Annotated in this window: 61 protein-coding genes and 5 pseudogenes (2 of these 66 running past the window's edge); 30 read left to right on the top strand and 36 right to left on the bottom strand. The window is 56.5% G+C overall.

What is annotated here, in order from left to right; translation table 11 throughout:
* The 3 genes in view from phoQ to ABLV04_RS24070 are tightly spaced (at most 41 nt apart) and all read right to left on the bottom strand, a layout consistent with a single transcriptional unit that may run on beyond the window.
* Positions 1–358, bottom strand: the 5' portion of a protein-coding gene (gene phoQ / locus ABLV04_RS24080) for a two-component system sensor histidine kinase PhoQ (RefSeq protein WP_004206635.1). It extends 1109 nt beyond the left edge of the window; the window shows 358 of its 1467 coding nt (coding positions 1–358); its start codon is at positions 356–358; its stop codon lies beyond the left edge, outside the window.
* On the bottom strand, positions 358–1029 hold the full coding sequence (gene phoP / locus ABLV04_RS24075; RefSeq protein WP_004206636.1) for a two-component system response regulator PhoP: 672 nt from the start codon (positions 1027–1029) through the stop codon (positions 358–360). The genes phoQ and phoP overlap by 1 nt, the downstream gene beginning before the upstream one ends.
* Before the next feature lie 41 nt (positions 1030–1070).
* Entirely contained in the window at positions 1071–1289 is a 219-nt protein-coding gene (locus tag ABLV04_RS24070; protein WP_131729221.1) for a hypothetical protein, read from the bottom strand.
* A gap of 21 nt (positions 1290–1310) precedes the next feature.
* Here ABLV04_RS24070 and ABLV04_RS24065 point away from each other — a divergent pair, with 21 nt between their 5' ends.
* Positions 1311–2117 (top strand): AraC family transcriptional regulator, encoded by an 807-nt coding sequence (locus tag ABLV04_RS24065; protein WP_023289162.1) that lies wholly within the window; start codon positions 1311–1313, stop codon positions 2115–2117.
* An 83-nt stretch (positions 2118–2200) separates the two neighbouring features.
* Positions 2201–2563 carry a cupin domain-containing protein gene (locus ABLV04_RS24060; protein ID WP_032452456.1) on the top strand — a complete coding sequence of 121 codons (363 nt, stop codon included), beginning with the start codon at positions 2201–2203 and terminating at the stop codon, positions 2561–2563.
* Between the two features lie 54 nt (positions 2564–2617).
* Here ABLV04_RS24060 and purB read toward each other — a convergent pair whose 3' ends face one another.
* The 5 genes from purB to rluE are packed head-to-tail and all read right to left on the bottom strand — an operon-like array spanning position 2618 to position 6976.
* A complete protein-coding gene (gene purB, locus ABLV04_RS24055) occupies positions 2618–3988 on the bottom strand; it encodes an adenylosuccinate lyase (protein WP_004176557.1) in 1371 nt (456 codons plus the stop codon).
* A 3-nt stretch (positions 3989–3991) separates the two neighbouring features.
* The gene (gene hflD, locus ABLV04_RS24050; protein WP_004140557.1) at positions 3992–4633 is read right to left on the bottom strand and encodes a high frequency lysogenization protein HflD; all 642 of its coding nucleotides are present in this window, start codon (positions 4631–4633) and stop codon (positions 3992–3994) included.
* A gap of 54 nt (positions 4634–4687) precedes the next feature.
* A complete protein-coding gene (gene mnmA / locus ABLV04_RS24045; protein WP_012542211.1) occupies positions 4688–5794 on the bottom strand; it encodes a tRNA 2-thiouridine(34) synthase MnmA in 1107 nt (368 codons plus the stop codon).
* Positions 5795–5850: 56 nt separating this feature from the next.
* On the bottom strand, positions 5851–6309 hold the full coding sequence (locus ABLV04_RS24040) for an NUDIX hydrolase (protein ID WP_004150802.1): 459 nt from the start codon (positions 6307–6309) through the stop codon (positions 5851–5853).
* A 16-nt stretch (positions 6310–6325) separates the two neighbouring features.
* Positions 6326–6976, bottom strand: coding sequence for a 23S rRNA pseudouridine(2457) synthase RluE (rluE, locus tag ABLV04_RS24035; RefSeq protein WP_032452457.1), 651 nt, complete (start codon positions 6974–6976; stop codon positions 6326–6328).
* Positions 6977–7216: 240 nt separating this feature from the next.
* On the opposite strand from rluE, the gene icd reads away from it, so the two are divergent.
* On the top strand, positions 7217–8467 hold the full coding sequence (icd, locus tag ABLV04_RS24030) for an NADP-dependent isocitrate dehydrogenase (protein WP_023289166.1): 1251 nt from the start codon (positions 7217–7219) through the stop codon (positions 8465–8467).
* 101 nt (positions 8468–8568) lie between these two features.
* Here icd and ABLV04_RS24025 read toward each other — a convergent pair.
* Positions 8569–9279 (bottom strand): annotated as a pseudogene (locus ABLV04_RS24025) (tyrosine-type recombinase/integrase); the annotation flags it as partial.
* Between the two features lie 299 nt (positions 9280–9578).
* Here ABLV04_RS24025 and ABLV04_RS24020 point away from each other — a divergent pair.
* The 3 genes from ABLV04_RS24020 (at position 9579) to ABLV04_RS24010 (ending at position 12323) form a co-directional block, all read left to right on the top strand.
* The gene (locus ABLV04_RS24020; protein ID WP_023289199.1) at positions 9579–9998 is read left to right on the top strand and encodes a translesion error-prone DNA polymerase V autoproteolytic subunit; all 420 of its coding nucleotides are present in this window, start codon (positions 9579–9581) and stop codon (positions 9996–9998) included.
* Between the two features lies 1 nt (position 9999).
* Entirely contained in the window at positions 10000–11265 is a 1266-nt protein-coding gene (locus ABLV04_RS24015; RefSeq protein WP_147733743.1) for a Y-family DNA polymerase, read from the top strand.
* A gap of 143 nt (positions 11266–11408) precedes the next feature.
* A complete protein-coding gene (locus ABLV04_RS24010) occupies positions 11409–12323 on the top strand; it encodes a hypothetical protein (protein WP_147733744.1) in 915 nt (304 codons plus the stop codon).
* Between the two features lie 38 nt (positions 12324–12361).
* Here ABLV04_RS24010 and ABLV04_RS24005 read toward each other — a convergent pair.
* Positions 12362–13030 (bottom strand): annotated as a pseudogene (locus tag ABLV04_RS24005) (SOS response-associated peptidase).
* A gap of 412 nt (positions 13031–13442) precedes the next feature.
* Between ABLV04_RS24005 and ABLV04_RS24000 the strand changes: the two are divergent.
* Entirely contained in the window at positions 13443–13760 is a 318-nt protein-coding gene (locus tag ABLV04_RS24000; RefSeq protein WP_074186659.1) for a hypothetical protein, read from the top strand.
* 307 nt (positions 13761–14067) lie between these two features.
* Positions 14068–14235, top strand: a pseudogene (locus tag ABLV04_RS23995) (isocitrate/isopropylmalate family dehydrogenase); the annotation flags it as partial.
* Between the two features lie 273 nt (positions 14236–14508).
* Here ABLV04_RS23995 and ABLV04_RS23990 read toward each other — a convergent pair.
* The 4 genes from ABLV04_RS23990 to ABLV04_RS23975 all read right to left on the bottom strand — a co-directional run bounded on the left by ABLV04_RS23990 (position 14509) and on the right by ABLV04_RS23975 (position 16537).
* Positions 14509–15222 (bottom strand): winged helix-turn-helix domain-containing protein, encoded by a 714-nt coding sequence (locus ABLV04_RS23990; RefSeq protein ID WP_147733745.1) that lies wholly within the window; start codon positions 15220–15222, stop codon positions 14509–14511.
* A complete protein-coding gene (locus ABLV04_RS23985) occupies positions 15219–15611 on the bottom strand; it encodes an amino acid-binding protein (RefSeq protein ID WP_017899009.1) in 393 nt (130 codons plus the stop codon). Before ABLV04_RS23985 ends, ABLV04_RS23990 begins: the two co-directional genes overlap by 4 nt.
* A complete protein-coding gene (locus tag ABLV04_RS23980; protein WP_147733746.1) occupies positions 15604–15927 on the bottom strand; it encodes an antibiotic biosynthesis monooxygenase in 324 nt (107 codons plus the stop codon). The genes ABLV04_RS23985 and ABLV04_RS23980 overlap by 8 nt, the downstream gene beginning before the upstream one ends.
* A 136-nt stretch (positions 15928–16063) precedes the next feature.
* Positions 16064–16537, bottom strand: coding sequence for an OsmC family protein (locus tag ABLV04_RS23975; protein ID WP_147733747.1), 474 nt, complete (start codon positions 16535–16537; stop codon positions 16064–16066).
* A 157-nt stretch (positions 16538–16694) separates the two neighbouring features.
* On the opposite strand from ABLV04_RS23975, the gene ABLV04_RS23970 reads away from it, so the two are divergent.
* Together ABLV04_RS23970 and ABLV04_RS23965 are read left to right on the top strand one after the other, a co-directional pair.
* The gene (locus ABLV04_RS23970; RefSeq protein ID WP_348816254.1) at positions 16695–17336 is read left to right on the top strand and encodes a GntR family transcriptional regulator; all 642 of its coding nucleotides are present in this window, start codon (positions 16695–16697) and stop codon (positions 17334–17336) included.
* A gap of 290 nt (positions 17337–17626) precedes the next feature.
* The gene (locus tag ABLV04_RS23965; protein ID WP_023289210.1) at positions 17627–18172 is read left to right on the top strand and encodes a cysteine hydrolase family protein; all 546 of its coding nucleotides are present in this window, start codon (positions 17627–17629) and stop codon (positions 18170–18172) included.
* 54 nt (positions 18173–18226) lie between these two features.
* Here ABLV04_RS23965 and ABLV04_RS23960 read toward each other — a convergent pair whose 3' ends face one another.
* Both ABLV04_RS23960 and ABLV04_RS23955 read right to left on the bottom strand, forming a co-directional pair.
* A complete protein-coding gene (locus ABLV04_RS23960; RefSeq protein ID WP_044522234.1) occupies positions 18227–18454 on the bottom strand; it encodes a DUF1272 domain-containing protein in 228 nt (75 codons plus the stop codon).
* A 111-nt stretch (positions 18455–18565) separates the two neighbouring features.
* Positions 18566–19759: a zinc-dependent alcohol dehydrogenase gene (locus tag ABLV04_RS23955; protein WP_048334729.1), complete on the bottom strand. Its 1194-nt coding sequence runs from the start codon at positions 19757–19759 to the stop codon at positions 18566–18568.
* Between the two features lie 608 nt (positions 19760–20367).
* On the opposite strand from ABLV04_RS23955, the gene ABLV04_RS23950 reads away from it, so the two are divergent.
* The 6 genes from ABLV04_RS23950 to cydB all read left to right on the top strand — a co-directional run bounded on the left by ABLV04_RS23950 (position 20368) and on the right by cydB (position 25043).
* Positions 20368–20553 (top strand): general stress protein, encoded by a 186-nt coding sequence (locus tag ABLV04_RS23950; protein WP_004150795.1) that lies wholly within the window; start codon positions 20368–20370, stop codon positions 20551–20553.
* 90 nt (positions 20554–20643) lie between these two features.
* On the top strand, positions 20644–21138 hold the full coding sequence (locus ABLV04_RS23945; protein WP_023289213.1) for a ferritin-like domain-containing protein: 495 nt from the start codon (positions 20644–20646) through the stop codon (positions 21136–21138).
* A gap of 26 nt (positions 21139–21164) precedes the next feature.
* A complete protein-coding gene (locus tag ABLV04_RS23940) occupies positions 21165–21671 on the top strand; it encodes a ferritin-like domain-containing protein (protein WP_023289214.1) in 507 nt (168 codons plus the stop codon).
* 15 nt (positions 21672–21686) lie between these two features.
* Positions 21687–22574 (top strand): manganese catalase family protein, encoded by an 888-nt coding sequence (locus ABLV04_RS23935; RefSeq protein ID WP_050533966.1) that lies wholly within the window; start codon positions 21687–21689, stop codon positions 22572–22574.
* A 55-nt stretch (positions 22575–22629) separates the two neighbouring features.
* Positions 22630–24036, top strand: a complete 1407-nt coding sequence (locus ABLV04_RS23930; RefSeq protein ID WP_023289216.1) for a cytochrome ubiquinol oxidase subunit I — start codon at positions 22630–22632, stop codon at positions 24034–24036.
* A complete protein-coding gene (cydB, locus tag ABLV04_RS23925) occupies positions 24033–25043 on the top strand; it encodes a cytochrome d ubiquinol oxidase subunit II (RefSeq protein ID WP_048297273.1) in 1011 nt (336 codons plus the stop codon). The genes ABLV04_RS23930 and cydB overlap by 4 nt, the downstream gene beginning before the upstream one ends.
* Here the strand turns inward: cydB and ABLV04_RS23920 are convergent.
* From ABLV04_RS23920 to ABLV04_RS23910, 3 genes are read right to left on the bottom strand one after another with little or no spacing between them, the layout of a single operon-like run.
* A complete protein-coding gene (locus ABLV04_RS23920) occupies positions 25037–25957 on the bottom strand; it encodes an HlyD family secretion protein (RefSeq protein ID WP_023289218.1) in 921 nt (306 codons plus the stop codon). The two genes, cydB and ABLV04_RS23920, sit on opposite strands and share 7 nt — an antisense overlap.
* Positions 25954–26166: a DUF1656 domain-containing protein gene (locus tag ABLV04_RS23915; RefSeq protein ID WP_087827280.1), complete on the bottom strand. Its 213-nt coding sequence runs from the start codon at positions 26164–26166 to the stop codon at positions 25954–25956. Before ABLV04_RS23915 ends, ABLV04_RS23920 begins: the two co-directional genes overlap by 4 nt.
* Positions 26159–28216: an FUSC family protein gene (locus ABLV04_RS23910; protein ID WP_147733748.1), complete on the bottom strand. Its 2058-nt coding sequence runs from the start codon at positions 28214–28216 to the stop codon at positions 26159–26161. The genes ABLV04_RS23915 and ABLV04_RS23910 overlap by 8 nt, the downstream gene beginning before the upstream one ends.
* Before the next feature lie 77 nt (positions 28217–28293).
* Here ABLV04_RS23910 and ABLV04_RS23905 point away from each other — a divergent pair, with 77 nt between their 5' ends.
* Positions 28294–29088 carry a helix-turn-helix transcriptional regulator gene (locus tag ABLV04_RS23905; protein ID WP_147733749.1) on the top strand — a complete coding sequence of 265 codons (795 nt, stop codon included), beginning with the start codon at positions 28294–28296 and terminating at the stop codon, positions 29086–29088.
* 59 nt (positions 29089–29147) lie between these two features.
* Here the strand turns inward: ABLV04_RS23905 and ABLV04_RS23900 are convergent, their stop codons facing one another.
* Positions 29148–29345, bottom strand: coding sequence for a hypothetical protein (locus ABLV04_RS23900; protein ID WP_023289222.1), 198 nt, complete (start codon positions 29343–29345; stop codon positions 29148–29150).
* A gap of 568 nt (positions 29346–29913) precedes the next feature.
* Here ABLV04_RS23900 and ABLV04_RS23895 point away from each other — a divergent pair.
* The 4 genes from ABLV04_RS23895 to ABLV04_RS23880 all read left to right on the top strand — a co-directional run bounded on the left by ABLV04_RS23895 (position 29914) and on the right by ABLV04_RS23880 (position 32406).
* Entirely contained in the window at positions 29914–30546 is a 633-nt protein-coding gene (locus ABLV04_RS23895; protein ID WP_147733750.1) for a helix-turn-helix domain-containing protein, read from the top strand.
* A 45-nt stretch (positions 30547–30591) separates the two neighbouring features.
* Positions 30592–30747, top strand: coding sequence for a hypothetical protein (locus tag ABLV04_RS23890; protein ID WP_032429125.1), 156 nt, complete (start codon positions 30592–30594; stop codon positions 30745–30747).
* A 426-nt stretch (positions 30748–31173) separates the two neighbouring features.
* Positions 31174–31860 (top strand): EAL domain-containing protein, encoded by a 687-nt coding sequence (locus ABLV04_RS23885; RefSeq protein WP_023289224.1) that lies wholly within the window; start codon positions 31174–31176, stop codon positions 31858–31860.
* A 135-nt stretch (positions 31861–31995) separates the two neighbouring features.
* Positions 31996–32406: a Spy/CpxP family protein refolding chaperone gene (locus ABLV04_RS23880; protein WP_023289225.1), complete on the top strand. Its 411-nt coding sequence runs from the start codon at positions 31996–31998 to the stop codon at positions 32404–32406.
* Between the two features lie 84 nt (positions 32407–32490).
* Here the strand turns inward: ABLV04_RS23880 and ABLV04_RS23875 are convergent, their stop codons facing one another.
* Positions 32491–33993 (bottom strand): UbiD family decarboxylase, encoded by a 1503-nt coding sequence (locus ABLV04_RS23875; protein ID WP_023289226.1) that lies wholly within the window; start codon positions 33991–33993, stop codon positions 32491–32493.
* A gap of 119 nt (positions 33994–34112) precedes the next feature.
* Between ABLV04_RS23875 and ABLV04_RS23870 the strand changes: the two genes are divergently transcribed.
* Positions 34113–35012 carry a LysR substrate-binding domain-containing protein gene (locus ABLV04_RS23870; protein WP_023289227.1) on the top strand — a complete coding sequence of 300 codons (900 nt, stop codon included), beginning with the start codon at positions 34113–34115 and terminating at the stop codon, positions 35010–35012.
* Here the strand turns inward: ABLV04_RS23870 and ABLV04_RS23865 are convergent.
* On the bottom strand, positions 35009–36793 hold the full coding sequence (locus ABLV04_RS23865) for a diguanylate cyclase (RefSeq protein WP_023289228.1): 1785 nt from the start codon (positions 36791–36793) through the stop codon (positions 35009–35011). The genes ABLV04_RS23870 and ABLV04_RS23865 overlap by 4 nt on opposite strands.
* Positions 36794–36865: 72 nt before the next feature.
* Positions 36866–38074, bottom strand: coding sequence for an HD domain-containing phosphohydrolase (locus ABLV04_RS23860; protein WP_023289229.1), 1209 nt, complete (start codon positions 38072–38074; stop codon positions 36866–36868).
* A 303-nt stretch (positions 38075–38377) separates the two neighbouring features.
* Here ABLV04_RS23860 and fraE point away from each other — a divergent pair, with 303 nt between their 5' ends.
* The 4 genes from fraE to ABLV04_RS23840 all read left to right on the top strand — a co-directional run bounded on the left by fraE (position 38378) and on the right by ABLV04_RS23840 (position 42132).
* Positions 38378–39421 (top strand): fructose-asparagine asparaginase, encoded by a 1044-nt coding sequence (gene fraE, locus ABLV04_RS23855; protein ID WP_023289230.1) that lies wholly within the window; start codon positions 38378–38380, stop codon positions 39419–39421.
* A 674-nt stretch (positions 39422–40095) separates the two neighbouring features.
* Positions 40096–41010: a kdo(2)-lipid IV(A) palmitoleoyltransferase gene (gene lpxP, locus ABLV04_RS23850; protein ID WP_023289231.1), complete on the top strand. Its 915-nt coding sequence runs from the start codon at positions 40096–40098 to the stop codon at positions 41008–41010.
* 89 nt (positions 41011–41099) lie between these two features.
* The gene (gene leuE, locus ABLV04_RS23845; protein WP_004203730.1) at positions 41100–41738 is read left to right on the top strand and encodes a leucine efflux protein LeuE; all 639 of its coding nucleotides are present in this window, start codon (positions 41100–41102) and stop codon (positions 41736–41738) included.
* 130 nt (positions 41739–41868) lie between these two features.
* Positions 41869–42132 (top strand): DUF2534 family protein, encoded by a 264-nt coding sequence (locus ABLV04_RS23840; protein ID WP_004203731.1) that lies wholly within the window; start codon positions 41869–41871, stop codon positions 42130–42132.
* A gap of 59 nt (positions 42133–42191) precedes the next feature.
* Here ABLV04_RS23840 and ABLV04_RS23835 read toward each other — a convergent pair whose 3' ends face one another.
* From ABLV04_RS23835 to ABLV04_RS23825, 3 genes are all read right to left on the bottom strand, one after another.
* Entirely contained in the window at positions 42192–42317 is a 126-nt protein-coding gene (locus ABLV04_RS23835; protein WP_004203733.1) for a hypothetical protein, read from the bottom strand.
* Between the two features lie 192 nt (positions 42318–42509).
* Positions 42510–42611, bottom strand: coding sequence for a YoaK family small membrane protein (locus tag ABLV04_RS23830; protein WP_004150782.1), 102 nt, complete (start codon positions 42609–42611; stop codon positions 42510–42512).
* A gap of 57 nt (positions 42612–42668) precedes the next feature.
* Positions 42669–43682 (bottom strand): sensor domain-containing diguanylate cyclase, encoded by a 1014-nt coding sequence (locus ABLV04_RS23825; RefSeq protein WP_032452474.1) that lies wholly within the window; start codon positions 43680–43682, stop codon positions 42669–42671.
* A gap of 300 nt (positions 43683–43982) precedes the next feature.
* Here ABLV04_RS23825 and ABLV04_RS23820 point away from each other — a divergent pair, with 300 nt between their 5' ends.
* Entirely contained in the window at positions 43983–44222 is a 240-nt protein-coding gene (locus ABLV04_RS23820) for a DUF333 domain-containing protein (RefSeq protein ID WP_023289245.1), read from the top strand.
* On the opposite strand, the gene ABLV04_RS23815 is transcribed toward ABLV04_RS23820, so the two are convergent.
* Positions 44212–44550, bottom strand: a complete 339-nt coding sequence (locus ABLV04_RS23815; RefSeq protein WP_072096655.1) for a DUF488 family protein — start codon at positions 44548–44550, stop codon at positions 44212–44214. The two genes, ABLV04_RS23820 and ABLV04_RS23815, sit on opposite strands and share 11 nt — an antisense overlap.
* Positions 44551–44554: 4 nt before the next feature.
* Entirely contained in the window at positions 44555–45064 is a 510-nt protein-coding gene (locus ABLV04_RS23810) for a DUF523 domain-containing protein (protein ID WP_023289247.1), read from the bottom strand.
* Positions 45065–45209: 145 nt separating this feature from the next.
* On the opposite strand from ABLV04_RS23810, the gene ABLV04_RS23805 reads away from it, so the two are divergent.
* Complete coding sequence (locus tag ABLV04_RS23805) at positions 45210–45902, top strand: CTP synthase (RefSeq protein WP_348816253.1); 693 nt, start codon at positions 45210–45212, stop codon at positions 45900–45902.
* Positions 45903–45933: 31 nt separating this feature from the next.
* Here ABLV04_RS23805 and ABLV04_RS23800 read toward each other — a convergent pair whose 3' ends face one another.
* A complete protein-coding gene (locus ABLV04_RS23800) occupies positions 45934–47109 on the bottom strand; it encodes a CynX/NimT family MFS transporter (protein WP_072096660.1) in 1176 nt (391 codons plus the stop codon).
* 107 nt (positions 47110–47216) lie between these two features.
* On the opposite strand from ABLV04_RS23800, the gene ABLV04_RS23795 reads away from it, so the two are divergent.
* Entirely contained in the window at positions 47217–48011 is a 795-nt protein-coding gene (locus ABLV04_RS23795; protein WP_072096654.1) for a helix-turn-helix transcriptional regulator, read from the top strand.
* On the opposite strand, the gene ABLV04_RS23790 is transcribed toward ABLV04_RS23795, so the two are convergent.
* The 3 genes and pseudogenes from ABLV04_RS23790 to ABLV04_RS23780 all read right to left on the bottom strand — a co-directional run bounded on the left by ABLV04_RS23790 (position 47995) and on the right by ABLV04_RS23780 (position 49311).
* Positions 47995–48441 (bottom strand): DUF441 domain-containing protein, encoded by a 447-nt coding sequence (locus ABLV04_RS23790; protein WP_004203746.1) that lies wholly within the window; start codon positions 48439–48441, stop codon positions 47995–47997. The genes ABLV04_RS23795 and ABLV04_RS23790 overlap by 17 nt on opposite strands.
* Positions 48442–48558: 117 nt before the next feature.
* A complete protein-coding gene (locus ABLV04_RS23785) occupies positions 48559–49059 on the bottom strand; it encodes a YbaK/prolyl-tRNA synthetase associated domain-containing protein (RefSeq protein WP_023289251.1) in 501 nt (166 codons plus the stop codon).
* Between the two features lie 95 nt (positions 49060–49154).
* Positions 49155–49311 (bottom strand): annotated as a pseudogene (locus ABLV04_RS23780) (hypothetical protein).
* On the opposite strand from ABLV04_RS23780, the gene ABLV04_RS23775 reads away from it, so the two are divergent.
* Complete coding sequence (locus ABLV04_RS23775; RefSeq protein ID WP_180265798.1) at positions 49306–50442, top strand: glycosyltransferase family 9 protein; 1137 nt, start codon at positions 49306–49308, stop codon at positions 50440–50442. The pseudogene ABLV04_RS23780 and the gene ABLV04_RS23775 sit on opposite strands and share 6 nt — an antisense overlap.
* Before the next feature lie 160 nt (positions 50443–50602).
* Here ABLV04_RS23775 and ABLV04_RS23770 read toward each other — a convergent pair whose 3' ends face one another.
* The 4 genes and pseudogenes from ABLV04_RS23770 to ABLV04_RS23755 all read right to left on the bottom strand — a co-directional run.
* The gene (locus ABLV04_RS23770; protein WP_004203750.1) at positions 50603–50845 is read right to left on the bottom strand and encodes a DinI family protein; all 243 of its coding nucleotides are present in this window, start codon (positions 50843–50845) and stop codon (positions 50603–50605) included.
* Positions 50846–51062: 217 nt separating this feature from the next.
* Positions 51063–51338: pseudogene (locus tag ABLV04_RS23765) on the bottom strand (IS3 family transposase); the annotation flags it as partial.
* A 117-nt stretch (positions 51339–51455) separates the two neighbouring features.
* A complete protein-coding gene (locus ABLV04_RS23760) occupies positions 51456–51761 on the bottom strand; it encodes a DUF596 domain-containing protein (protein ID WP_050584164.1) in 306 nt (101 codons plus the stop codon).
* A gap of 79 nt (positions 51762–51840) precedes the next feature.
* Positions 51841–54288, bottom strand: partial view of a DUF637 domain-containing protein gene (locus tag ABLV04_RS23755; protein ID WP_180265722.1) — the final stretch only. Its footprint extends 2895 nt past the window's final position; only the last 2448 of its 5343 coding nucleotides appear in the window; the start codon falls outside the window, past its right edge; its stop codon occupies positions 51841–51843.

Raw genomic sequence — 54288 nt, 5'->3', positions numbered from 1 at the left:
GGAAGCCATTGCGTTTCAGCCAATCCGGTTGAATGCGTTTTGTCAGCCAGGGAACATCGCGCTGCGCCCACAGCAGTTTGCCCTTCTCATCGTAAATAAGGGTCACCGTCGGGCTTTCCATATTCAGATTTTCCGGGATATCGACGTCAATGGCGCCGTTCTCCCATTTGGCCAGCATATAAAAGAGATTGCTCTCGCCGCGCAGCAGACGGAAGGTGGTTTTATCGAAGCTGACGCTGTAGCCCACCAGCGCCACCATGCCATAAGCCAGGGAGAGCACCAGCACCACCCCGGCGGTCGCCAGCAGGAAGCGAACCCGTAACGACAGCGGGAAAATATGCCGTAACAGTCCCTTCATCAGCGCAGTTCGAACAGATAGCCCTGGCCGCGCACCGTAGTGATGACGTCCTGCGGGTATTCAGCCTGAATTTTCTTACGCAGCCGGCCCATCAGCACGTCGATGGTATGGCTTTCACGCAGTTCGGCATCCGGGTAAAGCTGGAGCATCAGCGAATCCTTACTGACCACTTTGCCGCGATTGCGGATCAGGGTTTCCATAATGGTGTACTCAAAAGCCGTCAGCTTGATCGGCTGGTCGTTCACCGACAGCTCGCGCCGCGAGAGGTCGACCTGGAACGGCGGCAGAGAGATCACCTGCGAGGCCAGGCCGCTGTTGCGGCGCAGCAGCGCCTGCATGCGGGCGGCAACCTCTTCAATATGGAAAGGCTTGGTGACGTAATCATCCGCCCCGGCGCTCAGCACTTCGACTTTATCCTGCCAACCTTCGCGGGCGGTAAGCACCAGCACCGGCAGTGACACGTCGTGGCTGCGCCAGCGGCGGATCAACGATAATCCATCTTCGTCCGGCAGACCGAGATCGACGATGGCGATATCCGGGAGATGTTCGCCCAGATAGTAATCCGCTTCCTTGGCATCCTCTGCGGCATCGACCTGATGGCCCAGCTCCTGTAGCTGAACTTTGAGGTGGTGACGCAGCAGGGCATTATCCTCAACCACGAGTACGCGCATGGCTGTTCTCCCTTGCAATTTCGAAAGTAGTCTGACGCTTATTATATACGCAAAATATAAACAGCTGTTAAATAAAGCTTTTTATACAAACGGCGTGCAGCATCGCCGGGCAGGTCGGCGTTGGGCGGCGCCTTTTGCGCACGGGCATGGAACTCCTTCATTCTATGCGTATTTTCAGCAAACGCCCAGCGGCAGGGCGCGGGCAGCGGCGGGTTGGTGATGTTAATTTTTTGTGTAATAGTGCTGGAATTATCCCTCAATGACGCCGCAGGTTATCCATTATGTCTCAGCAGCAGAGCGCGGACTGGGTCAGGCTGGCGCAGTCGCCCAGTCGGACGGAGCGCATCGAAGCCTTCTTCGGCGGCCACGGCTATGAGCCGCACCGGCATGACACCTACGCCATCGGCCAGACGATCGCCGGCGTGCAGAGCTTTCACTATCGCGGCGGGCTACAGCACAGTCTGCCCGGCGGGACGATGGTCCTTCACCCGGACGAAATACACGATGGCGAGGCGGGCACCGAGGCGGGGTTTCACTACCGCATGGCCTATATCGAACCCGCGCTGATCCAGAAGATACTCGGCGGCAGGCCATTGCCGTTTATCCCCGGCGGCTTGTCGGCGGATCCACGGCTACGTCGCGCCGCGCAACCGTTGTTGAAAGCGGTCACGGCTACCTTCGAGCCGCTGGAGGAAGAGGACGCCCTGTACGACCTGGCGCAGACCCTGGCCGTGGTCGGCGGGCAGCGTTCCCGTCGCCAGGCGTTTGATTATCAGGCGGCGGAGAGGGCCCGGGAGTATATCCATGCCTGTTTTATGCAGGATATGACCCTCGACATCCTGTCGCAGGTCAGCGGCCGGGACCGCTGGAGCCTGAGCCGCGATTTCAGAACGCTGTATGGCACCAGTCCGTGGCGATACGTCATGATGCGCCGGCTTGATTTTTGTCGCCAGCGGATGCGCGCCGGGGAGCGTCTGGTGGATATTGCCGCCGAGGCGGGCTTTGCCGACCAGAGCCACATGACGCGCCAGTTTATCAGCCGCTTTGGCCTCTCTCCGGGGCGCTGGCTGCGGGCGATCCGCGGCTAAGGCGGCGCAGGTTGCACAATCGTTCAAGCGTGACCGCGGCGCGGCGAACTATGCTGACTGCCTTTATCACAAGGAGACAGCCTATGTATCAACTCGTTAATCTTGCTCATAAATTTTCCCTGTTCAGCGAACAATGGCAGCCCAAAGTGGTGGCCGAAATGAACGACTATCAGTTCAAGATCGTGCGCATCGCCGGCGACTTTATCTGGCACAGCCATCCGGAAACCGATGAGACGCTGATGGTGGTGGAGGGGGTATTGCGCGTGGACTTCCGCGACGGACATGTGCTGGTGAAGGCCGGGGAGATGATCGTCGTGCCGCGCGGGGTGGAACATAAGACCTCGGCGGAGATGGAAGCGAAGCTGCTGCTGATTGAACCGCGCGGGGTGCTGAATACCGGCCACGAGGGCGGCGAGCGGACGGCGGTGAACGACGTCTGGATCTGATCGCCTTCCGGCGATAAAACGCCCCTCTTTCCGGCGGAAAGAGGGGCAGGGCGATTACTTCAGCTCGTCAACCATGGTGGTTGCCCGACCGATATAGTTGGCCGGGGTCATCGCTTTGAGACGCACTTTTTCCTCTTCCGGCAGGGCGAGGCTGTCAATAAACTGCTTCATCCCTTCCGCGTCAACGCGTTTGCCGCGGGTCAGCTCTTTCAGCTTCTCGTACGGTTTTTCGATACCGTAACGACGCATCACGGTCTGGATCGGCTCAGCCAGTACTTCCCAGTTGTGATCCAGTTCGTCCAGCAGGCGATCCTGGTTCAGCTCCAGCTTGCTGATCCCTTTGAGGGTGGACTGATAGGCGATCAGCGCATAGCCGATGCCCACGCCGAGGTTACGCAGGACGGTGGAGTCGGTCAGGTCGCGCTGCCAGCGGGAAACCGGCAGTTTGCTGGCCAGGTGCTGCATGACCGCATTGGCCAGGCCGAGGTTGCCTTCGGAGTTTTCGAAGTCAATCGGGTTCACCTTGTGCGGCATGGTGGAGGAGCCGATTTCCCCGGCGATGGTCTTCTGTTTGAAGTGGTTGAGCGCGATGTAGCCCCACACGTCGCGATCGAAGTCGATCAGAATGGTGTTGAAGCGCGCGATGCAGTCAAACAGCTCAGCGATATAGTCATGCGGCTCGATCTGCGTGGTGTACGGGTTCCACTGAATGCCCAGCGAAGTGACAAACTCTTCGCTGAACTGATGCCAGTCGACTTCCGGGTAGGCGGCGATGTGGGCGTTGTAGTTACCCACCGCGCCGTTGATTTTTCCGAGGATTTCCACCTGGTTTAGCTGACGGTACTGGCGCTCCATACGGTAGGCGACGTTCGCCATCTCTTTACCCATGGTGGACGGCGTCGCCGGCTGGCCGTGGGTACGGGAGAGCAGCGGTACATCGCGGTACTGGGTCGCCAGATCTTTTACCGCGTCAATCAGCTTGCGCCAGTAAGGCAGAACCACTTCGTCGCGGGCGGTTTTCAGCATCAGCGCGTGGGAGAGGTTATTGATGTCTTCGGACGTACAGGCGAAGTGAATAAACTCCGACACGGCGTGCAGTTCGGCGACGTCAGCGACTTTCTCTTTCAGAAAGTACTCTACCGCTTTCACGTCGTGGTTAGTGGTGCGCTCGATGGTTTTGATGCGCTCGGCGTCTTCGACGCTGAAATCGGCGACGATTTTGTCAAGGAAACCGTTTGCGTCGGCAGCAAAAGCAGGAACTTCCTTGATCGCTGCGTGGGCGGCCAGTTTTTGCAGCCAACGTACTTCCACCTGAACGCGGAATTTCAGCAAACCGAATTCGCTGAAGATACCGCGCAGCGCGCTGACTTTATCGCCGTAGCGGCCGTCTACAGGGGAAACGGCGGTCAGTGAGGATAATTCCATAGATCACAACTCCGGGGTTAAATGAGCAAGAATTTGCTTTGCCTGGTTAACCAGACGATTACGGGAAAACATAAGCTGCAGACGTCCGCCGCCCACCTGATGCCAGAGCACCGCGGCGCGAATCCCCGCCAGCAGCGCTGAGCGAACTTTCGCCTGCACCTGCGGGCTTTGCAGCACGGCAGGGGAGCCGGTCACCTGAATACGCGGGCCCAGCGGGCTTATCACATCGACATAGATGCCCGCCATGGCGCTGAGCAGCGTTTCGGACTGCAGGTCAAAGTGCTCCAGCTGACGGTGCAGGCCGGCGATGCGGTTGCCGAGCGTGTCCATCGCCCCTTTACTGGCGGCGAGCTTGCGCTCCAGCACCATCAGGCTCAGGGTATAGCGGGTGAGTTCCGCATTGAGGCCCTGACGGCTGCTGGTATTGAGCACCCCGAGCAGCGTTTCAAGGCCGAGGCGAAGATTGGCTTCACTGCCACCGAACACCGCCAGCGTCGACTCGGGATCGAGGTCGATGATGCTGTTCAGCGACACATGCAGGGCATCGCTGTCGCAATGTCCCTGATGCGCCAGTTGCTGAACCAGTCGCGCCGCCTGGCAAACGCCAGCCAGCGCCAGGGTGATGTCATAGTAATTCTTCGCCACACATACTCCTTGTCAGCCGCCGGGGCGGTTCGTCCCGGCGGAAATAACGCGCGTTCAGGACTGCAGAGGCAGTCGTTGTTCAATAATTCCGCCGCCGAGGCACACTTCACCCAAATAGAACACGGCGGACTGGCCCGGGGTCACCGCCGCGACCGGCTCATCGAAGCGGACTTCGATACGGTCTTCATCCAGCGCGGTAACGGTGCAGGGGATATCGGTCTGGCGATAGCGGGTTTTCACCGTGCAGCGCAGGGTGCCCTGCAGCGGTTCACGGTCAACCCAGTGCAGCTGTTGGGCAATCAGGCCGACGGACATCAGGCGCGGGTGGTCATGGCCCTGGGCGACGATAAGAATATTATTCTCAACGTCTTTATCGACCACGTACCATGGGTCTTCGCTACCCTCTTTGGTGCCGCCGATACCCAGTCCTTTACGCTGGCCCAGGGTATGGTACATCAGCCCCTGATGGGTGCCGATCTCCTCGCCGTCGACGGTGAGGATTTTGCCCGGCTGCGCCGGCAGATAGCGGCCAAGGAAATCGCGGAATTTACGCTCGCCGATAAAGCAGATGCCGGTGGAATCTTTTTTCTTCGCGGTGATCAGATCCAGCTCTTCGGCGATCTTACGCACCTGCGGTTTTTCCAGCTCACCCACCGGGAACAGGCTCTGGGCAATCTGCTCGTGGCTGAGGGTATAAAGGAAGTAGCTCTGATCTTTGTTGCCGTCGAGACCGCGCAGCAGCTGGCTTTTACCGTCGACATCGGCGCGGCGCACATAGTGCCCGGTGGCGATGTAGTCGGCGCCGAGGTCTTCAGCGGCAAACTCGAGGAAGGCTTTAAATTTGATCTCTTTATTGCACAGAATATCCGGGTTCGGCGTGCGGCCGGCTTTGTACTCTTCCAGGAAGAGCTCAAAGACGTTATCCCAATATTCGGCGGCAAAGTTAACGGTGTGCAGTTCAATGCCCAGCTTATCGCAGACCGCTTGCGCATCGGCAAGGTCGGCGGCGGCGGTGCAGTATTCCTCGCCGTCGTCTTCCTCCCAGTTCTTCATGAACAGGCCTTCCACCTTATACCCTTGCTGCAGCAGCAGGTACGCGGAGACCGAGGAGTCGACGCCGCCGGACATGCCGACGATCACTTTTTTCTGGCTTTCTGACATGGAAATACTCGCTACATTGAACTTCGAGGCGGCGTATTCTAGCACGCGCTCACCGTTCATTCACCCCCTGTGAACGGCCAGTTAAATGCGCCAATCAGCGACAGCGGCTGGCGCGGGTCCTGCAGGTAGCAGCGAATGCTTTCGGCAACCAGCGGCGAGCGCAGGTTTGGCGCGTTAAGAATTTCCTCAGCACTGAGCCACAGGCAGCGATCGATATCGCTGTCGTGCGGTTCAGTGGCGCACAGATCGCTAAGTTCGATGGCGAACAGGAAGCGCAGAAACGGGGTGTTATCGGGCGCCAGCCACTGATGCATGCGGATGAAGTGCTGCGGCGTGGCGCGAATGCCGGTCTCTTCCCACAGTTCACGTTCGGCGGCCTGCAGCAGCGTTTCATTGGCCTCGAGATGGCCCGCCGGCTGGTTCCACAATGCTTTGCCGTTAATGGTCTCTTCGACGATGAGAAATTTATCCTGGGCGTGAACCACGCAGGCAACAGTGACATGAGGTTTAAACATCGCTTTTCCTTTTCGGTTATTCGGCTTTGCGCCAGTCGCCGTTGGCCAGCCCGTCGAGGGTGTAGCCGCCCATAGCGTAGCGGATCAGCCGCAGGGTAGGGAAGCCGACGTGGGCGGTCATCCGGCGCACCTGACGGTTGCGTCCCTCGTAGAGCGTGATCTTCAGCCAGCGGGTGGGGATCGATTTGCGCTCACGAATCGGCGGGTTGCGCGGCCACAGCCAGGCGGGCTCCTCCACAAGTTCTACGCCGGCAGGCAGGGTGGGGCCATCGTTGAGGGTGACGCCGTCGCGCAAAGCGGCCAGCGCCTCGGGGGTGGGTTCGCCTTCCACCTGGACGTAGTAGATCTTGCCGGTGCGTTTACCCGGCTGGGTCAGCTTGGCCTGCAGCGCGCCATCGTTGGTCAGCACCAGCAGCCCTTCGCTGTCGCGATCGAGTCGACCTGCGGCGTAGACGCCCGCCACGGGAATAAAATCTTTCAGCGTGCTGCGCCCGGCCTCGTCGGTAAATTGCGGCAACACATCATAGGGTTTATTGAACAAGATCACAGTTTTTGGCTGGCGTTCTTTGCGTTGTCTGGTGACTTGTTGTGTGCTGAATCGCTCAACGCGATGTTTTCTAAATGAAGTTTTCTGCATGGTATTTTCAGGCTCTATCAATTGCCGCATTATAGCCTAATTACGAATGCCTTTCATGGACGCAAACATTCAGGTAGTATTGACATGCTCATTACAAATTATTAACAAAAAATTGCTCAAACCGATTCGCAACACAGGCAGGAAGGCGACACGGACGCGATAGCTCCGGTTAGCGGGAAGACCCGGTACTCCGAAGCTGGCCGACTCAGCCAACACCAGGCTCGCGTGAAGAGGGAAGAGCAGAACCAGAAGCGCTCGAAGGAGAGGTTAATGGAAAGCAAAGTAGTAGTTCCGGCGGAAGGTCAAAAAATCACCCTGCAAAACGGCAAACTGAACGTCCCTCATAATCCGATTATCCCGTTCATTGAAGGTGACGGTATCGGCGTTGACGTTACCCCAGCGATGCTGAAAGTGGTTGATGCCGCCGTTGAGAAAGCCTATAAGGGCGAGCGTAAAATTTCCTGGATGGAAGTTTACACCGGTGAGAAATCGACCCACGTCTATGGCCAGGATGTCTGGCTGCCAGCTGAAACCCTCGATCTGATTCGTGACTACCGCGTTGCTATCAAAGGTCCTCTGACTACCCCAGTCGGCGGCGGCATTCGTTCCCTGAACGTGGCGCTGCGTCAGGAGCTGGATCTCTACGTTTGCCTGCGTCCGGTACGTTACTACCAGGGCACTCCGAGCCCGGTTAAGCACCCGGAACTGACCGACATGGTTATCTTCCGTGAAAACTCCGAAGATATCTATGCTGGCATCGAGTGGAAAGCCGACTCTGCTGAAGCAGACAAAGTGATCAAATTCCTGCGCGATGAGATGGGCGTGAAGAAAATTCGCTTCCCGGAACATTGCGGCATCGGCATCAAGCCGTGCTCTGAAGAAGGCACCAAACGCCTGGTTCGTGCAGCCATTGAGTATGCGATCACCAACGATCGTGACTCTGTGACCATCGTTCACAAAGGCAACATCATGAAGTTCACCGAAGGCGCGTTCAAAGACTGGGGCTACCAGCTGGCTCGCGAAGAGTTCGGCGGCGAGCTGATCGACGGCGGCCCGTGGGTGAAAATCAAGAACCCGAACACCGGCAAAGAGATCGTGGTAAAAGACGTGATCGCCGATGCCTTCCTGCAGCAGATCCTGCTGCGTCCGGCGGAATACGACGTTATCGCCTGTATGAACCTCAACGGCGACTACATCTCTGACGCGCTGGCGGCACAGGTTGGCGGTATCGGTATCGCCCCGGGCGCCAACATCGGCGACGAGTGCGCGCTGTTCGAAGCGACTCACGGTACTGCGCCGAAGTATGCAGGCCAGGACAAAGTGAACCCGGGCTCCATCATCCTGTCCGCAGAGATGATGCTGCGCCACATGCAGTGGTTCGAAGCCGCAGACCTGATCGTCAAAGGCATGGAAGGCGCTATCGCCGCCAAGACCGTGACCTATGACTTCGAACGTCTGATGGAAGGCGCTAAGCTGCTGAAATGTTCAGAGTTTGGCGACGCGATTATCGCGAACATGTAATCCCGTTGGTGGATTAAGTAAAAGCGGGAGCCGATGAGCTCCCGTTTTTTTTGGAGTATGCGGATGCTTCCCCAAAATTCTTCCCCAAAACTGATTGAAGATCATACTGCTTTTTTACCAACAACGATCCACTCTTTGCCGCGGTCATCATTGTATCTGTCAGTCATTTTCGTTGTTTTGTGGCCTAAGAGTTTCTGAGTGTCTATCCCTTGCTCACGATACAAGCGCTCGGAAAGAGATCTCTATTCATGGAAAGTCGGCGCTGTTCTCTCTTCCCAGGTAAGACCGCTTTTATCCCGTGCTTTCTTGAACGTTGAAGTAAGTGTTTTGGCTGACACTTGGTCACCACGACTAGCCTGTGAGGTGCTATGGCGAAAATGAACAAGATATTGACTCACCGCAGCATCTCTACATTTTGAAATAACATCACTCAGAGTAATATTTAACGCTACATTTCTGAGAGAAAGGGGAATGGCTAAACGAGTTCCTGTTTTCTCCTGCTCAATATGCAGCATATCATCCCATACATCCGAAAACTTCATATTGCAAATATCCCCGAGGCGTTGCCCTGTTACAATGGCAAGCAACATTCCACATTGTAAATAAGGTTGTTGTTGTTCGGCGGATGTATAAATAGCCTCCCATTCCTCCAGAGATAGCCTTTGTCTGTTTATCTTATTTCGTGGCTGTTTCGTTGTCTGGGCAGGGTTGTATCCTGGCGGAACGTGACCAGCATGTTGAGCCTCTTTAAAAACATCTATTAGTACCATGCGTACAACTTGAGCCATCCTGTTATGACCCTCTCTGCGCATCAGTGACAGTGTAAGCATCATCGTCACGATCTGGCGCCAGGAGTCCAGCGGTTGCCCGGCCCGGACGGGAACGGTGGCCGCAGGCCCATTGACCAGCTTATCCAGGCGATCGGCGTTATCGAGCAACTGTTCGCAAAACCATCAAACAGCTAAGGCCTGAAAACACTTGAAGACTTACCTTGCTCATTACATCAATGCGTTACGTCAATGCTGTAAATTGATAGCCAGAACCTATATTGATATGTCGCCCTGTTAAAACTACTGTATATAAAAACAGTATTAATGTGAGCGAGTCTATTATGCAGTTCTACACGCCCCTTGAGTTACGTCAGATCATGCTGCTCCCGTTGTACAGCGACCTGGTGCAATGTGGTTTTCCTAGTCCAGCGCAGGATTACGTTGAGCAACGTATTGATCTGAACGAGTTGCTCGTGAACCACCCCAGTGCGACGTATTTTGTCAAAGCCGCCGGCGACAGCATGAAAGACGCCGGCATAGGGGAAGGGGATCTTCTGGTCGTGGATAGCTCAAGAACAGCAGTTCATGGCGATATCGTTATTGCTGCTGTGGATGGGGAATTCACCGTTAAGAAGCTGCAGCTGCATCCGCGGGTTCAGCTTAACCCAATGAACCCTGCATATTCGCCGATAGTCGTCGGTAGCGAGGATACTCTCGACGTGTTCGGGGTGGTTACGTACATCATTAAATCAGCTGGCTAAGATGTTTGCGCTTTGTGATGTGAATTCATTTTATGCATCGTGCGAGACTGTATTTCGTCCTGACCTGAAAGGGCGTCCGGTGGTCGTCCTGTCAAACAACGACGGCTGTGTGATCGCCCGCTCGCCAGAGGCGAAGCCCTTCGTCAAAATGGGTGAGCCTTATTTCAAGCAAAAGGACATGTTTCGCCGGCACGGTATTATCGCGTTTAGCAGCAACTATGAGCTTTATGCCGATATGTCCAACCGAGTGATGACAACGCTGGAGGAACTCTCTCCACGCTGCGAAATTTACAGTATTGATGAGGCATTTTGCGATCTTACTGGTGTTCGTAACTGTCGAGATCTTACCGATTTTGGCAGAGAAATTCGCGAGACGGTTCTGCGCAGGACACACCTCACGGTTGGCGTCGGCATAGCCCAGACTAAAACTCTGGCAAAGCTGGCCAATCATGCGGCGAAACAGTGGCACCGGCAGACCGGAGGCGTGGTGGATCTGTCTAATCTTGAAAGGCAGAGGAAGTTGATGGCTTTGCTGCCGGTGGATGAGGTTTGGGGCGTTGGGCGCCGTATCAGTAAAAAACTGGAGGCTATGGGGATTAAAACTGTGCTGCAGCTGGCGGATACTGATATCCGTTTTATCAGGAAGCATTTTAATGTTGTTCTGGAGCGAACCGTGCGGGAGCTGCGCGGAGAGCCATGTCTCGGTCTTGAGGAGTTCGCGCCGGTAAAGCAGGAAATCGTTTGCAGCCGTTCGTTTGGTGGACGTATCACGGAATATCATGATATGAGGCAGGGGATATGCAGCTACGCATCGCGCGCAGCTGAGAAACTCCGTGGCGAGCATCAGTATTGTCGGTTCATCTCAGCGTTCGTGAAAACCAGCCCCTTTGCGCTGAACGAGCCGTATTACGGGAACAATGCATCAGTAAAGCTGCTTACACCGACCCAGGACAGCCGGGACATCATCACCGCGGCGACAAAATGTCTCGATGCAATCTGGCGAGACGGGCATCGCTACCAGAAAGCAGGCGTGATGCTTGGGGATTTCTACAGCCAGGGCGTGGCACAGCTGAATCTTTTTGATGACAACGCACCGCGGCAGAACAGCGAAAAGTTAATGGAAGTCCTCGACCATCTCAATGCAAAGGATGGCAGGGGGACGCTCTATTTTGCGGGGCAGGGGATCCAGACTGCCTGGCAGATGAAGCGGGAAATGCTTTCGCCGCGCTATACTACACGGTTTAGTGATTTACTCTCTGTTAGGTAATACCTGATCAGATTTTAGTTTGCTATACGTGGATACCTATTGAATGTTTGAAATTATCGTTACTGTATATCTTGTTGTGTATATAGAATGATGCGTATGATAAGGTTATTAACTAAAACTGATCGAAAATATTAGGTGCAGAGATGACTAGGAAATTATCAAAGCTAGAAATAAATGGAATGATTAAACAAATTAATAGAATGAATCTTGATGATGCAGATTATGAGTATATAAAAACTTTATTCAGAAAAATGACTGAAGGACTCAGGTTTTTTGTTCAACGCCGGTCTGGAGCCGATTCCCTTTATCATGTTAGAAGGACAGGGGGTGAGAAAGTTACAAAGGTTGATCAGATTTTAGCTCCGCCAAACTCCATTGTTATTAATTATCAAAGGTGTAACCCTCCTGGACAAGCTCGCTTTTATGCTGCGTCAACGAGAATGGCTGCCATAAAGGAGAGTCGATGCGGAATTGGTGAGGTTATATATATTGGGCAGTGGATTAATAAGACTGAATATCCAGTAAGTGCAGCATTGTCAACAAATGAGGAATTATTTAATTTTGATTCTCAAAGCAATGAGGATGTATTTTATGCGTATATCGATGCTTTGTTTACACGTAGGATTCACGCAACATTCTCTAGTGATTACAAGTTAACCGCTGCATTGTCGGAAATACTAATGTCAGGACTACCTAAAAGCATAGATAATGAGGATGGGTTGATTGCGTTAAAATTTCCCTCTACCGTCAGTCACGGTGCTAATGTACATAATACAGTAATGCATCCTAGTTTCTTGGCAAAGAATTTTGAATTAATGCATGTCTTGGAATGTGAGGTAGTTAATGGCGATAATAACGAAATTACTGTGGTTATAAAAGATACCGCAACTAATTTTGATGATGGTAAAATAATTTGGACAGGGAGTGCTAATATTTTACCATGTCTTTTGTGTAGTGATGGGGCTAGAATGTTTTTTAATGATAATGGTCGATTAAAAATAGCAACAATAGACTTCGAACCAGATGCGGATTTTATTTTTAAGTTTTTGAATGAATGACTTTATTTATAGTAAAACACACGACTTAAATTGTTTTATTATACTGGGGCTATCAATTCTGATCCCTGATTCTTCAGGTTACCAACGGCATGAGAAACAGGGTGCCATGTAAAATGGCCAGCTGACACGGAACCGTCGGCAGCTATTTCCTCAGCCTCTTTACCTCCAACATCCTGCCTCATCCATTCCCGCGCGGCTTCGGGCGCCAAGATCAGCGGCCGGCGGTCGTGAATATCGACGAGACCCTGATCGGCTGCAGCGGTGACAATCAAAAATCCCTCAGATTCATCCCCGCGCTCGAAAGGCACGCTGCCGATCGCTGCCATGAAAATTGGCAGGCCATCAGCATGATGAATGAAATAGGGCTGCTTCTTGTCTCCTTCTCGCTTCCATTCAAACCATCCATCGGCAAAGCAGATCGCTCGACCGTGCTGCCACAGGGATTTAAACATCCTGCTGTTGGCAGCGGTCTCAACCCTGGCATTAATCAAGGGCGGTTTATCCCACCACCCTGGCGCATAACCCCAGTGAACCGGGATGAGGTGCAACTGCTAGTCGCGTTCGCTCAGGAGTAAAACTTTAGTCCCTGGCGCCACATTGTACCGGCCGATTGGTTCTGGATCATAGACGATGTCACGCTCAGCTTCTTCGGCAAGGTAAGCCAGATATTCTTCGCGTGTCTGTGATTGGGCAAATCGTCCGCACATGGTTACCTCCAGTAGTCATACTGAAAGTATAGAAGAAAGAAAATTGAGCATTTATTAGGGAGGAAAATAGCCCCGGAGTAGTTGTTATTGATAAGATTTCACCCCCGTTTCACCCCACTAACTCCCCGCATAAAAGCAGGCATAAAAAAACCAGCCTTAAAAGGCTGGTTTCTCCGGGTTTTTGGGTCGGTACGAGAGGATTTGAACCTCCGCCCCCGACACCTCAGAACGGCTTATAAGTGTTGCCTTGGTAATAAGGTAATAACTTTGGGTAACTACTTTATAGTGAATGAGGTTGTGTATGAATGAAGCGTGATGAATTATTTTATATTGATGCAGATCACAACTTTACAAATTTATTCGATTTACATTAAGTTACATTCTCTAGGCTATTCCTTAGGTTTTAATAAAAATGAAAATTAAGTTATTGATGATAGCGACTGTTTCTTTAGTTGTGCTCAGCGGTTGTACAAATGACCCCAATAGCATGTGGAACAGTCGTTATGCTTTTAAATCAGTTGGTCAGGTAATGGCGATGTGCGATAGCGGTGATAAGGCGGCTTGTTACGCTGCCGCTGATATGCAAGGTCTTACGAATGGATTGAATGCGGCTAATCAGCAAATGCAGCAGCAACAAGCAGTGCAACAGCAGCAGCAACCAGCAGTACCGACTATGACTACGACAACCTGCAACCCTATGGGTAATGGTGTTGTTTGTAACACCTATTGATTTATACTCAGTTCAATAATATCAATGCCGCCCCATAGAAATGTTCCTGTGGGGTTCTTCGGTTTTGGTTCTCCTCAAATAAATTCCCTTTTACAGTGTCCTGCTCTTCACAGTGTTGATGGCTGAAAAGCTCGATTGATTTTTCCTGCTCGAAGCATAGGCTGATAGCGAAGCAAAAATCATTCCCCAAAACTAAAATTAACTATTTGTAAAACAAAGGGATACTAGCGGATGGTTCGGTATCGATTTTAGAGTGTATGGGCTTATATTTCCAATGAATTCAATATAGTAGATATTTTTGGCTAATGTATTGCTGCGCCACATGCAGTGGTTCGAAGCCGCAGACCTGATCGTCAAAGGCATGGAAGGCGCTATCGCCGCCAAGACCGTGACCTATGACTTCGAACGTCTGATGGAAGGCGCTAAACTGCTGAAATGTTCAGAGTTTGGCGACGCGATCATCGCGAACATGTAATCCCGTTGGTGGATTAAGTAAAAGCGGGAGCCGATGGGCTCCCGTTTTTTTATCGCATGCAGGCTATTATTTTGCCGGGCGCTCGCTGCGCGGTGCCATCGCCGATTTCCCGCAACACAATGTCCATCAAAGCCATGCACCTCGTGACAGGGATAGCTCAGTTTACCGCGAGATCGCGAGTGGGAATGGATTGAACGCCAGGGGCCTTACTGATGGCCCGACCGGCTTAAACAGGCTCCGTTCGGCGAAAATGTGATATAGCCTAAACTCAGGCTATCCGTTCACCTTCAGATTAAACAGCCGGGACAGCGCTGCTTTGCCGCTATCCGTCACTTGTACTTCCCGATATCCCGGCGTGCGGGTGATCCATCCTTTCTGCTCAAACAGCGCCATCAGCGCCGATCCGGCGTCGCCTCCCAGATGAAAACGTCTTTCGCTCCAGTCAAGACAGGGGCAGCAAGGCTTACGTCGCGGTCGAGCGTTAAGTACTGCGCCCAGGCTTTCAAGCTGGGTTTTACCGGCTGACGTCAGGGACTGCCCATCGGCCGTCAGCCATTTTTCCTGCAGCATAGACTCATAAATATTCACCGCCAGTTCGCCCGCCAGATGGTCGTAGCAGGTGCGGGCGTAGCGAAGCGTAACCGGCGTGCTGGTGGCCAGCGCCTTATGCGCCTGCATTGAGACGCCCATCAGGTTTTCCAGCAGCCCGGCGATATGCGGGCCCGCCAGGCGGTAATAGCGGTGGCGCCCCTGCGCGAGACACACCACCAGCCCGTTGCTGAGCAGCCGGGCAAGATGTCCGCTGGTGGTGGAGGCGGAGACCTCGGCGACCGTGCTGAGCTCGGTCGCCGTCCATGCGCGCCCGTCCATCAGCGCGCAGAGAATACTGACCCTTGACGGGTCAGAGAGGGCTGAGGCCACCATCGCCATCGCGGTTTCCAGCGCCGCCTCTGGCTCACTGTCTTGCTGCGTTTTCAGGAGATTCATTCAGAAAGTATGGCCCATTTTTTGGTCACTTCCGCTGCCCGGGTGTCATCATCGGTAAGGAGAATGAGCCGGTTACGGTGGTCGCTGTACTGTACCAGAATATTAATACCGTTGCGGGCCAGGGTGTCGGCAATGTCACCCAGCTCCCCGGGTCGTTCCTGGGGTAACTTGCGTATCAGAGGACGGCATACATCGCTGACCGTAAATCCGGCCTCGGTCAGCACCCTGCGGGCTGTCTCACCGTCTTCCACCAGAAAATGCGCATGTCCGGCATCAGGCGTGGTGAATACCCCACCACCTTCGAGACCCACACCGTTGTTGCCCAGCGCTATACCCATTGCGCCAAGCGAGCCCGGCGTGTTGCTGAGAATGACGTGAATATCATACATCTGGCTGTGCTCCCCGATCCGATGAGTAATCCCGGAACACGCGGGCAACGCGTATTCTGTAATATGAAAAAATCGATGCTTTGCCTTCGCGCTGGGCAGCCAGATGCCGCTCATTTTGCTGCCAGTTGGCCACCGATGCTTCATCTTCCCACCAGGATAACGAAAGGATTTTGCCGGGTGAATTCAGGCTCTGAAAACGATCGATGGCGATAAACCCCGGCGTGTCTGAAAGCAAAGGCGTCAGCCCGGCCGCCAGCTGAAGATATCTTTCCTGTGCTTCCGGTAAGGCGTCGGCCTCAAAAAGTACCGCAATCATAAGTCTGCTCCGTGGTGAATTTCCCTGCAGTCTAATGACGGCCAGAGCAGGATGCTTCGGTGTGCAGCGAAGTGTGGCTGAGGTTGGATACCCCAGCCACATTTCCTGAGCGCCGGATGACCGCGCCAGAAACGAGTTACTCTGCGTTCAAGATAATAAATTCAGGCTGGTAGCTGACCGGGAAATTGACCGAGCGGGCGATAAAACAGACGTGATGGATCTGCTGATGAAGGGCCGCGGCGGCGTCGAGATCGGTACCTGGTAATACGGTGATTTTCGGCCTGAGGGTAGCAGAAATAAAGCGACCCGCGCCCCCTTTTAATACTTCACCCGTTGCCACCGGCGAGTCCTGATATTCCATGACCGTAATGCCGGCATCTGAGGCCAGATGTAAGTACCACAGCATGTGACAGGCAGAGAGAGAAGAGAGCAGGAGATCTTCCGGATTCATTTTGCCGGGATCGCCGCCCAGTAATGGATCATTTGAACAATGAATGGGTTCTTTTCCCTTTACCGCGATATCCCAGGTTCGGGCATAAGCCTTGTAACCCGAGGTACCCGTGCCCTGATTGCCGGTCCATGTGATGTGACTGGTATAAGCGTGTTCCATTGGTTTGCCTTTCTCTATAGAGGGATGAGTTTCTTCACTGCGGTATCGTCCAGGTGCATTGCCTGAACGAAGCTGCAGGTAGAATCGCAAGGTTGTCATGACGTTGGCTAGAATGGCATAATGGTATACCATTTATGAATGATGTAAAGAGAGCCAAATGAACGCTGCTACCCGTTCGACCGCCGACATCCTTGCCAGTGAGTTAAAAATCTTAATCAACAAGGGGGTATTGCGAGATGGCGACCGGCTTGTAGAGCGCGACCTGGCCTGCCAGTTTTCTGTCAGCCGTATCCCAATGAGAGAAGCGATACAGCAGCTTGAGCGCGAAGGTCTGGTTGAGATTTACAGAAATCGTGGCGCGGTGGTGAAAACGCTGACGGCCGCAGATGTCGATGAAATTTATCAGCTGCGGGCACTCCTGGAAGGTGAAGCCATTTTTCATAGCCTGAAGAATATGGACCCGGAAACGCTTGCCCGGGCAGAGCTGGTGCATCAGCTGCTGAGCAGCGCTTCTGAACCCGAGCAGCAGGGGAGGTATAACCGGGAGTTTCATGAACTGCTGCATCGGAAGTGTAACAATCAGCGCCTGTTGAAGATGATCGGTGAATTGCGCGAGCAGATTGAAAGATATGAGCTTTTTCAGAACAGACTGCTGTCGGATACGCTGAAATTCCAGGATGAGCATCAGCAGATCCTGATGGCCTGCCAGCAAAATAATCCACAGGAGGCTCGGGCATATACCGTGAAACATATTCTTTCAGCAGGCGAAACCCTTCGCGCCTATATTGTAAGCCGTTAATGGTTGCGTAAAGCGGCTGCGTTGTTCAGGCATAAATTGCAATCCGTCTCAGCTCAATGCTATAAGAAAAGAGCCGTTTTAATGGCGCTTATGTTTTATCTGTAAAGAATAAGTGAAGGTCAGATAATGATTACGTCAGTGCAGCCAACCACCACCGTCACCACCACGACCGTAACCTGCGGTGGTGTGGGCGTATCTGTGACCGGCTCCTGACAAACAGATCCTCACTCCCCGCCAATGTGGACGGGGAGCGTCTTCTCCGTTCGTGACAGACTGAATGGAGACCCATCATGATTTCATCTGAACATGCCCTGTTAATTATCGATATGCAGCAGGGGCTTTTCCGTGGCCCGGTTTCCCCGTATCAGGCCGATGCGCTTCTGGCGAACGTTTGCCTGCTGATTGAAAAAGCGAGACAGGCTGAGGTGCCAGTCTTCTTTGCCCGCCATACCGGACCTGACGACTCTCCGTTCTCCGCGCAAAGTCCATTAACCCAACTGCTGCCTGAGATGGGGGTTAACTGCGAGCGGGATATCGTTTTGATTAAAAAATACCCCTCCTGTTTCCAGCAAACTGACCTTGAGCATCAGCTCGCCCAGGCCGGCGTAAAACAGCTGGTTATTGCCGGGATGAAAACCGAATTCTGCGTGGACACGACCTGCCGAGCGGCATCGGCGCTGGGATTACGGACGGTGTTAATCTCGGATGCGCACTCAACCATGGATAACGAACGTTTATCAGCGCCTGACATCATTGGCCATCACAATGTCACCCTTGCGGGGCCCTTTGTGACGCTGTCGACCGCCGCGGAGTGGCGCTTTTCGGCAGAGAAATAAGGGTGAAGAAAGGGAGCCTGAGGGCTCCCGTTCGCGACGCCTGCTCATCCGGTTTTACTGCGTAGGGCGACGCAGGGTGGAGGCGGGGTGACGCCGGAGCGCCTCTTCGGGACGCACCGGGCGCCGCACCAGCTCGCCGCCGCAGTTCGGGCAATGGCCGTTCAGCCGGGCCGTCATGCAGTCCTGGCAAAAGGTACACTCGAACGAACAGATAAACGCTTCGGGTGAGTCTGGCGGCAGATCTTTATCACAGCATTCGCAATTCGGGCGTAACTCGAGCATGACCTTCTCCTGTGGTTAATGGCGGTATCCGCCACGGCGGGCCAGCGGATACTGTTTTTATATCACGGCCCGCACTGGCCGCCGAAGGGTTTCGCTGCGTTAACCTCCGCCTCAAAGCGTTGCCTTTCCGGGCTGCATCCCCGGCACGAGGATCACTTTGCGGCATGCCTCTTCACGCTTCTCAAAGATCTGATAGCCGCGCGCGGCCTCCTCCAGCGGCATATGGTGCGTGATAATCTCCTCCGGGGTGAGCAACCCTTGCTCAATTAGCGCCAGCAGATCCGGCAACCAGGCATGGACGTGGGTTTGCCCCATTTTGAAGGTCAGCCCCTTATCAAAGGCATCGCCAAACATAAATCCATGAATGAAACCGGCGTAAACCCCGGGCACGCTGACGATGCCGCCGCGGCGCACGGCGGCGATGCACTGGCGCAGCGCTTTCCCGCTGCTGCCCTCGATTTTCAGGGTGCTGAGGACGGTTTCCGTGAGGCTGCCTTTCGCCTCGAAGCCGACGGCGTCAATCACCGCGTCGACGCCGCGATGGCCGGCGGTGTTGTCGATAATCCACTGCGCCGGGTCGTCATGGTGGTCGAAGTTTATCGGGATCGCGCCATAGCGCTGCTGCGCGAAGTCGAGTCGGTAATCGTTATGATCAATGATGAATATCTGCTCTGCGCCATTGAGCCTGGCGCAGGAGGCGCACAGCAGGCCAACCGGGCCGGCGCCAAAAATAGCCACGCTGCTGCCGGGTTTGACCTCGGCGTTTTTTACCGCCTGCCAGGCGGTGGGCAGAATATCTGACAGAAACAGCACCTTTTCATCGGGTAAGGTTTCCGGCACTTTAAACGGGCCGGTATTAGCTTTGGGAACCCGCACATATTCCGCCTGGCCGCCGGGGATCCCGCCGTACAAATCACTATAGCCAAACAGCGCCGCGGGTGGCGAAATACCTTTGCGATTGAGCGTCGCCCCCTGGCCGCTATTGGTGCTTTCGCAGGCGGCATATTGCTGCAGGCGACAAAAGAAGCAGTCTCCGCAGGCAATGACAAACGGGATAACCACCCGATCGCCTTTACGAACCGCGGTGACGTCCGAACCGGCGTCCACCACTTCCCCCATAAATTCATGGCCGAAAATATCACCATGGTGCGTGCCGGGGATCTTTCCGCGGTAAAGGTGCAGATCGGAACCGCAGATCGCCGTCGCCGTGACGCGCAGAATAATATCGTCCGGCGCCTCAAGGGATGGGTCAGGCATGGTGTCAACGCTGACATGATGGGGGCCATGATAAGTGAGTGCTTTCATAGAGTCTTCTCCTGGAGAGAATGGCTGATCGCATCAGGCGCAAAGGCAAAGTGACCTGACGCTAATGCCGCCGATAAACCACCGTAAAAATAAAGCGTAGAGTACTAATAATGGAACTGCGTGATATTCCAGTCGCTGAATATATTCCACGCTTCGCTTATTTATTGACATTATTTGCCTGTTTCCCCTGAATATGCCAGGCTTAATCGGGCATGATATTTGCTCCATTTTATTTTCCAGCCGCTTCCCCAGCGGCTTTTTTTTCCTTAAAAACAAGAAAAATTCCTAATTTCGGTCGGGCCACAGGCAATACTGCCGCTTCGTTATATAACCCAACGGGAGTAACCCGCCGGTATAAATAATTGTTTGCCACATGGGGGGTCTCTACGCATTATTTCCCTGAACACAGGGGGTTAGCCGAAATGTGCCGTCTGGTTGTTTTTGATGTGTTTTATAGAATTATTCCGAATTGCTGCTAAAAGGTATCGGAAACACCGGATAATAATTTGACTAACCAGCATTACCCGCTAGATTTAAATATCGAACGACGAGTGATACGGAATATTTTCGTATCGTACTGACATAACCGATATACATGAGGTGAAAATATGGCAGAGCATCGTGGTGGTTCCGGTAATTTTGCTGAAGACCGTGAAAAAGCTTCTGAAGCAGGTCGTAAAGGTGGTCAGCACAGCGGCGGGAACTTTAAAAATGATCCGCAGCGTGCGTCCGAAGCGGGTAAAAAAGGCGGACAAAACAGCCACGGCGGTGGCCGCAAGTCTGATAATTCCTGATTATCCTTTTCCTTGCACCCTGAAGTGAAAGTATCTCCTGCGAGTCTGTCACAGACTCGCAGTTATTTTCTGACTCCGGAAGGTATTTCTATGAATATGAAAAGCATTGAAGATGTATTTATTCACCTGCTCTCAGATACCTACAGCGCAGAGAAACAATTAACCCGCGGGCTGGCTAAACTGGCCAGAGCGGCGTCCAGTGAAAAACTCAGCGCGGCGTTCAATGCTCATCTTGAAGAAACCCAGGGCCAGATTGAACGTATCGACCAGATCGTTGAGCAGGAATCCGGTCTGAAAATCAAACGCATGAAATGCGTGGCCATGGAAGGATTAATCGAAGAGGCCAATGAAGTCGTTGAGAGCACGGAAAAAAATGAAGTACGTGATGCCGCGTTAATTGCCGCTGCGCAAAAGGTCGAGCATTACGAAATTGCCAGTTACGGTACCCTGGTGACCCTGGCGGAACAGCTGGGTTATAAAAAAGCGGTCAAGCTGCTGGCCGAAACCCTGGAAGAAGAAAAACAAACCGATGTGAAATTAACCGACCTGGCGGTAGGTAATATTAATAAAAAAGCAGAAAAATAAACGCTCCCTGACACGAGGAAATCACGATGAATCACATTGAACATTATCATGACTGGCTACGAGATGCGCATGCCATGGAAAAACAGGCAGAATCCATGCTGGAATCAATGGCTGGCCGTATCGATAATTATCCGGATCTCCGTGCCAGAATCGAACAGCATATTAATGAGACCAAACGGCAAATTACCGTGCTGGAAGAGATCCTCGACCGCAACGAGATTTCGCGCTCGGTGATTAAAGATTCGATGAGTAAAATGGCGGCTCTCGGCCAGTCCATCGGCGGGATGTTTCCTTCCGATGAAATAGTCAAAGGCTCGATCAGCGGGTACGTCTTCGAGCAGTTTGAGATCGCCTGCTATACCTCTCTGCTGGCGGCGGCTGAAAAAGCGGGCGATACCGCTTCCATTCCGGCCATTGAGGCCATCCTGGCGGAAGAGCAGGCCATGGCCGACTGGCTGATCAAACATATTCCTCAGACCACGGAGCAATTTCTCCTGCGTTCAGATGCTGACGGCGTAGAAGCGAAAAAATAACCAGGAGGCAGGCCTATGTTTCGTCATGTGAAACAACTGCAGTATACCGTGCGCGTTGCTGAACCCAATCCGGGGCTCGCGAATTTACTGCTCGAACAGTTTGGCGGCCCTCAGGGCGAGCTGGCCGCCGCGTGTCGTTATTTCACTCAGGGATTAAGCGATGACGATCCCGGCCGCAAAGACATGCTGATGGATATCGCGACAGAGGAGCTGAGCCATCTGGAGATCATTGGCACCCTGGTCGGCATGCTAAATAAAGGCGCCAAAGGGGCGCTGGCGGAGGGCACCGAGAGCGAGGCGGAACTCTATCGTTCGCTCACCGCCAACGGCAACGACAGCCATATTACGTCGTTACTGTACGGCGGCGGTACCCCGCTGACCAATTCGGCGGGCGTGCCGTGGACGGCGGCCTACATTGATACTATCGGCGAACCCACCGCCGACCTGCGGTCAAACGTCGCGGCGGAGGCGAGGGCGAAGATCGTCTATGAACGGTTGATCAACGTGACCGACGATCCCGGCGTAAAAGACGCGCTGGCGTTCCTGATGACCCGCGAAGCGGCGCATCAGCTCTCTTTTGAGAAGGCGCTGCAGTCAATTCGCAACAACTATCCGCCGGGCAAACTGCCGCCCATTAGCGAGTACGCGAACACCTACTACAATATGTCTGAAGGTGGAGAAGTACGCGGCAGCTGGAACAGTGACAAACACTTCGATTATGTCCAGGATCCGCAGCCGGCCGTGGATGGCGGAGATGGCAGCGCCTCTGTCGGCCTGACGCCGGAGCAGGAAGCGCTGTGCAAAGCGATGCTGAAGCGAACAGAGTCTGACCCACAGGGTGATCCTTTGACCGGCGCTGAACTGGGCGCCGGTAAGCAAAACACCTCATCATCGGCTAAGTGATGTTCGCATAAGCCCCGGCTGCGGCCGGGGCGTTTCATAATGATGGGTGCGGATTATGTTTGAATTTGACGCGTTTCATCTGGCCCGACTGCAATTTGCCTTTACCGTTTCCTTCCATATTCTGTTTCCGGCCATCACCATCGGCCTTGCCAGCTACCTTGTGGTGCTGGAAGGGATGTGGCTGCGAACCCGGGATAACGTCTGGCGCTCGCTCTACAACTTCTGGCTGAAAATTTTCGCCGTCAATTTTGGCATGGGCGTGGTTTCCGGATTAGTCATGTCCTATCAGTTCGGCACCAACTGGAGCGGATTCTCCCAGTTTGCCGGCAGTATTACCGGCCCGCTGCTGCTGTATGAAGTGCTGACCGCCTTCTTCCTCGAAGCGGGATTCCTCGGCGTGATGCTGTTCGGCTGGAGCAAGGTGCCGCCGGCGCTGCATTTTTTTACCACCTGCATGGTAGCCCTTGGCACCCTGGTCTCCACCTTCTGGATCCTCGCCTCCAATAGCTGGATGCAGACGCCGCAGGGTTTTACCCTCGAAAATGGCCACCTTATCCCGCAGGACTGGCTGGCGATTATCTTTAACCCCTCATTCCCGTATCGCTTGTTCCATATGGCGATCGCCGCGTTCCTCAGCAGCGCCATGTTCGTCGGGGCCTCCGCCGCCTGGCATCTGCTGCGCGGCAACGACTCGCCGGCCATCCGCAAAATGCTGTCGATGGCGATGTGGATGGCGCTGCTGGTGGCGCCCATCCAGGCGGTGGTGGGGGATATGCATGGCCTTAACACCCTTGAGCATCAGCCGGCGAAGATTGCGGCGATTGAAGGACACTGGGAAAACCGGCCGGGCGAGGCCACCCCGCTGTTACTGTTTGGCCTGCCGGATATGGAAGAGGAGCGGACCCGCTATGGCCTGGAGATCCCGGCGCTGGGCAGCCTGATCCTCACCCACAGCCTGCATAAGCAGGTGCCGGCCCTGAAAGATTTCCCGAAAGAGGACCGGCCCTATTCGCCCGCCGTGTTCTGGTCGTTCCGTATCATGGTTGGGATGGGCGTGTTGATGATCGCCTTAGGGATCTGCAGCGCCTGGCTGCGCTATCGGCGGCGGCTGTACCATTCGCGTCCGTTCCAGTGGTTTGCGCTCTGTATGGGGCCCGCCGGTCTTATTGCGCTGGTCGCCGGGTGGGTGACCACCGAGATGGGCCGTCAGCCGTGGGTGATCTACGGTTTGCTGCGCACCCGGGACGCGGTGTCGTTGCACAGTACGCTGCAGATGGCTATCAGCCTGCTGGTGTTTATCGTGGTCTACTGCGCGGTGTTTGGCGTGGGGTATTACTATATCTTCCGGCTTATCAAAAAAGGGCCGCAGCCGGTGACGGAGCTGACCTCGCAAACCGCAGGCACCCCGGCGCGTCCGCTCTCGGCGGCAGAGCCGGTGCGGGATGAGGAGAACGCATCATGAGCATCGATATCTCGGTGATTTGGTTTGTCATCATTGTCTTCGCCACGTTGATGTATATCGTGATGGATGGTTTCGATTTAGGCATCGGGATGCTGTTCAGCGTGGTGCATGACGCCGAAGAGCGCGATGTGATGGTTAACAGCGTGGCGCCCGTCTGGGATGGTAACGAAACCTGGCTGGTGCTCGGCGGGGCAGGGCTGTTCGGCGCGTTTCCGCTGGCTTACGCGGTGATCACCGATGCGCTGGTTATCCCGCTGACGGCGATGCTCATCGGCCTGATTTTCCGCGGCGTGGCGTTTGAGTTTCGTTTTAAAGCGGTTCCCTCGCATCGCACCTTCTGGGACTATGCCTTCGCCGGCGGCTCGCTGCTGGCGACCTTCAGCCAGGGGATTGTCGTCGGCGCCTTTATCAACGGCTTTGCGGTAGCCGACCGCCGCTTCGCCGGCTCGACGCTGGACTGGCTTACCCCCTTTAACCTGTTCTGCGGTCTGGGGCTGGTGGTGGCCTATCTGCTGTTGGGCACCACCTGGCTCATCATGAAAAGCGAAGGCGCGCTGCAGCAGCGGATGCGCGAGCTGACCCGCAAGGTGCTGCTGGCGCTGATGGCGGTGATCGCGGTGGTCAGCGTCTGGACGCCGTTGGGCTGGCGCTACGTGGCGGAACGCTGGTTTACGCTGCCCAATTTCTTCTGGTTCGTGCCGGTGCCGATCCTGGTGCTGACCCTGAGCCTGTGGATCTGGCGCCTGAGCGCGCGCCCCGCCAGCCACGCTCGTCCCTTTATCCTGACGCTGGGCCTGATATTCCTCGGCTTCAGCGGGCTGGGGATCAGCGTCTGGCCGAACATTATTCCGCCGCACATCTCCCTGTGGGATGCCGCCGCGCCGCCCTCCAGCCAGGTATTTATGCTGCCGGGGGCGCTGCTGATCATCCCGGTGATCCTGATGTATACCGCCTGGAGCTATTACGTCTTTCGCGGCAAAGTGTCCGGCAGCGAAGGCTATCACTGAGAGGACAGCAAGTCGGCTACTGATGATTGACCGGCGCGCCGCGCCGTCCGGTCAGGGATGACCGAAATGGTCGCGGACAGACCGGCGACCCGCTCCACACCCGCGGGCAGGGTATCGATATGGATACGCACCGGCACACGCTGCGCCAGCCGCACCCAGCTGAACGTTGGCTCGACCTGCGGCAGGCCCAGGGCGCCGGTTTCATCATTGGTATCGCCGATCCCGTGCCCGATGCTCTCCACATGGCCGGTAATAACCGGGTCATAGCCCATCAGCGTGATGTGCGCGGTATCGCCAATGTGGATGTGGCGCAGACGGGTCTCTTCAAAATACCCCACCACCCAGAAGCTCTGACCATCGATAATGGCGACGGTCGTCACCCCGGCGGTGGCATAGTCGCCGGGGCGCAGCCGGAGATGGGTCACGTAGCCGGATACCGGCGCCCGCACGGTGGCATGCGCTACATTCAGCTGCGCCAGCGCCAGTGCCGCCAGCGCGCCCTGGTAGTTAGCGGCCGCGACGCTGGCCGCGCTGTTGGTCTGTTTCAGATCTTCGCTGGAGATGACGCCCTGGATCTGCGCCCGACGTCTGGCGGCATCCTGGCGCATCGCCATCTCCTGGCGTCGGGCTTCCACCTCCGCCTGGGCGCTGCTGACCGCCAGCTTCAGCCAGCGCGGATCGATGGTATAGAGTACCTCTCCCCGATTGACCCACTGGTTGTCTTTCACCGCCACGCTGGCCACCGGCCCCGAGACATTGGGGGCGATCTGCACCACGTCGGCCCGCATCCGGCCATCGCGGGTCCAGGGCGTCTGCGCCTCCTGTTTCCAGAAAATGAAAGCCAGTAGCGCGGCGGCGGCGACGGCGCCTAAGGTCAGGGCATAGCGGCCCAGAAGTGTCAGATAAAGTGTCATACGGATAACCCCAGCGTGTGAACGCCCTGCAGGAGCAGGAAGAAAAGCGTGATAAAAAGGGACAGTCCCCACAGCGGCCGGCACGGCAGGCGACCCGGGCCGCGGGCGGAGAAGATAAGCGGTTGCAGCAACAGTGTAGCGAGCAGGGCGATAAGGCCGACAATCAGCAGGCCGGGGAAAAATACCCCGCCCAGCGCGAGGTCACGCATGGTTCTGGCTCTCCTCAGGCAGGTGTAAGGCGCAATACAGCGCGATGAGCGCTTCCGCGCGTTCGCGCGAGGCGGCATCGGTCGCCGGTAAAGCCTGGGCCAGCAGCGCATTGACCGGTTGCTCCAGGGCCGTCATGTCCGGCTGCGGGTTCAGCGCATCCAGGAGCGCTTGCACTGCGTCCGCCGACGCACTGTCCGCCTGCTGATAGCGACGGCGCAGATGGATCACGGCGAGACCGGTACGAATATCGCGCAGCATCTTGTCAAGCAACTGACCGGCTGCCGGTCCGCTCTGCGGCAGGCGGGGCAGCAGTAATGCGGTGCGGTCGATCATCAGGTTGGTCCAGCGGTGGGCATTGTGCGCCAGCCGGCCGCGAGCGGCGCGGCGGATATCGCGCTGGCACAGCGTCAGCAGTCGACGGATAGCGGTTTCCGCCTGCACGGTTTGCAGTAGGCGCATACCAAACGCCGCATAACCGACGGCGATAAATAGCGCGAGCGCGGTATTGATCGCCGTCGCGAAGTCGCCGCGGTAGCTGGCCCCCAGCTCGCACAATATCGGCAGCGTCAGGGTGATGCCCATCGCCATAAAGGTGGTGGCTGGCCGCGCCTGCAGCGAGCCGGCCAGCAGATAGACCGGGGCGAGCACCGCCGCCAGCAGCGCAAATTCGTTCACCTGCGGCAGCAGGACGAAGCTGTAGAGCAGGCTGAACAGCACGCCCCACACGCAGCCGATCAGGTATTTCACCAGATGCGCCGCCGGCGCGTCGAAGCTGGCGAACAGGCTACAGCAGACCCCGAGGATCGAGACCGCGGTGCCGCCATCGGGCCAGGCGGATCCTATCCAGATCAGGCAGCCGCTAAGGATGATGACGAAGGCGCCGAAGGAAGTCCGCAGGGCGCTGAGCGGATCGCGATGGAAAACATAACCCTTCGCCGCGCCGGCGTCGGGGGGCAGGGCAGGCGACCGCCGGCGATAAACCGCCTTCGCCAGCCGCTCGCTCTCCAGCAGGAGGCGGATGGCTTCCGCCAGATGGCGCGCCAGGCTGAGCCGCAGCGCCTCGTCCATGGTCTGCGCGTCAGCAGCGTACCGGACGATGAGCCGCTCGCAGCGGGAGAGAAGTCCGTCTGCCGAGGGCGCCGACCTGGCGGCTTGCGGGCCTGTCAGCCAGGCCTCTGCCTCCGCCAGCAGCGCCTGCAGGTCGTCAGGTGGCGGCCCGCTCCGCTGTAAACGGTCATACAATTCGCCATTGACGATCAACAGTCGCGCCAGCCGGTCGTGGATCGCTTTTCTCGCCTGGCGGTGAGGGACAGACAGGCCGTCATCCCAGGGCAGGTGGTGGTTAATGCCCTGGAGAAACTGCAGGCTCAGCGCCAGCCGCAGCGTTTCCGCCGCCACCGGCTTGCCTGCCAGCGTATCGGCGATCCGCTGGCGGGCGGTTGCCAGCGTCTGTGCCAGCGTGCTGTTAAACCGCCCGGCGATGCGCACCGGCAGCACGAAGCGATGGATCAGGCCGGCGCATAAGATACCGATGACGATCTCTTCCACCCGGGTGACGGCGAGGTCAAAAATCGTCCCGGGCGCGGAGACGGCGGGAAAGCCAATCAGGCTCGCGGTGTAGCCCGCCAGCAGGAAGGCGTACCCGCGCGGCGTGCGTTCAAGCAGGGACAGGCAGAGGCTACCCGCGATCCACAGGGCCAGCATGACGCTGCACAGGATCGGCTGGTTAACGAAGGTGGGCACGATGATCACGGTGGCCGCCGCGCCGACGACGGTCCCGACCAGCCGATAGACGCTACGGCTCAACGAGGCGCCCGCCGAGGTCTGCGAGACGATATAGACGGTGATGATGGCCCAGGAAGGCCGCTGCAGACCGATGGAGAGCGCAAGATAGTAAGCCAGCATCGCCGCGGCGAAACTCTTCGCGGCATAGATCACCGCCTGGCCATCGCTGCGCAGCGCGGCTGAGGGTGTTTGCGGCATGAAACGGCGCGCGACGGCGCCTGCGGCCCGCAGCCAGCGGGCCTGACGAAAGAGGATGATGTTCATGCCGCCGATTATTGCCGGCTTGCGCTTGCGGAGAAATACTCTATTCTGTCAAAAAATACCTGAATCTTGCCAACCGTATGCCATCACCCTTTGCCAATACGCTGTACGATCCGGACGCGTCTTCCTGCCCGGCCGTCGCGCGTCATCTTGATTTTGTCGAGTATGAAGCCGAAGTGCCGGTGCATAGCCATCGCAAAGGACAACTGATTATCGTGCTGTATGGCGCGGTGCGTTGTCGGGCGGAAAATAACCTGTGGATCGTGCCGCCTCGCTGCGCGGTATGGATCCCGGGCGGTATTGCCCACAGTGTGACCGCCACCTGGAACGCGCGCCTCAACTACCTGTTTATTGAACCCGGGGCGGCGGCGCTGCCCGACAGCTGCTGCGCGCTGGCGCTCTCTTCCCTGATCCATGAGCTGGTGGGGCGGCTTACTCGCGAAAGGGCGGACTACGCGGCGGATAGCCATGCCGGGAGACTGACCCGGGTGACCCTCGACGAGCTGGCGACCATGCCGGCGCAGCGCCTGAATCTGCCCGTCTCAGCGCACCCCAAAATACGCGCCATGGCCGACAGGCTGGTGAGTCATCCTGACGATCGCAGTACCCTGCCGGTGTGGGCGAAACGTCTGGCGCTGAGTGAACGCTCCCTGGCGCGCCTGATGCGGCGGGAGACCGGCCTCACCTTCGGACGCTGGCGCCAGCAGCTGCATCTGATTATTGCCCTGCAGGAGCTGGCCAGCGGCGTTTCGGTACAAAACGTGGCGGCTAAGCTGGGGTATGAGTCGGTGAATGCTTTCATTACCCTGTTTAAAAAAACGATGGGGACGACGCCGGCACACTATTTTGCCGAACGGCAGACCGGCACTCGTTAAGAAAAAGGGACGGGCGACGACCGCTGGCCTGACGCCCGCCAGAGAGGGCGGGCAGGGGCTTAGGCTTTCGGCGACTTGATCTTAATAATAAATCGCTCATTCAGCCGGGTGATCCTCGCGCCAATGTCGCCAAACTCGGTGGCGATTTTAAAAAAATCGTCCGCGGCGACGTCGAAATCGAGTTCAATTTTCTGATGTTGTCCTGTCGCCAGTAATTCATAGAAATGGTCAAGGCTGCGGGCTTTTTCGCTGGGCATCGTATTTCTCCATGGTCAACCAATCAGCAGGGCGTTTATGACTTATCGCGCTTTCCGGATTATTCAGCAGAATGGCAATGGGGCCTGATATAAGATTATGCAATGACAGTAAGAGTGGGGTAGGGCGATATTATTCCGTGTTGTTAAACCGTGCGGTCGCGCGTTTGCCGGCGATACCATGACGGCAGGAACAATCCTGTGGCGTCGGCTGATGATAGACATTGTTTGATGACAATTTGATGTCAGTAAAATGAACCTGCAAGGGCTCGGGATTTCATATCGCTAAATAATTTTTATTCTGTGGCTGTTAAGGTAGTTCTTAACTACTTTATGGTGATGGGGCTTTATATTTTATGGCCAACGGCGAGGGAACAACGATGCAATTACTTGATTTATTCGCAGGCTTATTGTGGTTAAGCAGCGTTATTTTCCTGCTGTTTGTTCTTGATGTGGTCATCACCCGTTATCTTTATCGTAAATAACCGACAGCGGCGACGGCGCTCGGCGTAGGGTACAGCGCCGGAGGATGATAGTATAACGCCGGGACTGATTCAGGAAGGAATGCGCGGTGGCCGGGAGAGTTGATTATGATATTGAAAAATACCAGTTTACCGAAGCCGGTGAAACGTCGCGGCTGCGGGAGCAGTGGCGCGAAGTCTATCAGGAGTGCCGTCAGCTGCAGGCCGGGGCAGAGGAGCGCCTGCGCATTGCGTTACTGAACGTCGACTATGTCACCAGCTTCGAGCTGCCTTTTCGCCTGCTGCTGGTCCGCGCGCCGCAGCTGATCGCCGACGTCCGCGAGACGCTGCAGCTCAGCCGTAAAGCCGCCGTTTTCAACGGCAAACGTTACGGCTGCGTCTACAGTTTGAAGCAGGATTTACAGGTTGTACCGGAGAGCTTTCATTACCACCTGACAAACCGCATTCGTCGCGTCGAAGCGACGGGCCTGACGGCGGCGCCGTACCAGCAGATCGCCCGGGAGATTAAACCTGCCCGGGATCGACTCCGCCAGGCATTAATCGCCGGCCTGCCGGTTACCGCGCTTGATGCCCTGTTCTGGTTCGGCAGTCAGCGGGTGGCGGCGGACATTGCCCAGCTGCGCCGGTCCGGGATGGCTATTGTCACTGAGGAGGTGGAGGTCAGCGACAATCTGTTCAATACCACCCGGCGGGTACCGGTTTATCGTCTGACCAGCGCGTGAGCGGGCCTCGCTTCGCCCAGCCGCTGCCTCTGCAGGCAGTCGACCATTGCGCCATCAAACCAGACGCACAGCCCTCTGGCAGCATGCCGCGGAGCCGGTTCCCGCCACGCGCTGACGCTGAGCATGATCAGCATCAGCGCCAGCGGAACCACGTATATTCTTTTCACTACCCTGTTCCCGCTTCGCCTTTTCTGCCAGTAAGGTAGCGGGAAAATATGACGTTTCGTTGACCCGGCTGCCTGATTTATCGCCCGCAGAAGGCATGGCCGGCGGGGCGTGCCGGGTGATGCGTTATTCATCTTCGGCATAACAATATGACAAAACTGGCGGCTTGTTTTTTTCGTTTTTATTACACCATGTTTTTTATCCTGCAGGGAAAAGCATGAAGTCGCCATGCCTGGCGGAGGGGTTATCTTGTAACTTGCTGGTTTGAAACGATATTTTAATTGTGATTTACGCGGGTCTGACAGCGGGGGCAAATTTATATTAATTCACTTTACCGATCAATAAATTATATCTTGATAGCTTTTAGCTATCGAATGTTTCTTATCGATCATTTTAAACTATTTTTGTTAGCGGGAAATATATGACATGCTTTAACCCTTTCTTATTTCTGGTATTTTTTAAATGGTTGAAGAAAACGTGAAAAATACCTCTTATCGCTTCGTTCTGGAGCCCGCTATTAGCGATGGTGGCGGCTACCACTCGTGGGAATTGCTCACTAAAGACATTATAGCACCCGCACAAAATAACACCTCAGCGCCCACGTTTTCTTTCTCCACGCTCACCGAAAGCGATAAGCTTGCACTATTTACCCGACAAATCGAGTTGCTTTCCGTATTTGATTTTTCCCAGGTCGATAATAAGCCGATCTCTCTGAATATTGATGATTTATTAAGCCATTTTATTCTGACCGACCGCTATCTCTGTGATTTTCTGCGCTCCTGTAAATACATTGCTCTGGAAATAAATGAGAATTTTCATGAATTTATCGCCGGCCGTGAACTGACGGCGCTGAGCACGCTGGCGGCGCTTTGCCCGGTCTGGCTGGATGACTTTGGTCGCGGACGAACGACGTTCCGGCTGCTGGAGCGATTTCGCTTTGATTGCGTCAAAGTGGATAAAGACTATTTCTGGGACAAAGAAAACGATCCCGCTTTGCCCGGGTTGTTACAAGCTATTCATACCCTGACCGGGCATGTGATTGTGGAGGGGATTGAAACCGAAAAGCAAAAACGGCTCATCAATGCGGCCGGGGATATCATTGGTCAGGGCCGTTACTGGAAGGATGAATATATCTTTCTTTGCTGCTGAGCGCCCGCCGGGGCCAGGTTTCGGTAACCTGCCATTCTTTTCTTATCCAGTTTTAAACGAATGCTTTGTTACAGATAGTCTTTATTCCCGCGATGATAATCCAGTCTCTTTTACTTGCCTGAAGGATAACTCATTGTGAATACACGCTTGCGTAACACCCTGATCGCCATTGCGCTGACCACCTGCTTCACCGCCGCCAGCCAGGCGTCGACCTCGGCTGACGTGCCGTCTGTCTCGCAGGACCCGGTCGTCCAGCACCTGAAGCTGAGTGAGGATCAGGTCGCCAAAATCCAGGCGCTGCGTCAGGGCTTCGAAAACAGTGTGAGCCAGATTAAAATCAGCGGCTATCAGGACGGCGCCCTGGCCGACGTGATTCACTCCGGGAAATGGGATGAAGCCAAAGTCAAACAGCAGCTGGCTGCCTTTAGCCAACTGGATCAGCAGGTGCGCTATTATCGCGTGAAATACTACTTCGACGTCAGCCAGGTGCTGACCGCCGAGCAGCGTGAGCAGGTGAAAAAAGACCTCGCCGCGGCGATCAACTAACCCGCCTTCGCCATCCGCTCCGGATGGCGCTGCATCGGGCGACAGACGCCGTGTGTCCGGCGCCTGTCGCCCCGCTTGACTGACTTACTGACCGTGGCCGTTTTCCAGACGGGCAAAATACTCCGGGGCAAACGGACGCGGGTCGACATCGGCAAACGGCGCACGCTCAAAGTGCGCTTTCAGCGCCCAGGGAACCGTGCAGTCAAAAATCGTCTTGCAGCTGATACCTTCCCCGCGGATCGACGGACTGTATTCCGGCGTCTGGGAAGGATCGAGCTGGTGACCGCGGATACCGGGGAGGGTGGTGATGCTGACATCCCCCTGCATGCGGGTGGTCATCGCCCACAGGATATCGTCGCTGTCAAAGATATCGACATCCTCATCAACCAGAATGATGTTTTTCAGTTCGGAATAGGTCGCCAGCGCCAGCAGCGCAGCCTGTCCCTGACGTCCTTCGTCGGCGGGCTGACGTTTTTTCACCTGCAGGATCCCCAGAAATTTACCGCCGCCCGCGGTGTGGGCGTAGACGTTTTGTAAAAAGCCCGGGATGGCGGCCTCGACGGCATTCCAGATACTGGCTTCGGTCGGCAGCCCGGCGAGGGTGGTATGTTCTTCCCCCGGTCCCACCAGCGTCTGCAGGATGGCATTGTGCCGCATGGTTACCGCTTTGACTTTGATCACCGGCAGCGACGGGTTGGCGCCGCCGCAGTAGCCGGGAAATTCCGGCATCGCGTGGCCGCTGTTGGTGTGTTGATCTTCTCTGACGCGCACGCCGGGCAGCAGTTCGCCTTCAATGACGATCTCGGCGCGGGCGATGGCTTTCTCCGGGACGCTGACGCCCTGCACCAGCTCCACCGGGCGCTGACGCAGCGCGCCGGCGACGCCCAGTTCGTTATAGCCAAACGGCGTGGTAGGGGCTTCGAAGCAGGCGCCAATATAGATGGCCGGATCGAGACCCATATTGATGGTTATCGGCAGCGGTTTGCCGGCAGCCTCGGCTTTCTGGCGAAACACTTCGATATGGCGGCCGGCGGCAAGAAACATCGACAGCTCATCCCGGCCCTGCACGCACAAGCGGTGGATGGTGACGTCGGTGAGCGAGGCGTCGTCAGGATCGCTGGCCAGCGCCAGGCCCAGGCAGAAGAAGGGGCCGGCGTCGATCGGGGTGTTGGTGGGCGCCGGGAGCAGGGTGCGCAAATCAAAGTCCGGATCGTCGGCCAGAAAAACCTGCTCCTGACAGGGGGCGCTGCCGGCCGGAACCACCACCGGCGCAACCGGTGTTTTCACCGCTTTACCCACCTCCAGCGCCAGCTGCGAAGCTTCGCAGCCCAGCAGCAGCGCCGCCCGCTGGCGGCTGGCGTGCATGCCCACCAGAATGCGTGAATGCGGATAGCCTTTAATATTGTTAAACATCATCGCCGGGCCAATGCGGGTGGGGCGCTTCACGGTGCCGCCGGCGCCGATATGACGATAGACGCCGGCCAGCTCGGCGTTAGGGTCCACCGGATGATTGGTTTCGAGGTATTGATTGTCATGCTGTTGCAGCAGCGCGATGGCGTCGCGCAGATCCTGAATCGGTGCGGTCATGATGTTCTCCTTAGCGTGTCGATGCGCACAGTATGCTTCGCAGGCTAATGGTTATCAATTGCATCATTCATGCGTTATTGATAAGATTTTTGTTATCAATAAAACCTATGGAGTCCGGCATGTCCTTGCGAGCGTTACGCCATTTTGTGGTCGTTGCCGAAGAGTTACATATGCACCGGGCGGCGGAGCGGTTACATATCGCCCAGCCCGCCCTCAGCCAGCAGATTAAACAGCTCGAGCAGCGTCTGGGGGTGGTGCTCTTCTCCCGCGCCAACCGCCGTCTGACCCTGACCGCCGCGGGCGAGGCCTTTTGGCAGAAGACGCGGCTGGCGCTGGAGATGGTCGACCAGGCGGCACTGGACGCCCAGCGCACCGCGCGGGGCGAGCAGGGAAGGCTGCATCTGGGGTATGTCTCCAGCGCGATGTACGACAGTAAACTGCCGGGGCTGCTGCGCGAGCTGCGCGCCGACTGGCCGGGGATTGAGCTGTCGCTGGTGCATGGCGATGTGCAAATGCTCTACGAAGCGCTGCTGGATCTGCGCCTGGATATCGCCATCATCCGCGCGCCGCTGGCCTCGCCGCCGGAGGCGCTGGTGGTCAGGCCGTTTGTGCGGGAAAAGCTCTGCCTGGCGCTCTATCAACAGCATCCGCTGGCGGGCGTGGGGGCGCTCAATCTGGCCTCATTGCGCGCGGATAACTGGATCTCGCTTGACGATCCGCAGGGCACCGGGCTGGAGCAGGTGTTTATTGACGCCTGCCGCGTCGCGGGCTTTACGCCGCAGGTGGCGCAGCGGATTAACGACGTCACCTCGATGATTAGCCTGGTCTCCGCCGGGGTCGGGGTGGCCCTGGTTCCGGTCTCGGCGCGGGCCTTACGCCTCGATAACGTGGTGTATATCGATCTTCAGGACCGGCTGGCGGAGAGTGAGCTGAGCATGGTTTACCACCGCCATATCCGTTCGGCGGTGGTGCGGAAAGTTATCTCGCTGCTCAATGCGACCGAGCAATCACCCGGTTAGCTGGTCTTCAGGCGGCCAAAGCTGACAATCCTTGAGCGGCCCAGCTCTTTCGCCCGGTACAGCGCGGCGTCCGCCGCGCGCAGCAGGCTGTCGCTTTGGGTGTGCTGCGGGTAGCTGGCGATGCCAATCGACACATCCACCTGGCCTATCTCGGTCAGACCATCTCGCAGCGTCATCGCGTGCACCTGGGTATAGATCTCGCTGGCGCACTGGTGCGCCTCGGCTTCGTCAAGGCCGGGGAGCAGCACCAGAAACTCTTCGCCGCCGTAGCGGAAAGCCGTGCCGATATCGCGCACCGCGCGCTGCACGATGGTGGCGACGCTCTTAATCACCAGATCCCCGGCCTCGTGGCCGTAGCGGTCATTGATGGCTTTAAAATGATCGATGTCGATCATCAGACAGCTCAGCGGGGTGTGGGTATGGACCGCCAGCGCCATCTGTGAATGCAGCGCTTCGTCCAGATGATGGCGATTACGCAGGCCGGTCAGGGAATCGAACAGCGCTTTTTCCAGCAGGGCGCTGCGTAAGCGCTGATTGGCCAGCGCCAGGCCCAGCGCTTCCGCCATCAGCTCAAGGTAGGCCCGGGAAGGAGCGTCACTGGCGGTAACGTTCTGAAAGGTCAGCAGCCCGATGGCTTCGCCCTGGGCGATGAGCGGTACGCAGAGCGACTGGCCGGCATACGCCTCCGGCAGATGATAGCAGGTGATATCGGGTTCGCCCTGCACCGGCGGATGGCTGAGTCCCCGACGTATCGCCCAACAGTCGTCGGGTGAAAAGGGCGTCGTCTCCCCGGCGGGCGCCAGCCACTGCGCCACGCAGCGCATCTGCCAGGGATCGGTATCCAGAATATACAGTTTCCCGGGGATCGTCGGGGCGATATTCGGCGCAAACAGTTCCGCCACCTTAATCACATCCTCAATGGTTTCACAGCCCTGCAGACGCTGGGTCATGCGCGCCAGCAGTTCGCGGATCGCCCAGTCAGCGTCGCGCTGCTGCTCCAGCTGCTGGCGGGCCAGGCCGTTCTCGCGAAAAATGCGGATGGCCTGGGCCATATCGCCAATCTCATCCACCTGAGTAAACTGCGGCGTCTCCACCGCATAGTCCTGGGAGGCGAGACGCTGCACCACGTCGCTCAGGCGAACCACCGGGTAGAGCACCCGCCGCTTGAGAATAAAGCCGAGGACGAACAAAAACATCAGCGCGGTCAGGCCGACCATGATTTCCGACAGGGTGCGCCAGATCCGCGAGCGTTCGGTGGCCTGGTCAATGGCGACGGCGGCGCGATTTTCGAGCATCTGGCGGAAGCGATCGATCTGAGTCTGCATGCGTTCCAGCTCGGTCTCGTATGCATTACCGTACAGCACGGCGATGGCCGCTGGCGCATCGCCGTGGGCGACATGCGCCAGGGCGGCCTGTTGTTCATCCTGCAGTTCAGCGGCAATCTGCAGGCCATCGTGCAGCAGCGCCAGCTCCTCGCGGCTGGCGCCGTTATCTTTCAATCTGGCCAGCCGCAGCTCAATACTTTTGTCGGTCCGCTGCAGCTGCTGGTACTGCTCCAGCGTCTCCGGCGAGGGCTTAACCACGTATAGCCGGGCGAGGTCTGACAGCGCCCAGGCGTCGTTTTCCACCTCGTCGGAGAGGGTATCAAAGACCTGGCGCTGCTGTACCGCCTGGCGTTCGACGCGGTCTGCGCTGGAGGCCATGAGCATGGCGCTCCCGGAGGCCAGCGTCAGGCCGACGGTGATCCCGTAGGCCCAGTTGGTGATGGTGGCGATTCTCACCCTGTGTTTCCTTGCATGCAGATGAAGCTGTTTTAATTATAGAACCCGTCCCCGTCACGACGGCGGTCCGCTTCAGGGACGGTGCTCGCTGCGGGGGTGTTCGAGGGTCTGAAGAATGATGGCGTGTAGCGTTTCCGCATGGTGGCGCAAAACGAGAAAGACATCGCGATCCAGAGCGCCATTTATAACATCCGTTTCCATAATCTGTAAGGCCTCCTGCCAGGCCATCCCTTTACGATAAGGGCGATCTTCGGTCAGGGCGGTGAAAATATCGGCGATGGAGATAATGCGGTCGGCGAGGGTCAGGTGATCCTTTTCGAGATGCAGAGGGTAGCCGCTGCCGTCCAGTTTTTCATGATGATTCGAGGCCCAGTTGATAATGTCGCCAAGCTCGCTGTAGTCGCTAAGGAGATCCCCGGTCATGTAGCTGTGCTCGCGTACCTGGCTCAGCTCGTCGTCATCCAGCTCCCCCTCTTTTTCCAGAATAGAAAGAGGGATATAAACCTTACCAATGTCGTGCAGATAGCCGGCAACCTGTATTTGCTGGCAGATGGGCTCCGGCAGCTGCATCCAGTGGGCAAGCTGGCGGGCGATTTCCCCCACCATAATACTGTGGCTGGCGGTAAAGCTGCTGTAGGTGTCGACAATTTTGGCAATCAGCAGGCAGACATCTTTCAGACCGTCAATATCCAGATACAGCGTGTTGATGGGGGCAATAATTTCCAGCAGCCGTTGAATATGCCCGGGATGCAGGTGCTGCCAGAAGCTCGCATTTTCAGCGACCTCGCACAGGGTATCGCAGAGTAACGGATCGATCTCCCGGTGCAGGGTGACGAACTGCTCCACCACTGCCCGCGTGGGCCACGCGGTCACGCGGCTATCCGCCGGCAGCAGCCGTTCAAAGGCATCGGCGAAATAGACAATATGCTGTTCGCGGCTACCGCGGTGCTCCGGGCTAAAGTGGTGGTCGCGAATAAAGGGGACGATGGGCCGGAAGGTTGCTAACCCCTCGAGCATCGCCGCCCCCTGGCGCTGATGCGGATCGTGGATATTATCGATGGCATCCAGCGAATGAATGGTGCGTCTATCACCCAGTACGCCGATATCGTGCAGCAGCGCGGCGCAAAAGATGGTCTGCTGCCGCTCGGCAGGCAGCCCCAACCTTTGCGCCAGCGTCAGGGCGATTAAGGCCGTTCGTTGCATATGCCGGTGCAAATCAGGGTTAATGATCTGAATGACGTTGGTGGTCAGCATCAGGGCCGACTTCAGGGCAATACGCATTTCTGTTCTCCGTTCGCGTCACCCGGCGGGCATAAATGACCTCGAGGGTGACGGAAGTGTCGATAATCTGATCCCAATGCGTGTTGTGTGTTGCTGAAAGGGTAAAAACTCATAATGTATGGGTTCATGGCGCTTGCCCGGTTCAGATCCAGTCATGCACCAGATTTGGGCGATGTTGATGCGAGAACCTTATTATTGTCTGATAGTTAACCATTTACCCCCCGTAAAAGATATCAATTCTGGCAAGCCCTTTGCATTAAGCAAGCGTAAGTTTGATTAATGTCTATGAAGGGAGTGACTTGTATGAATTTTAGAGCATTACTTGCCATTGCGTTACTGACGATGAGCAGCCTGGCGTTTAGCGAGACGCGCTTACCGCATATTGTCATTTTAGCCACCGGTGGGACGATTGCCGGCTCGGCGGCCAGCAATACCCAGACGACGGGCTATAAGGCCGGGGCAATTGGCGTGCAGACGCTGATTAACGCCGTGCCGGAAATAAGTAAAATCGCCCATGTCGAAGGTGAGCAGGTGGCGAATATCGGCAGTGAGAATATGACCAGCGATATTATTCTGCAGCTCTCGAAGCGGGTGAATGCGTTATTAGCCCGGGATGATGTCGATGGCGTGGTGATCACTCATGGCACCGACACCCTCGATGAAACCCCTTATTTCCTCAATCTGACGGTGAAAAGCAATAAACCGGTGGTCTTTACCGCCGCGATGCGTCCGGCGACGGCGATCAGCGCCGACGGGCCGATGAACCTGCTGGAAGCCGTCACCGTCGCCGCCGACCCGGATGCCCGCGGGCGCGGGGTCATGGTGGTGCTTAACGACCGCATCGGCGCGGCGCGCTTCGTCACCAAAACCAATGCCACCTCGCTGGATACTTTCCGGGCGCCGGAGGAGGGTTATCTTGGCGTCGTGGTGGGGGGAAAACCCCAGTTTGAAACGCGGGTGGATAAAATTCACACCCTGCGCTCGGTCTTCGATGTGCGTCAGCTGAAGGCCCTGCCGAAAGTGGTGATCATCTATGGTTACCAGGACGACCCGGAGTATATGTACGATGCGGCGATCGCCCATCATGCCGACGGTATTATTTACGTCGGCACGGGGGCGGGTTCTGTATCGGTACGTAGCGCCGCTGGTATTAAAAAAGCGCAGCAGGCGGGTATCGTGGTGGTGCGCGCCTCCCGCACCGGCAGCGGCGTGGTGCCCCCGGACGACAGCCAGCCAGGGCTGGTGGCCGATTCCCTCAACCCGGCGAAAGCGCGTATTCTGCTGATGACGGCGCTGACGCAGACGAAAAATCCGCAGTTGATCCAGCAATACTTCCACACCTATTGATCCTATACGGCCAGGGCGTGGTTCGCGCCCTGGCCGCGTTGTTCTCTCAATCACCCGACGCGAGTGCAAACCGGCGGCGGATCATTGTCCGTCATTCACCCCCGCCTGTTTTTATGCGCGAGGCGTAAAGAAATATTTTTTTAGCAGCCGGCGAGGGCGCCATTAAAATGCCTCCGCAGGAAAAGACGAGTATTTTTAAAGCAGGCTTAAATAAGCCTATTCTTAATTATTGTCTTAAGGCGAATTTAATCTTCCTTATGCTGATAGATTAAACAGGATGCATTCCACGGCGCGCACGCTTTAATTATCACGCCCACAAATGACGACGCGACGCGATGCGCCACGCCGCTGGCCGCGCGGCTTAGCGGACGACATCTCCCCGCAGGCAGGGCGCCCCCGGTGAAGAATTCGGTTTTTTCTGCTAGTAACGCGGATGATTAGCGTGAAAATGATATACATGATGAATATATTAAAAGGGCCGCAAGATTTAAGTTTACATTTAGTAACATTTGTGCCGCAATTATGTTTTTTTGTCAGCACGCAGTTTTTTACTTGCCGGAAGGAATTTCGCCGGATTAGTATTGTCGAACTTGCTGTACGTACCGCCTAATGATGATAAATGGACTCTGTTTTCCTTAAGCGTTACCACATAATTAATGTTTACAGGAAAAATCATGGCCTGCGTATTTCATAAACAACTTTTACACCCGCGCAACTGGCTGACCTGGTTCGGGCTCGGCATTCTCTGGTTGATCGTGCAACTGCCTTATCCGCTGCTGCATTTTATCGGCACCAGCGCGGGTCGTCTTTCCCGACGCTTTCTCAAACGCCGCGAACATATCGCCCGGCGCAATATTGAGCTCTGCTTCCCGGAGATGTCGCCGGCGGCGCGCGAGACCCTGATCGATCAAAACTTTATGTCGCTGGGAATGGGACTGATCGAAACCGGCATGGCCTGGTTCTGGAGCGATGAGCGGGTTAAAAAATGGTTTGATGTCGAGGGCTTTGCCAACCTTAATCATGCGCTTAGCGGCGGGAAAGGGGTGATGGTCGTCGGCGTACACTTTATGTCGCTGGAGCTGGGCGGGCGCGCCATGGGGCTGTGTCGTCCAATGATGGCCACCTATCGTCCGCACAACAGTCCGCTGATGGAGTGGGTGCAAACCCGCGGTCGCCTGCGCTCGAACAAAGCGATGATCGATCGCAACAATCTGACTGGCCTGGTACATGCCTTAAAATCAGGCGAAGCGGTATGGTTTGCTCCGGACCAGGATTACGGCCCCAAGGGCAGCGTGTTTGCGCCGTTTTTCTCCGTCCCGCAGGCGGCTACCACCAACGGCACCTATGTGCTTTCCCGTTTATCGGGGGCGAAAATGCTGAGCATCAGCATGGTGCGCAAGCTGGATCGCCAGGGCTACAGCCTGCACATTAGCGAAGTGATGAATGACTATCCGGGTGAGGATAAGCAGATCGCCGCCGGCTATATCAACAAGGTGATTGAGCGCGAGATCCTGCGCGCCCCCGAGCAGTATCTGTGGGTGCATCGCCGTTTTAAAACCCGCCCGCTGGGTGAACCCTCCGTCTATTAACCTTCCCGCACAGGCTGCGCTTTCAAAATCCCGACAGTTGGGGTAACGTGAGCCGGATCATGTTTTAGTCGTGCGCGAAGGAGTGCAGAGTGTTCGCTGAGTTTGGTGTTCTGAATTATTTGACCTACCTGGTCGGGGCGGTGTTTATCATCCTCGTCCCTGGCCCTAATACGTTTTTTGTGCTGAAGACGGGCATTGCCCACGGCGTGAAGAAAGGCTATCTGGCGGCGGCGGGCGTCTTTATTGGCGACGCGGTGCTGATGTTTCTGGCCTTTGCCGGCGTGGCGACGCTGATTAAGACCACGCCGGTGCTGTTTAACGTCGTCCGTTACCTCGGGGCGATTTACCTGCTGTGGCTGGGGGGCAAAATGCTCTATGCGGTGCTGACCCAGCGTGACGGCCAGGCCGACGCCAGCGCAGAGCCGGCGAGCGCAATCCTTAAGCGCTCCCTGACCCTGAGTCTGACCAACCCGAAAGCGATTCTGTTTTATGTGTCGTTTTTCGTGCAGTTTATCGACGTCAACGCCAAAGCACCCGGGGTGGCGTTCTTTATTCTGGCGCTGACCCTCGAGGTGATAAGCTTCTGCTATATGAGCTTTTTGATCCTCTCCGGCTCGTTTGTCACCCGCTACGTCAAAACCCGCAAGAAGCTGGCCAAACTTGGCAACAGCCTGATTGGCCTGGTTTTCGTTGGGTTCGCCGCGCGCCTGGCTACCCTGCAGTCCTGATCCCCACGGGCCGGTTACCCACAGACCGGCCCGCCGCCTCTTATTCTGCCCTGTAACAAAAACCCTTCATTTTTTATTGCATTGGTGTTACATATACAGCCGTTTATCGCTCAGCAAAAAGGAAGCCCGGATGATTCTGCAAAAACTCCTCAGCAATAAAAACTGCAAAAAATACTGTCTGTCGCTCGCGGCGGTGTTTGCTATCGCGCTGGCGGTGGTGGGACGGGCGACCTTTGGCGGCGTGGTGAGCGAGTACAATATGCCGTACTCGGAGTGGACGACGTCCATGTTCTTCCTGCAGGGGGCGATGGTGACGGTTTACAGCATCGTCTTTACCGCGCTCTTCGCTATTCCGCTCGGCTTTATTTTCCTCGGCGACGAGCGTCAGGATTAAGCGTCAATGGGCGAACCAAAGTTCGCCCTGTTTTATCGGCTCATCAACAGCGTGAAGCATTAATCATCGTCATGATAGTGATGATGGTGGTGATGGCGATGGTGGTGATAGCCATCGTCAACAATGCATCCCGATAACAGCGTGCACAGCGCAATAATCAACGGTAACACGATCGGTTTTTTCATCCTTACTTCTCCCGCTATTTTTCTTTCCCCGGGGCCGAGAATGCCGCGGCGGATAACGTGAGTGTAAAGCGTTAACTTATTGATGGGATAGGACAACTCCGCAATATCGCCGCGGCGATCACCACCAGCCGAACTGGGCGCCGGCCACCGCCACGATGGCGACAACCAGCATAATAATGGTGCTTTTTTTCATTATGCCCCGCCCGGCGCCGCATAGCCGCCGACAAAAAACCAGCCGAGAAAGACGACGGCGATGATAAAGATCGCCACCGGGAAAAGAATACCTAATTTCATGATAGTGTCCCTGTACCCACGAATGATGCCCAGCATGATACTGGATATCGCGTGACTTTAGTCAATATGAATAAAATTCTCCTGCCGGCGAGACTTCTTATCCTGATACATCGCTTCATCGGCAGCGCGTAAGGCCGCTTCAACATCGATACTCTGCGGATCGCAGATGACCACCCCGAAGCTGGCGCCCTCATAGTTGATACGCTGTTCGCCGAGGAAGTAGACGCCGCACAGGGCCTGGCGCAGGGTGGTGACATACGCCTGCTGCGCCGCGGGCGGCTGGGCGCTACCGACGATCAAAAACTCATCGCCGCCAAGGCGGCCAACGATATCGTCACGGCGCGCGACGGCGGTGAGTCGTTCGCCGACCTGCACCAGAAAGCTGTCGCCGCACGGATGGCCGAATCGATCGTTAATGGCTTTGAAACCGTCGAGATCGATAAAAATGAGCGCGACCTGTTGCTGCTGAGCGCGGGCGGAGGCAAAGCGTAGCGCCAGCTGCTTAAACAGCGCGCGGCGATTAGGGAGCTGGGTGAGCTCATCTGTCGACGAGTGCAGCTCCAGCGCGACGTTTGCCGCCTGCAGCTGTTGCACCAGGGTGTCTTTTTCCACGTAGTGGGAAATGAGCTTCGCGAACAGGCCCATGACCTGTTCACCTTCAAGGTTATAAGGCTGTTGTTGCCGGCTGGTGGCGCAGAGGGTGCCGAACAGAGAGCCGTCGGCCAGGCGCACAGGAATGCTTAAAAAGGTGGCGATCCCCAGCTCCTGGGCGGCGATGCAGGAGTGCCAGCGACGGGCGACGTCATTGCTAAACGTACACTGATCCTCAAGGGCGCGTTTGCACAGAGATTCATCCCAGGGGACGGAAAATCCTTCCGGGATCTGCATTTCGCTGCTGTTGTGGGCGAACATGATCTGCTGCCGCTGGGCGTTAATATCGATGCGGGTAAGGTAGGTGGACTCCATTCGCGTCACCGCCTCCAGCATCTCCAGCAGCTGGCGCACCAGGGTTTCCAGGGACTGTTCCGTAGCGAGGGTTTGCGACACCCGGGCAAGAATAAAATCTGACATGAATAATACAGCTCCAGCACGCCAAACGTCACCCCAGCATATTGGGCTGCAAACGGACATCAGCGTCGAGTAAACAGTGATATTTTTAAATTTATCACATCTGTCTGGGGAATACTTGTCGACACGGCGGGAAAAAAGCCCCGTCGGGGGAGACGGGGAAAAACTCATTGATTATGGAATGATCTGTTCTCTGGTCAGTTCGAGAACAAGGGTTAATCTACGGGGGAAAAGTGCAGGCAAGATGGAGAAAACGTGGAGATTCAGGCTAAAATCCCCGGGAATTGAAGAAAGGGAGAAAAGATGAAAAAGTTACTGGCTATTTTGCCCCTGGCGCTGGCCGGCTGCGCCCAGCCGCAGCCCACCGCGCCGACGAAAACCATCGGCATGGCCAATCCCGCGTCGGTCTACTGCCAGCAATCCGGCGGCACCCGGGTGCCGGTGCAAACGCCGCAGGGCGTCAGCACCCAGTGCAAGCTGCCCAGCGGCGAAACCCTCGATGAGTGGGCGCTATGGCGCCGGGACCATCCGGCTAAATCGTAACCGGCAGGGCCGCCAGCCAGGCGGCCAGCACCCGGGCATGATTCTGCTCGGTGTTCTTCGCGGCGTACAGCAGCGTCAGCGGCTGGCGCTGCGCCAGCGCCGCCAGCCGCAGGCCCGTTTCGCGATGGGCGTCGAGCTCCTGACGATAGCGCTGGCTGAAGTGGTCGAAATCGATCGCCTCGCCGTGAAAGGCTTTCCGCAGCTCAGCGGACGGCGTTAACTCTTTACACCACTCATCACAGGCCAGCGCCTCTTTTTTAATCCCCCGCGGCCAGAGACGGTCGACCAGCACCCGATAGCCGTCGCTGCTTTCCTGTGGATCGTACACCCGTTTACATTGAATCATCATCCTGCTCCCTCTGTGCCATCCAGGCGAGCAACTGCGGGATCTGCCCGTCGGAAAATACCGTGATGCCGTGAGCGCGCAGCAGGTCGGCGGCCACGCCGGCGCCCGCTTTGCGCCGCCCGCGAAAGGAACCGTCATAGATAAACTGACTGCCGCAGGTGGGGCTGCCGTCGGTGAGTAATGCCGCCTGACATCCCGCTTCCCGGGCGGCGCTGAGCGCCAGCCAGGCGGCCAGCTGATAATGTCCCGTGACGTCGCGGCCGTCGCTTTCCACTATCCGCGCCCGTCCGGCAAGCACATCGCCGCCGGCGCCGCCGAGGATCTCCGCCGGCAGGCGGGGCGTCGGCAGACCGGCCGCCAGCTCCGGGCAGTGGATCACCAGACGATCCGCCTGCTGCCAGCGGGACAGGGTCGCCGCCAGCTGCGCTTTCTCGCTACCGTTATATCGCACCTGGAATCCCATCAGGCAGGCGCTGACCAAAAGCTTACTTTTCATCCTCTCTCCCTTTTGCGCTTGCTCCAGTATACCTCACCCACCGGCCACGGCGGTGGGGTGAAAATAAGGATTGTGTTCCGCGGAGGGGATCGCTATCCTGACGTGCCTTGTGCTGCTCGTCTCGTCCAGACATAAGGAACCTGCTATGAAAACCCCTTTACGCCTCGCCCTCGTCGGCGATTATCACCCCGATATTGTTGCCCATCAGGCCATTCCCCTGGCGATAGACGATGCTGCCGCCGTGCTGGAGCAGCCGGTGAAATATGACTGGCTCGCCACCCCGTCGATCGCCTCCGGCGACGCGCTGGCGGAGTACGATGCCGTCTGGGTCGTTCCCGGCAGCCCGTATCGTCACCCGGAAGGCGCGTTTGCCGCTATCCGCTATGCCCGTGAAAACAGCATTCCTTTCCTCGGCACCTGCGGCGGCTTTCAGCATGCGGTGATTGAATACGCCCGTAACGTGCTCGGCTGGCAGGACGCGGGTCATGCGGAAACCGACAGCGAAGGGCGGATGGTGATCGCTCCCCCCAGCTGCTCGCTGGTGGAGACTTCTGCCGTCGTCGAGCTGCGGGCGAATACGCTGATTGCCCGCGCCTATGGTCGGGAGAGCATTGAAGAGGGCTACCACTGCCGCTACGGGGTGGACAGCGCGTTTGCCGCGGAGCTGGAGCAGGGCGATCTGCGCGTCACCGGCTGGGATGAAGAGGGCGAGATCCGCGCCGTCGAGCTGGTGACGCACCCGTTTTTTGTCGCCACCTTGTTTCAACATGAACGCCACGCGCTGGACGGGCGTCCTGCGCCGCTGGTGCAGGCGTTGCTGCGCGCCGCGGCACAATAACCCTACCGGCAGCGGGCGCTGCCGGTCATCTTCAGGGATGAATCTCCCGGTCGCGCCCGGCGAGGGCGCCGCAGACCGCCATCACCAGCGAAATCAGCGCCACCGCCAGCAGCGGAATATGCCAGTCGCCATTGGCATCGTGGATCCTGCCCATCAGCGGCGGCCCGCAGGCGGCCAGCAGATAGCCGACGCTCTGCGCCATCCCCGACAGCGCCGCGGCCTGGTGCGCCGAGCTGGCGCGCAGGCCGATAAACGTCAGGCCGAGGATCATCGTGGCCCCGGAGCCAAAGCCGAACAGCAGCGTCCAGCCGATGGCCAGCCCTGGCAGCAGCCACAGCCCGGCGGCGCTGATGGCGCACATCAGGGCGACCAGCACCGCGATCCCACGCTGGTCGCGCAGCCGATGCAGGATCAACGGTATCGCCAGGCCGGGTGCGGCGGTCGCCAGCTGCAGCAGGCCATGCAGCGAGCCGGCCTGCGCTTCGCTATAGCCCATACTCTGCAGAATCGACGGCAGCCAGCCGATAATCACGTAATAGACCAGCGAGTTGATGCCGAGGAACAGCGTTACCTGCCAGGCCAGCGCCGACCGCCAGATCCCCCGGTTATGCATGGCGCCTGAGCCGGTCAGCGGCGCCTCCGCTTGACGCCGGGACTGCGGCAGCCAGCTGACGAGCGCCAGCAGCGGGAAGATCATCAGCAGCAGCAGCGCCCCGCGCCAGCCGAATCCGGCCATCGCCACGGGGACCACCAGCGCCGAGCCAAGCGCCGCCGCGCCGCCCATCGTCAGGGAATAGGCGCCGGTCATCCGGGCGACATGCTGCGAGAAATCCCGTTTAATCAGCCCGGGCAGCAGCACGTTACCCAGCGCAATGCCGCAGCCGATCACCGCCGTGCCGATAAACAGCCATGCAGCGGAGGGCAGGGAGCGCAGGGCAATGCCGGCGCAGATCAGCAGCATCGCCAGCAGCAGGCTGCGCTCCATGCCGAACCGGCGGGCAACCCCAGCCGCCAGCGGCGAGACAAGGCCAAAGGCCAGCAGCGGCAGGGTGGTGAGCAGCCCGGTCTGCGCGGTGGTCAGGCCATAGTCGCTACGAATCGCGTCCAGCAGCGGCGCCGCGCCGGTAAAGACCACGCGCAGGGTGGTGGCGATGAGCAGGATACCGGCAATCAGCAGCGCGGGGCGGCGGCCGGTGGAGGAGATCACAGAAGACATATCATTCTCAAGGTAACTAACGAGGGGGGTTACGATAGCGACTTTGTCCCCTGTTTAAATCAAGCTAAAATGACAGATTATCGCTAATATCGGACAACATGATGATCGGACTGGGTCTGGATGGTTATGAACCGGACAGTGGCCACGAATCGGCTATTGCCTTTCGTATTCGGGTGGTGGAGGCGGAGCAGTATATTCCGGCGCATTCCCACCGTAAGGGGCAACTGATCCTCGCCCTGCACGGCGCCTTGACCTGCGAGGTGGAGAACGCGATGTGGATGGTGCCGCCGCAGTATGCGGTGTGGGTCCCGGGGCAGCTTTCCCACAGTAACCGCGCCACCCCCGGCGCCCAGGTGTGCTTCCTGTTCATCGAGCCGGGCGCCGCGCCGATGCCGGACCGCTGCTGTACGTTAAAGATTTCCCCGCTGGTGCGTGAGCTGATCCTCACCCTGGCGGAACGCGGCGGCGAGTCGCTGGCCGCCCCTGCCACGGCCCGGCTGGTGCAGGTGCTGTTTGATGAGCTGCCCCGGCAGCCGCAGGAGCACCTGCAACTGCCGGTATCGAACCACCCGAAAATTCGCCAGATGGTGACGATGATGGCCGAGGATCCGGCGCGCTGGCAGACCCTGAGCCAGTGGGCGGCGGAGTTCGCGATGAGCGAGCGCAATCTGGCGCGGCTGGTGGTGCGTGAAACGGGGCTGAGCTTTCGCCGCTGGCGCCATCAGCTGCAGCTGATCCTTGCGCTGCAGCAGCTGATCCGCGGGCAGACGGTGCAGCAGACGGCCCAGGCGCTGGGCTACGATTCCACCACCGCCTTCATCACCATGTTTAAGAAAGGGCTCGGACAGACGCCGGGCCGCTATCACGGCAGCCTGGCTACGACTTCCCAATAAACAACGAGATGATCCCGGCGGCAATCAGCGGCCCGACCGGGACGCCGCGAAACAGGGCGACGCCGAGCACCGTACCGACCAGCAGTCCGGCCACCAGATGCGGCTGGGAGCCCATCAGCGAGACGCCGCGCCCGCCGAGCCACGAAACAAACACCCCGACCGCAATCGCCAGCAGTGATTTCCAGTTCATAAAGGAGTGGATCAGGGTCGACGGCGGCAGCGTGCCGCTGGCGATGGGCGCCATCACGCCGATAGTCAGAATGATGATCCCGACGGTCAGTCCCTGTTTCTCAATCCAGGGAAAGAAGGCGTTCAGCGGCGTGACGCGCACGATAATCAGCACGAGGATGGAGATCGCTACGGTGGTGTTATGGCTGATAAAGCCGAGCGCCGCCAGACCCAGCAGGATCAACAGGGTGGTATCAAACATGTACAGAGGTCCTTGCCAAAAAAAGAAAGCCAAAAAATATCCCGCTTACTCTACGCATCGTGGCGTGAATAAACAGGATTTTTGCGCCATGCGGAGGAAATCAGGGCCGATGCCCGGTTAGCTAAGACGGCGAAAGGTCGCGATCTCCGGTCGGGCGATATGTAAATAGTCTTCGGTATCGAGAATGATCGACCGGTCCAGGCGCCCGGCGTTAAAGGCGATTTGTGGAAAGCGCTCAAACAGCAGCGGGTCGGCCACCAGGCGCAGCGCCGGATGGAAGCTGAAGGGGGGAATGGCGCCGAACACGCAGGCGGTGAGCGCCTCCACTTCCGCCGGGCTGGCCAGCGAGGCTTTGCTGCCGCCGATATGCCGGGCCAGGCTGGCCAGATCGGCCTGCTGATCGGCGGCGAGGATCGCCAGCACATGCTGGTTGACGCCGTTTCCTTTTACTTTACAGACTAACGCTTTCGCGCCCTGGCCAAGCGCGGTGCCGCGGATCGCCGAGACGGCTTCGCACTGGCCGACCGCGTCGTGCGCCATCACCCGGTAGCGCGCCTGGTGTTCGTCGAGCAGCGCGCACAGGCGCTGGTGGATATTACCTTCTACTGCTTCAAGCATAGCGTCCTCCTGACAGCATAAAGCAGCCAGCTTAGCGCTGTTGCGCCAGCCTGCCAACGGTGGGCCGGGAAATTCACCATTCGCTCATTATTGCTTCACAGTGCTGTGTTGCAATCCCGCAGGGCTGGATGAGTTTTGTAAATAAAAAAAAGAATGATTTTCATTTTCAATCGAACTTTTTTTATTTCGCTCAGTCTTTATCGGACGACACAGAATATTAATGATTGCCGTAATGAGGTTAGGATGATGCACGATGCGACCATGCAGGGTTCCCCACGCAAGAAGTTTAATAAAATAAGGGAGCTCAACAGACGGCGAAATTACTTTACTAAGAAAGTACGTAATGCCCTGCGGGTGGGAGTGGCGAAAGCGCTCTGGGATCGCCGACGCCGTCAGCCGGTGGATTTGTCGTCTGCGAAAACCGTCTTACTGATGCGCAATGAGGGGGCGGTCGGCGATGTGGTAGTGGATTCCGCGCTGGTGAAATGCCTGCATCAGTCAGGCTATATCGTTGATTTCCTGCTGACGACCTCTAATAGCCAGGTGATGCGTTATAACCCGCGGATCCGCCATATTTATGAAGCTGACCCGGTCACGTCCGCCGATTTTTTGCGAAAATTTAATCATAACGTTCCCCGCGACGTTATTAATGAACTGGCTAATAATAAGTACGATATTATTATTGACCCTTCGCTGTTCGATATTCCCGTGCATCGTCTACGGCTTTTCCGACAAATAAAAGCGAAATCGGTGCTCGGGTTTAATAAATGGCCGTCGATTAAGCACTACTCCCACTCTTTTGATTTTGACTGCCAGCGCTGGCACGTGACGAAAACGTTCGAGTTGATCGCCGATTATCTCAAACTGGACACCTGCGGGCTGGATGCTTACGACCTGGCGATCCCCGGGCCGATTATGCAGGAGGTGGCGCAGTATCTGGCGTCGCTGAGCGGAAAAGCGGTAGTGATTAATATTTTTGCCGGCCATGCCGACCGGAGTCTCTCGCAGACGCAGCTGGCCGAACTCCTCGACAAGCTGCTGGCTCGCCATCCGGGGATCGCGGTGATTCTGCTCGATCACCGGCGCGAGATCCGCATCCCGCTGCCGCCGGAGGTGGTGGTTAATCCATTTAACACGTTGCACCATGCGATGGCGCTGATTGCCCAGGCGAAGCTGATTATCTCCCCGGACACCTCGGTGGTGCACATGGCGGCGGCGTGGAACAAACCGCTGATCGCGGTCTACAAGGACGTTCTGCTCAACAACCGTCTGTGGGCGCCGGGCTATGACAACGCCAGGCAGGTTATCGTTAAATGCGGGAAGGTGCATCAGCATCGCGAGCTGGTGGATCGGATAATGGCGGCGCTGCCGGAGACGCTGTGAGGAGATGAGGGGAGGCTCACCTGCTGGCCGTATGCAAGAGCCAGCAGGTGAGCGAAGGTTGCATTGCCAGTCTGCAACCGCCGCTATTGTACTGTTGCCCGTGGCTCTGCCACATCCGGGAAAGCTCTTAAAGAGGGGGGGCCGCGAGGGACGGGCGGCATTACTCTTCAGTGAGCCACATGTCCGCCTCTTCAAACATCTCCTGCACCGTGCGGCTGATCAGCTCTTTTTCATGCTTGCTGGCGTCGGTGTTGATCGCCGGGAGCGTCATCATCGGCTTCACCCGCACCTCCGCCTCCGGAAAAATGCGCTGCATGCGTTTGGTCAGCTCGTTAAGAATGGTCTCTCTGGCGCCCGGCAGCCCGGCAAAATTGCGCTTGTCATAAATCAGTTCCACAAACATCTTCTGTCCTCTGTATGCTGATCGCGGGCGATAGTTTTACTGTATTAATGTACAGTGTCAAGCGATTGCCGCGGCGCTGCGCATCCGCCACCTCGCGCGGGAGAGGGGCTGCGCGCAAAAGCAGCAAACGGTTTGCCACCGACGAGGGTGACCTTCAGTGACATCAAGGAGTTATTTCAGTGCTGGCGATTGATAGCTGAAGCCGATATTGACCCTGTAGTGCCAGTTTGCGTGAGAGAGTGGGCTTCATCGACCAGCCGACCACGTTACGGGCGAAGTGATCGTTAACTACTGCCAGATATAACCATCCCAGCCAGGTGTGGATATAAGTAATATTGGTAACCCAGACCTGATTGGCCCGGACAACGGTAAACTGCCGCTACACGCGATTAGGAGCGACCACTGCAGGTCTGCCGGCGATACGATTTGGTGATTTATAACCGCGTGCAGCTTTAATCCGGTTCAGTTGCATGATGCGGCCCACCCGGTTTTTATCTTCGCTCGCTGTGGTCAACTCACGGGAGGACTTTCACCTCTAAGATCGCGCCCATGCTGGGCGCACACATTCTCCCCGTCCTAAATGACGAGGAGAATGTTAAAATATCATTATCTAAGTCCAATCCTGGTAACCGTTTTCGTGAATCCAGACAATACCCGCTGGGCAGTTTTCACTCAAAAACCAAAATCCTTCAAATGCATCGCAATCCATATCATCCTCAGTTTTGGGAAATGCTATTTCAAAAGCTTCGATCTGCTTGTCGATGCTTCCTGAGAGGAACTTTCCATGGCGAGCAAGTTTGATCTCACCATCTTCCAGCAAACGCCTAATAAACCAGATATAAAGCGCTTTTTCTTCTTCATATGTTAGCTTATAGGTGCCATCAACGCTTTCGGGGTCGATATTTTTCCATAGCATGGTAGTAGAAGCCCCTCGAAGAAACTCTTTCCTTTCTTGGTATTTTTTTTCGGTTAAATACATCACGTTATCTCGTCTCCTACCTAAATTTAACTTCAAATCTGTTTAATGAGGTTTTGGAGGCAGCTTTAATATCGGAATTCCCAATGATATCAATTGTCCACCTTGCCCCAGTGTCCTCTGCTGAAGCTGAAAAATTTCGTAAATTGATTGTTTGATTATCATTTATTTTTGCATACATCAGCCTACCGCTTGGAAGAATCTGCTCTTTAAATGGGATGCCACCTGTCAGAGATGTAGCAAAGCTAATAATTTCATCTTCAGTTAATGTTTCTGAAGCAAAAACTTTAGTTTTACCTCTGGTATCACTCCCTCCAGGCCCCAAAACTTGTTGTAAAGGCCTCCCAAAAACGTTTAATTCAGCGTTAGGGTTTTGTTTGTTAAAAATAATTACCAGTTTGGCGGTGTTATCTTTTTGCAAGCTTTTGACATAATCTGCCGTTTTCGTTGACAAACCGGTACCTGCAGCCGTTTCGCCTTTAATAAAACCAGCAACAGGCTGAATATTTAGTGTTTTTGTTATATTCAGTTCATCGTAGGCCTTCACCAACTGCTGTGAAAGCTTCTTCAAGCTGTCTTCGGTTTTACCCAGAATCAATGTGCTGCCGGTCGTTACAGCGCCTGTACCAATGATGGCCTCTGGTGCCACAATATCTGCCGCATAAATACCCGCCTGATTCAGGCAGAGCGCAGGATTTGTTTTACAACCGGCGATAACCAGTCTTGCTGCCAGAACCAGCTCGGGTGCCGCACCAACCAGAGTCATGCCACCTGCGGTCAGCGCCATACCTCCACCGCTGGCAGCAGCCACGATAATCGCCGCTTCCCGCCGGGCCTGAACGCGTTTGGCTGCTTCCTTGTCCCCTTTATCTGCCGCAAGAATATCCCGCTGATTATCCAGAGCATATTGTTGTAGCATATGCTCCGTCATATTGTAACGGTAAACATTTTGCGCGCTGTCTGCTCCGCTATACGCACTTTCGGGCGTATGTGTGGTCAGCGCCCCGGTCAGCGCGCCAATAACACGGGCCGTCTGCTCTTTTGCCTCATTACCGTTTAGCGCTTCCTGCAGACGCCGCAACTGGCGCTCTTGTTCATTTAGATTTGCGGGTTCGAACAACGAGCTTTGCATGATGATCCCGGCCAGTTCCGCTGCCAGTGCGCCGGAGGCCGCGCCTTTACCATCACCTCGTCCGATTTCCGCGCTGATGCCAGCAAGGACCGCATGGCTGACCGATTTTCCGGCCACGCCTAACACTTCACCGTTGTCCCCAATCAGCCCTGCGCCTTCGGCCTGAACCTGATTACCAATATTTGATAACAGCGCATTGACCAGATTGTCCTTAAAGCTGCCGCCATTGATGCCGGTGTTCAGGCTGGAGCTGATAACCGACTGCCCGGCCACACGCTGGACAACCTTGCTCCACCCCTCATCCTTTGTCAGAGCCGGCAGACGCGCCTTGTCCGGCGACACACTGACGTTCATCACCTCATCGAATCCGGCCAGCGCCCCGCCTATAGCCATGGAGGTGGCCAGCGATTTGACCGAACTGCTGCGTCCCAGTGCCGACAGGGTTTTTGAAAGATTACCCTGGTTTTCAACCAGCGCGACGGCAGCCTGGGAAACCAAGGATGTCATACCTGCATAGGCTGAGCCATACACTGCAGCGGAAGCCGTTGCGCCTGTGACGCCGGTTGCCGTAATCGCGCCGCTTCCAGCCAAAGCTGCGAGCCCCGTTCCGGCAGTCACTGCAGCCGCCGCTATCGCAATCACCGCGGCAACGGCCGGATTCAGGCTCTGGCTTTTATAGTTCCAGCTGTCGTAGGCATCCTTGACCACGTTCCACTGTACATCATTGCGGGTGTTTAACCCTTTTAGCCATTCGGTACCCGGCTGAACGCCGAGTGCGGTAATGGCTCCCTGCAGCGCCTGACCATTTTTGGTTTTAACATCAGCACTGATACCGCCTGCCGCATCCACCGTCAGCATACCGCCGGCGTAAACGGAAGGCAGGACCCATTTCCCTTCGCTGTAGCCCTTATTTGCCTGTTTAATATAAAAGCCTTTCGAGGTGCTGACGGTCTGCTCGAAGGTCGTATTCTTCACCGCCAGGAAATTAACTTTCCCGTTGGTGCTGGTCAGCGTCGCATTTTTCCCCGCCTCGATTTTACTGGCTTCATACGAGCTGTCATCCCGGCTCAGCAGGCTGAGGTTGCCCCCGGCAGTAAACTCGGTCACCCGGTTGGTGGTCGTGTGCTTCGTCTGTTTAACGGTGGTTTTCTGTCCCCACCATTTTCGCTTCGTGGTTTCACGTTCGTAATGGCTGAACTCTTCCATCGCCTGGGCATACAGCCAGCCGCCTTTCGCCGCCACGTCCATCGCGCCTTTCGCCAGCAGGCGCGATGCCTGGAACAGGATACTGCCGCCAGAAATCACCGTCAGGGCACCGCCCGCATTCAGCGTTAC

Source organism: Klebsiella sp. JN_Kp127, assembly GCF_040062505.1.
GTDB classification, from domain to species: Bacteria; Pseudomonadota; Gammaproteobacteria; order Enterobacterales; family Enterobacteriaceae; genus Klebsiella; species Klebsiella quasipneumoniae.
This window is presented reverse-complemented; position numbering and strand designations above follow the sequence as displayed.

Excerpts from the sequence above, each read along its gene's own strand:
- mnmA (WP_012542211.1), bottom strand. The coding sequence starts at position 5,794 with ATGTCAGAAAGCCAGAAAAAAGTGATCGTCGGCATGTCCGGCGGCGTC.
- ABLV04_RS23830 (WP_004150782.1), bottom strand. The coding sequence starts at position 42,611 with ATGAAATTAGGTATTCTTTTCCCGGTGGCGATCTTTATCATCGCCGTC.
- ABLV04_RS23905 (WP_147733749.1), top strand. The coding sequence starts at position 28,294 with ATGCCATCACCCTTTGCCAATACGCTGTACGATCCGGACGCGTCTTCC.
- ABLV04_RS23820 (WP_023289245.1), top strand. The coding sequence starts at position 43,983 with ATGAAAAAGTTACTGGCTATTTTGCCCCTGGCGCTGGCCGGCTGCGCC.
- ABLV04_RS23900 (WP_023289222.1), bottom strand. The coding sequence starts at position 29,345 with ATGCCCAGCGAAAAAGCCCGCAGCCTTGACCATTTCTATGAATTACTG.
- purB (WP_004176557.1), bottom strand. The coding sequence starts at position 3,988 with ATGGAATTATCCTCACTGACCGCCGTTTCCCCTGTAGACGGCCGCTAC.
- ABLV04_RS24040 (WP_004150802.1), bottom strand. The coding sequence starts at position 6,309 with ATGTTTAAACCTCATGTCACTGTTGCCTGCGTGGTTCACGCCCAGGAT.
- ABLV04_RS23770 (WP_004203750.1), bottom strand. The coding sequence starts at position 50,845 with ATGTTTGTGGAACTGATTTATGACAAGCGCAATTTTGCCGGGCTGCCG.
- ABLV04_RS23965 (WP_023289210.1), top strand. The coding sequence starts at position 17,627 with ATGATTTCATCTGAACATGCCCTGTTAATTATCGATATGCAGCAGGGG.
- ABLV04_RS23985 (WP_017899009.1), bottom strand. The coding sequence starts at position 15,611 with ATGTATGATATTCACGTCATTCTCAGCAACACGCCGGGCTCGCTTGGC.
- icd (WP_023289166.1), top strand. The coding sequence starts at position 7,217 with ATGGAAAGCAAAGTAGTAGTTCCGGCGGAAGGTCAAAAAATCACCCTG.
- ABLV04_RS23935 (WP_050533966.1), top strand. The coding sequence starts at position 21,687 with ATGTTTCGTCATGTGAAACAACTGCAGTATACCGTGCGCGTTGCTGAA.
- ABLV04_RS23955 (WP_048334729.1), bottom strand. The coding sequence starts at position 19,759 with ATGAAAGCACTCACTTATCATGGCCCCCATCATGTCAGCGTTGACACC.
- ABLV04_RS23825 (WP_032452474.1), bottom strand. The coding sequence starts at position 43,682 with ATGTCAGATTTTATTCTTGCCCGGGTGTCGCAAACCCTCGCTACGGAA.
- ABLV04_RS23805 (WP_348816253.1), top strand. The coding sequence starts at position 45,210 with ATGAAAACCCCTTTACGCCTCGCCCTCGTCGGCGATTATCACCCCGAT.
- ABLV04_RS23810 (WP_023289247.1), bottom strand. The coding sequence starts at position 45,064 with ATGAAAAGTAAGCTTTTGGTCAGCGCCTGCCTGATGGGATTCCAGGTG.
- ABLV04_RS24020 (WP_023289199.1), top strand. The coding sequence starts at position 9,579 with ATGCAGTTCTACACGCCCCTTGAGTTACGTCAGATCATGCTGCTCCCG.
- ABLV04_RS24065 (WP_023289162.1), top strand. The coding sequence starts at position 1,311 with ATGTCTCAGCAGCAGAGCGCGGACTGGGTCAGGCTGGCGCAGTCGCCC.
- ABLV04_RS23870 (WP_023289227.1), top strand. The coding sequence starts at position 34,113 with ATGTCCTTGCGAGCGTTACGCCATTTTGTGGTCGTTGCCGAAGAGTTA.
- ABLV04_RS23790 (WP_004203746.1), bottom strand. The coding sequence starts at position 48,441 with ATGTTTGATACCACCCTGTTGATCCTGCTGGGTCTGGCGGCGCTCGGC.
- ABLV04_RS23915 (WP_087827280.1), bottom strand. The coding sequence starts at position 26,166 with ATGCGTGACCTCGCGCTGGGCGGGGTATTTTTCCCCGGCCTGCTGATT.
- ABLV04_RS23910 (WP_147733748.1), bottom strand. The coding sequence starts at position 28,216 with ATGAACATCATCCTCTTTCGTCAGGCCCGCTGGCTGCGGGCCGCAGGC.
- ABLV04_RS23795 (WP_072096654.1), top strand. The coding sequence starts at position 47,217 with ATGATGATCGGACTGGGTCTGGATGGTTATGAACCGGACAGTGGCCAC.
- ABLV04_RS23950 (WP_004150795.1), top strand. The coding sequence starts at position 20,368 with ATGGCAGAGCATCGTGGTGGTTCCGGTAATTTTGCTGAAGACCGTGAA.
- ABLV04_RS24015 (WP_147733743.1), top strand. The coding sequence starts at position 10,000 with ATGTTTGCGCTTTGTGATGTGAATTCATTTTATGCATCGTGCGAGACT.
- ABLV04_RS23960 (WP_044522234.1), bottom strand. The coding sequence starts at position 18,454 with ATGCTCGAGTTACGCCCGAATTGCGAATGCTGTGATAAAGATCTGCCG.
- ABLV04_RS23785 (WP_023289251.1), bottom strand. The coding sequence starts at position 49,059 with ATGCTTGAAGCAGTAGAAGGTAATATCCACCAGCGCCTGTGCGCGCTG.
- ABLV04_RS23990 (WP_147733745.1), bottom strand. The coding sequence starts at position 15,222 with ATGAATCTCCTGAAAACGCAGCAAGACAGTGAGCCAGAGGCGGCGCTG.
- ABLV04_RS23930 (WP_023289216.1), top strand. The coding sequence starts at position 22,630 with ATGTTTGAATTTGACGCGTTTCATCTGGCCCGACTGCAATTTGCCTTT.
- ABLV04_RS23840 (WP_004203731.1), top strand. The coding sequence starts at position 41,869 with ATGATTCTGCAAAAACTCCTCAGCAATAAAAACTGCAAAAAATACTGT.
- ABLV04_RS23940 (WP_023289214.1), top strand. The coding sequence starts at position 21,165 with ATGAATCACATTGAACATTATCATGACTGGCTACGAGATGCGCATGCC.
- lpxP (WP_023289231.1), top strand. The coding sequence starts at position 40,096 with ATGGCCTGCGTATTTCATAAACAACTTTTACACCCGCGCAACTGGCTG.
- ABLV04_RS23945 (WP_023289213.1), top strand. The coding sequence starts at position 20,644 with ATGAATATGAAAAGCATTGAAGATGTATTTATTCACCTGCTCTCAGAT.
- rluE (WP_032452457.1), bottom strand. The coding sequence starts at position 6,976 with ATGCGGCAATTGATAGAGCCTGAAAATACCATGCAGAAAACTTCATTT.
- ABLV04_RS23970 (WP_348816254.1), top strand. The coding sequence starts at position 16,695 with ATGAACGCTGCTACCCGTTCGACCGCCGACATCCTTGCCAGTGAGTTA.
- ABLV04_RS23920 (WP_023289218.1), bottom strand. The coding sequence starts at position 25,957 with ATGACACTTTATCTGACACTTCTGGGCCGCTATGCCCTGACCTTAGGC.
- phoP (WP_004206636.1), bottom strand. The coding sequence starts at position 1,029 with ATGCGCGTACTCGTGGTTGAGGATAATGCCCTGCTGCGTCACCACCTC.
- ABLV04_RS24060 (WP_032452456.1), top strand. The coding sequence starts at position 2,201 with ATGTATCAACTCGTTAATCTTGCTCATAAATTTTCCCTGTTCAGCGAA.
- cydB (WP_048297273.1), top strand. The coding sequence starts at position 24,033 with ATGAGCATCGATATCTCGGTGATTTGGTTTGTCATCATTGTCTTCGCC.
- fraE (WP_023289230.1), top strand. The coding sequence starts at position 38,378 with ATGAATTTTAGAGCATTACTTGCCATTGCGTTACTGACGATGAGCAGC.
- ABLV04_RS23980 (WP_147733746.1), bottom strand. The coding sequence starts at position 15,927 with ATGATTGCGGTACTTTTTGAGGCCGACGCCTTACCGGAAGCACAGGAA.
- ABLV04_RS23975 (WP_147733747.1), bottom strand. The coding sequence starts at position 16,537 with ATGGAACACGCTTATACCAGTCACATCACATGGACCGGCAATCAGGGC.
- ABLV04_RS23760 (WP_050584164.1), bottom strand. The coding sequence starts at position 51,761 with ATGCTATGGAAAAATATCGACCCCGAAAGCGTTGATGGCACCTATAAG.
- ABLV04_RS24010 (WP_147733744.1), top strand. The coding sequence starts at position 11,409 with ATGACTAGGAAATTATCAAAGCTAGAAATAAATGGAATGATTAAACAA.
- ABLV04_RS23835 (WP_004203733.1), bottom strand. The coding sequence starts at position 42,317 with ATGAAAAAACCGATCGTGTTACCGTTGATTATTGCGCTGTGCACGCTG.
- ABLV04_RS23875 (WP_023289226.1), bottom strand. The coding sequence starts at position 33,993 with ATGACCGCACCGATTCAGGATCTGCGCGACGCCATCGCGCTGCTGCAA.
- ABLV04_RS23775 (WP_180265798.1), top strand. The coding sequence starts at position 49,306 with ATGCACGATGCGACCATGCAGGGTTCCCCACGCAAGAAGTTTAATAAA.
- ABLV04_RS23860 (WP_023289229.1), bottom strand. The coding sequence starts at position 38,074 with ATGCGTATTGCCCTGAAGTCGGCCCTGATGCTGACCACCAACGTCATT.
- ABLV04_RS24000 (WP_074186659.1), top strand. The coding sequence starts at position 13,443 with ATGAAAATTAAGTTATTGATGATAGCGACTGTTTCTTTAGTTGTGCTC.
- ABLV04_RS23885 (WP_023289224.1), top strand. The coding sequence starts at position 31,174 with ATGGTTGAAGAAAACGTGAAAAATACCTCTTATCGCTTCGTTCTGGAG.